Source organism: Amycolatopsis solani (assembly GCF_033441515.1).
In the GTDB taxonomy this organism is placed as follows: Bacteria; Actinomycetota; Actinomycetes; order Mycobacteriales; family Pseudonocardiaceae; genus Amycolatopsis; species Amycolatopsis solani.
The window spans coordinates 3574278-3631948 of the sequence record NZ_JAWQJT010000001.1 but is presented as its reverse complement, the minus strand read 5'-3'; the positions used below and the strand labels follow the sequence as shown (position 1 = coordinate 3631948).

At 72.4% G+C, this 57671-nt stretch carries 51 protein-coding genes and 1 riboswitch (2 of these 52 cut by a window edge); of the genes, 31 read left to right on the top strand and 20 right to left on the bottom strand.

All coding sequences use genetic code 11. The annotated features are described in order from the left end of the window. Positions 1-32, bottom strand: the 5' portion of a protein-coding gene (locus tag SD460_RS17315; RefSeq protein WP_290052643.1) for a GH92 family glycosyl hydrolase. Its footprint begins 2680 nt before the window's first position; only the first 32 of its 2712 coding nucleotides appear in the window; its start codon is at positions 30-32; its stop codon lies off the left edge, out of view. Between the two features lie 479 nt (positions 33-511). Further along, complete coding sequence (locus SD460_RS17310; protein ID WP_290052642.1) at positions 512-1144, bottom strand: YigZ family protein; 633 nt, start codon at positions 1142-1144, stop codon at positions 512-514. 531 nt (positions 1145-1675) lie between these two features. Here SD460_RS17310 and gltB point away from each other — a divergent pair. Then, positions 1676-6247, top strand: coding sequence for a glutamate synthase large subunit (gltB, locus tag SD460_RS17305; RefSeq protein WP_290052640.1), 4572 nt, complete (start codon positions 1676-1678; stop codon positions 6245-6247). Next, positions 6240-7688, top strand: a complete 1449-nt coding sequence (locus SD460_RS17300) for a glutamate synthase subunit beta (protein WP_290052638.1) — start codon at positions 6240-6242, stop codon at positions 7686-7688. Before gltB ends, SD460_RS17300 begins: the two co-directional genes overlap by 8 nt. A 56-nt stretch (positions 7689-7744) precedes the next feature. On the opposite strand, the gene SD460_RS17295 is transcribed toward SD460_RS17300, so the two are convergent. After that, the gene (locus tag SD460_RS17295; protein ID WP_318306374.1) at positions 7745-8620 is read right to left on the bottom strand and encodes an SDR family oxidoreductase; all 876 of its coding nucleotides are present in this window, start codon (positions 8618-8620) and stop codon (positions 7745-7747) included. An 84-nt stretch (positions 8621-8704) separates the two neighbouring features. Between SD460_RS17295 and SD460_RS17290 the strand changes: the two genes are divergently transcribed. Continuing rightward, positions 8705-9277: a TetR/AcrR family transcriptional regulator gene (locus SD460_RS17290; protein ID WP_290052634.1), complete on the top strand. Its 573-nt coding sequence runs from the start codon at positions 8705-8707 to the stop codon at positions 9275-9277. A 474-nt stretch (positions 9278-9751) separates the two neighbouring features. On the opposite strand, the gene SD460_RS17285 is transcribed toward SD460_RS17290, so the two are convergent. Continuing rightward, positions 9752-10735, bottom strand: a complete 984-nt coding sequence (locus SD460_RS17285; RefSeq protein WP_290052632.1) for an ArsR/SmtB family transcription factor — start codon at positions 10733-10735, stop codon at positions 9752-9754. A gap of 259 nt (positions 10736-10994) precedes the next feature. Between SD460_RS17285 and SD460_RS17280 the strand changes: the two genes are divergently transcribed. Then, positions 10995-11627, top strand: coding sequence for an RICIN domain-containing protein (locus SD460_RS17280; RefSeq protein ID WP_318306373.1), 633 nt, complete (start codon positions 10995-10997; stop codon positions 11625-11627). A 96-nt stretch (positions 11628-11723) separates the two neighbouring features. Further along, positions 11724-12509 carry a DeoR/GlpR family DNA-binding transcription regulator gene (locus SD460_RS17275; RefSeq protein ID WP_290052744.1) on the top strand — a complete coding sequence of 262 codons (786 nt, stop codon included), beginning with the start codon at positions 11724-11726 and terminating at the stop codon, positions 12507-12509. Here the strand turns inward: SD460_RS17275 and SD460_RS17270 are convergent. After that, positions 12506-13402, bottom strand: a complete 897-nt coding sequence (locus SD460_RS17270; RefSeq protein WP_318306571.1) for an ROK family protein — start codon at positions 13400-13402, stop codon at positions 12506-12508. The two genes, SD460_RS17275 and SD460_RS17270, sit on opposite strands and share 4 nt — an antisense overlap. Positions 13403-13597: 195 nt before the next feature. Between SD460_RS17270 and SD460_RS17265 the strand changes: the two genes are divergently transcribed. Both SD460_RS17265 and SD460_RS17260 read left to right on the top strand, forming a co-directional pair. Continuing rightward, positions 13598-13807 (top strand): CbtB domain-containing protein, encoded by a 210-nt coding sequence (locus tag SD460_RS17265; protein WP_290052629.1) that lies wholly within the window; start codon positions 13598-13600, stop codon positions 13805-13807. Between the two features lie 19 nt (positions 13808-13826). Further along, positions 13827-14585 carry a CbtA family protein gene (locus SD460_RS17260; RefSeq protein WP_290052627.1) on the top strand — a complete coding sequence of 253 codons (759 nt, stop codon included), beginning with the start codon at positions 13827-13829 and terminating at the stop codon, positions 14583-14585. Here the strand turns inward: SD460_RS17260 and SD460_RS17255 are convergent, their stop codons facing one another. Beyond that, complete coding sequence (locus tag SD460_RS17255) at positions 14586-16067, bottom strand: cobyric acid synthase (RefSeq protein WP_290052625.1); 1482 nt, start codon at positions 16065-16067, stop codon at positions 14586-14588. Continuing rightward, positions 16064-16987: a cobalamin biosynthesis protein gene (locus SD460_RS17250; RefSeq protein ID WP_290052623.1), complete on the bottom strand. Its 924-nt coding sequence runs from the start codon at positions 16985-16987 to the stop codon at positions 16064-16066. The genes SD460_RS17255 and SD460_RS17250 overlap by 4 nt, the downstream gene beginning before the upstream one ends. A 36-nt stretch (positions 16988-17023) precedes the next feature. On the opposite strand from SD460_RS17250, the gene SD460_RS17245 reads away from it, so the two are divergent. The 5 genes from SD460_RS17245 (at position 17024) to SD460_RS17225 (ending at position 20701) form a co-directional block, all read left to right on the top strand. Next, positions 17024-17626: a bifunctional adenosylcobinamide kinase/adenosylcobinamide-phosphate guanylyltransferase gene (locus tag SD460_RS17245; RefSeq protein ID WP_290052621.1), complete on the top strand. Its 603-nt coding sequence runs from the start codon at positions 17024-17026 to the stop codon at positions 17624-17626. 13 nt (positions 17627-17639) lie between these two features. Then, a complete protein-coding gene (gene cobT, locus SD460_RS17240; protein ID WP_290052619.1) occupies positions 17640-18653 on the top strand; it encodes a nicotinate-nucleotide--dimethylbenzimidazole phosphoribosyltransferase in 1014 nt (337 codons plus the stop codon). A gap of 220 nt (positions 18654-18873) precedes the next feature. Next, entirely contained in the window at positions 18874-19248 is a 375-nt protein-coding gene (locus SD460_RS17235; protein WP_318306372.1) for a hypothetical protein, read from the top strand. Further along, the gene (locus tag SD460_RS17230; RefSeq protein ID WP_318306371.1) at positions 19245-19979 is read left to right on the top strand and encodes an adenosylcobinamide-GDP ribazoletransferase; all 735 of its coding nucleotides are present in this window, start codon (positions 19245-19247) and stop codon (positions 19977-19979) included. Before SD460_RS17235 ends, SD460_RS17230 begins: the two co-directional genes overlap by 4 nt. A gap of 32 nt (positions 19980-20011) precedes the next feature. Beyond that, positions 20012-20701, top strand: coding sequence for a helix-turn-helix transcriptional regulator (locus tag SD460_RS17225; RefSeq protein WP_318306370.1), 690 nt, complete (start codon positions 20012-20014; stop codon positions 20699-20701). On the opposite strand, the gene SD460_RS17220 is transcribed toward SD460_RS17225, so the two are convergent. The 5 genes from SD460_RS17220 to SD460_RS17200 form a co-directional block, all read right to left on the bottom strand. Then, on the bottom strand, positions 20685-21041 hold the full coding sequence (locus SD460_RS17220; RefSeq protein ID WP_290058405.1) for a VOC family protein: 357 nt from the start codon (positions 21039-21041) through the stop codon (positions 20685-20687). The two genes, SD460_RS17225 and SD460_RS17220, sit on opposite strands and share 17 nt — an antisense overlap. Before the next feature lie 81 nt (positions 21042-21122). After that, positions 21123-22139, bottom strand: coding sequence for an Rv2231c family histidinol phosphate aminotransferase CobC (gene cobC / locus SD460_RS17215; protein WP_318306369.1), 1017 nt, complete (start codon positions 22137-22139; stop codon positions 21123-21125). Continuing rightward, complete coding sequence (locus tag SD460_RS17210) at positions 22132-23463, bottom strand: cobyrinic acid a,c-diamide synthase CobB (protein WP_438860829.1); 1332 nt, start codon at positions 23461-23463, stop codon at positions 22132-22134. The genes cobC and SD460_RS17210 overlap by 8 nt, the downstream gene beginning before the upstream one ends. Beyond that, positions 23457-24071, bottom strand: a complete 615-nt coding sequence (gene cobO, locus SD460_RS17205) for a cob(I)yrinic acid a,c-diamide adenosyltransferase (RefSeq protein WP_290058402.1) — start codon at positions 24069-24071, stop codon at positions 23457-23459. The genes SD460_RS17210 and cobO overlap by 7 nt, the downstream gene beginning before the upstream one ends. Continuing rightward, positions 24071-26029, bottom strand: coding sequence for a putative cobaltochelatase (locus SD460_RS17200; protein WP_318306367.1), 1959 nt, complete (start codon positions 26027-26029; stop codon positions 24071-24073). Before SD460_RS17200 ends, cobO begins: the two co-directional genes overlap by 1 nt. 65 nt (positions 26030-26094) lie before the next feature. Here SD460_RS17200 and cbiE point away from each other — a divergent pair, with 65 nt between their 5' ends. From cbiE to SD460_RS17170, 6 genes are read left to right on the top strand one after another with little or no spacing between them, the layout of a single operon-like run. Further along, a complete protein-coding gene (gene cbiE / locus SD460_RS17195) occupies positions 26095-27249 on the top strand; it encodes a precorrin-6y C5,15-methyltransferase (decarboxylating) subunit CbiE (protein WP_438860655.1) in 1155 nt (384 codons plus the stop codon). Further along, a complete protein-coding gene (gene cobM / locus SD460_RS17190; protein WP_290058399.1) occupies positions 27246-28007 on the top strand; it encodes a precorrin-4 C(11)-methyltransferase in 762 nt (253 codons plus the stop codon). Before cbiE ends, cobM begins: the two co-directional genes overlap by 4 nt. After that, positions 28004-29020 carry a Gfo/Idh/MocA family protein gene (locus SD460_RS17185; protein ID WP_290058398.1) on the top strand — a complete coding sequence of 339 codons (1017 nt, stop codon included), beginning with the start codon at positions 28004-28006 and terminating at the stop codon, positions 29018-29020. Before cobM ends, SD460_RS17185 begins: the two co-directional genes overlap by 4 nt. After that, complete coding sequence (locus SD460_RS17180; protein ID WP_290058397.1) at positions 29017-29736, top strand: cobalt-precorrin-6A reductase; 720 nt, start codon at positions 29017-29019, stop codon at positions 29734-29736. Before SD460_RS17185 ends, SD460_RS17180 begins: the two co-directional genes overlap by 4 nt. Continuing rightward, complete coding sequence (gene bluB, locus SD460_RS17175; protein ID WP_290058396.1) at positions 29733-30392, top strand: 5,6-dimethylbenzimidazole synthase; 660 nt, start codon at positions 29733-29735, stop codon at positions 30390-30392. The genes SD460_RS17180 and bluB overlap by 4 nt, the downstream gene beginning before the upstream one ends. A gap of 18 nt (positions 30393-30410) precedes the next feature. Next, positions 30411-33500 (top strand): arabinosyltransferase domain-containing protein, encoded by a 3090-nt coding sequence (locus SD460_RS17170; protein WP_290058395.1) that lies wholly within the window; start codon positions 30411-30413, stop codon positions 33498-33500. Between the two features lie 43 nt (positions 33501-33543). On the opposite strand, the gene SD460_RS17165 is transcribed toward SD460_RS17170, so the two are convergent. The 5 genes from SD460_RS17165 to SD460_RS17145 all read right to left on the bottom strand — a co-directional run bounded on the left by SD460_RS17165 (position 33544) and on the right by SD460_RS17145 (position 38637). Next, complete coding sequence (locus SD460_RS17165; protein WP_290058394.1) at positions 33544-34440, bottom strand: hypothetical protein; 897 nt, start codon at positions 34438-34440, stop codon at positions 33544-33546. A 656-nt stretch (positions 34441-35096) separates the two neighbouring features. After that, positions 35097-36587 (bottom strand): precorrin-2 C(20)-methyltransferase, encoded by a 1491-nt coding sequence (locus SD460_RS17160; protein ID WP_290058392.1) that lies wholly within the window; start codon positions 36585-36587, stop codon positions 35097-35099. A gap of 34 nt (positions 36588-36621) precedes the next feature. After that, entirely contained in the window at positions 36622-37245 is a 624-nt protein-coding gene (locus tag SD460_RS17155; protein ID WP_290058391.1) for a precorrin-8X methylmutase, read from the bottom strand. After that, positions 37242-38318 (bottom strand): ferredoxin-like domain-containing protein, encoded by a 1077-nt coding sequence (locus SD460_RS17150; RefSeq protein WP_318306366.1) that lies wholly within the window; start codon positions 38316-38318, stop codon positions 37242-37244. Before SD460_RS17150 ends, SD460_RS17155 begins: the two co-directional genes overlap by 4 nt. Positions 38319-38322: 4 nt before the next feature. Further along, positions 38323-38637, bottom strand: a complete 315-nt coding sequence (locus tag SD460_RS17145) for a DUF6191 domain-containing protein (protein ID WP_290058389.1) — start codon at positions 38635-38637, stop codon at positions 38323-38325. A gap of 110 nt (positions 38638-38747) precedes the next feature. On the opposite strand from SD460_RS17145, the gene SD460_RS17140 reads away from it, so the two are divergent. The 3 genes from SD460_RS17140 to SD460_RS17130 are packed head-to-tail and all read left to right on the top strand — an operon-like array spanning position 38748 to position 40758. Further along, complete coding sequence (locus SD460_RS17140) at positions 38748-39674, top strand: ABC transporter ATP-binding protein (RefSeq protein ID WP_290058387.1); 927 nt, start codon at positions 38748-38750, stop codon at positions 39672-39674. After that, on the top strand, positions 39671-40522 hold the full coding sequence (locus tag SD460_RS17135; protein ID WP_290058386.1) for an ABC transporter permease: 852 nt from the start codon (positions 39671-39673) through the stop codon (positions 40520-40522). The genes SD460_RS17140 and SD460_RS17135 overlap by 4 nt, the downstream gene beginning before the upstream one ends. 2 nt (positions 40523-40524) lie before the next feature. Then, positions 40525-40758 carry a helix-turn-helix transcriptional regulator gene (locus SD460_RS17130; protein ID WP_043784651.1) on the top strand — a complete coding sequence of 78 codons (234 nt, stop codon included), beginning with the start codon at positions 40525-40527 and terminating at the stop codon, positions 40756-40758. Positions 40759-40762: 4 nt separating this feature from the next. On the opposite strand, the gene SD460_RS17125 is transcribed toward SD460_RS17130, so the two are convergent. Continuing rightward, entirely contained in the window at positions 40763-41230 is a 468-nt protein-coding gene (locus SD460_RS17125; protein WP_290058385.1) for a MauE/DoxX family redox-associated membrane protein, read from the bottom strand. A gap of 138 nt (positions 41231-41368) precedes the next feature. Between SD460_RS17125 and SD460_RS17120 the strand changes: the two genes are divergently transcribed. The 4 genes from SD460_RS17120 (at position 41369) to SD460_RS17105 (ending at position 43818) form a co-directional block, all read left to right on the top strand. Next, the gene (locus SD460_RS17120; RefSeq protein WP_290058384.1) at positions 41369-42046 is read left to right on the top strand and encodes a hypothetical protein; all 678 of its coding nucleotides are present in this window, start codon (positions 41369-41371) and stop codon (positions 42044-42046) included. Beyond that, positions 42043-42558: a hypothetical protein gene (locus tag SD460_RS17115; protein WP_318306365.1), complete on the top strand. Its 516-nt coding sequence runs from the start codon at positions 42043-42045 to the stop codon at positions 42556-42558. The genes SD460_RS17120 and SD460_RS17115 overlap by 4 nt, the downstream gene beginning before the upstream one ends. Further along, positions 42524-43090 carry a hypothetical protein gene (locus SD460_RS17110; RefSeq protein WP_290062497.1) on the top strand — a complete coding sequence of 189 codons (567 nt, stop codon included), beginning with the start codon at positions 42524-42526 and terminating at the stop codon, positions 43088-43090. Before SD460_RS17115 ends, SD460_RS17110 begins: the two co-directional genes overlap by 35 nt. 170 nt (positions 43091-43260) lie before the next feature. Then, positions 43261-43818, top strand: coding sequence for a hypothetical protein (locus tag SD460_RS17105; protein WP_290062496.1), 558 nt, complete (start codon positions 43261-43263; stop codon positions 43816-43818). Between the two features lie 70 nt (positions 43819-43888). Here SD460_RS17105 and SD460_RS17100 read toward each other — a convergent pair whose 3' ends face one another. After that, positions 43889-47155 carry a S8 family peptidase gene (locus SD460_RS17100; RefSeq protein ID WP_318306364.1) on the bottom strand — a complete coding sequence of 1089 codons (3267 nt, stop codon included), beginning with the start codon at positions 47153-47155 and terminating at the stop codon, positions 43889-43891. Positions 47156-47311: 156 nt separating this feature from the next. Beyond that, a complete protein-coding gene (locus SD460_RS17095; RefSeq protein WP_290060708.1) occupies positions 47312-48217 on the bottom strand; it encodes a hypothetical protein in 906 nt (301 codons plus the stop codon). A gap of 194 nt (positions 48218-48411) precedes the next feature. Here SD460_RS17095 and SD460_RS17090 point away from each other — a divergent pair, with 194 nt between their 5' ends. The 6 genes from SD460_RS17090 to SD460_RS17065 form a co-directional block, all read left to right on the top strand. Next, on the top strand, positions 48412-50670 hold the full coding sequence (locus tag SD460_RS17090) for a HAMP domain-containing protein (RefSeq protein ID WP_318306363.1): 2259 nt from the start codon (positions 48412-48414) through the stop codon (positions 50668-50670). Position 50671: 1 nt separating this feature from the next. Then, positions 50672-51850 (top strand): poly-gamma-glutamate synthase PgsB, encoded by a 1179-nt coding sequence (gene pgsB / locus SD460_RS17085; RefSeq protein ID WP_290060703.1) that lies wholly within the window; start codon positions 50672-50674, stop codon positions 51848-51850. Continuing rightward, positions 51850-52332, top strand: a complete 483-nt coding sequence (locus SD460_RS17080) for a poly-gamma-glutamate biosynthesis protein PgsC/CapC (RefSeq protein ID WP_290060702.1) — start codon at positions 51850-51852, stop codon at positions 52330-52332. The genes pgsB and SD460_RS17080 overlap by 1 nt, the downstream gene beginning before the upstream one ends. 7 nt (positions 52333-52339) lie before the next feature. Then, positions 52340-53347, top strand: coding sequence for an NlpC/P60 family protein (locus SD460_RS17075; protein WP_290060710.1), 1008 nt, complete (start codon positions 52340-52342; stop codon positions 53345-53347). A 49-nt stretch (positions 53348-53396) separates the two neighbouring features. Continuing rightward, positions 53397-53508: riboswitch (cobalamin riboswitch) on the top strand. Positions 53509-53539: 31 nt separating this feature from the next. After that, on the top strand, positions 53540-57103 hold the full coding sequence (gene cobN, locus SD460_RS17070; RefSeq protein ID WP_290060701.1) for a cobaltochelatase subunit CobN: 3564 nt from the start codon (positions 53540-53542) through the stop codon (positions 57101-57103). 39 nt (positions 57104-57142) lie between these two features. Beyond that, positions 57143-57671: the beginning of an ArnT family glycosyltransferase gene (locus SD460_RS17065; RefSeq protein ID WP_290060700.1), read on the top strand. The gene runs 1286 nt beyond the window's last position; 529 of the gene's 1815 nt are visible here — the first part of the coding sequence; it begins with the start codon at positions 57143-57145; its stop codon lies off the right edge, out of view.

Here is a 57671-nt window from a genome sequence, read left to right as displayed (position 1 = left end):
CGTCTGCGCGTCTTCGAGAGTGGTCCGGACATGGAACCCTTCCTCTCCTTGTCGCACGCTTTCCGCCGGGCGACAACGTTGTCGGGCGTCGTGACAACGTTGTCAGATCGGCGGGTGCCGCGCTGACAACGTCGAGGGGATCGAAGTGGTACCGGAACTCGGTGGCAGGACATGGTGCCACGGGAAGGCGGCTTCGCGGAAGCACCGAAAGTTCGTTGCGCGGCAAGCGATCCGCGGACCGGACCAGTCAGGGGCGGTGGACCACCCGGTGCGGCCGGCCACAAACGTAGTGAATGACTCATTCCTGTCGCCGGATGACAGGAATGAGTCATTCACTACGTCCGGCCCGACTTCAGCGGCGCCCGGTCACCCAGTGGTCGCCGACCGCGAGGTCGCGAATGACTCATTCGGGACCACTGACGCCGCCAATGACTCATTCGCGACCCCGCCGGAGCCGGCGCCGACCCGCTGGAGCCGTCCGAGCCGGCGCCGAGCGCGCACCCGGCCGCGCTCACGAACCGTGGACCACCCAGTGGTCGCCGAGCGCGGTCGTCGTCGCCTCGCCGTTCGTCAGGTCCGCCAGCCTGCTCTCGAACGCGGGTGCCTGCCCCGGCGCCAGTCCGATCTCGAAGCGGGCCTTGTCGTCGAAGCGGGTGGCGTGGAGCAAGTACGGCGACGCGCGCAAGTCGCTCTCGAGCCGTCCCGCGCGGTCGTAGCTCACCGCGACTTCCACCAGCGTGAGACGCCGGTGTTCTAGTACACCAACAACTTCCAGAGCCTCCGAAACGGACTGTCCGTACGCGCGGATCAGTCCGCCCGCGCCCAGCAGCACGCCGCCGAAGTAGCGGGTCACCACCGCGACCGTGTCGGTGACCTCGCGGCGGCGCAGCACTTCCAGCATCGGCGTCCCCGCCGTGCCCGCCGGTTCGCCGTCGTCGCTCGAGCGCTGGGTGCGGCCGTCCGGGCCGAGAACGAAGGCGTGGCAGTGGTGTCGCGCCCCCGGTTCGGCGCGCCGGCGACCCGCGATGAACTCGCGCGCGGCCTCTTCCGACGTCACCGGGGCGAGCGCGCAGAGGAACCGGGAGCGCTTGATCTCGATCTCGTGCACCCCGGATCGAGCCACGGAGAGATAACGATCAGTCATCGGAGGCGTCCGCCATGCACCCAGCTTCCCACCCCGCCACGCCGTCCCGGCATGTGCCCCGGACCACTTGAGACGGACGTTTCCGCAGGTCACGGGCCATAGAGACCGTTCTTCGGGAGCAACAGCCCGACATATGGGACTACCCCCTGCCCCGTCAACGTAAGCGTGGCATTTCCCACCCGGGGGCAACGACGTATGTCGATAACAGCGAATTCACACTATCGTCATAAGACCCGGCGAACCCGGGAGTAACACCGCGCGCTCGGCTGACCCCCCACCACAGTGGTCCTTCGCGTGCGCACGCAGCACCCGACATGTTCGGCTGCCCAGTGTTGTGCGGCCTCCCAGATGACCGCGTCCGGTTTCCGAGCATCGTCGCTCGGCCGGTCCCACGCGGCATCTTGCACTTCGACAACAGCAACTGTTCTCGACTGACCATCGCGGTACCGGACCACTTCGTTAACCGGTTCAGCTCGAACCACACGATGGAGTGAGTACCGGTCGCGCCAACGCCTTGGGAGGCGGCCAGCCGTGACCCACCGTGCCAATTCCCTGCCCCCGTCCGGGGAGCAGTTCAGCAACGCCGAGGCCGAGGGCCTCTACCGGAGCGACTACGAACACGACGCCTGCGGTGTCGCCTTCGTCGCCGACCTGACCGGGCGGCGCGATCATGCGATCGTCGCCAAAGCCCTGGTCGCGTTGCGCAATCTCGAACACCGAGGGGCGCGGGGTGCCGAACCGGACACCGGGGACGGCGCGGGACTGCTCATCCAGGTCCCGGACGAGTTCTACCGCGAAGTCGTCGACTTCGAGCTGCCCGAGCCGGGCACCTACGCCGTCGGCACCGCTTTCCTGCCGCAGGACGAAAAACGCCGCGGCCGGGCCATGACGACCATCGAGCGCATCGCCGCCGAAGAGGACATGCGCGTCCTCGGCTGGCGCGAGCTGCCGGTGCACACCGAGCACTGCGGGCCGACCGCCGCCGAGACCATGCCGCACTTCACGCAGCTGTTCCTCGCCGCGCGCCGCCCGAAGCCGGAGCATTCGGACCCGCTGCACATCGAGCGCAGCGCCTTCTGCGTCCGCAAGCGCGCCGAGCACGAGCTCGTCGACGACGACGTGTACTTCCCGTCACTGTCGTCGCGCACGATCGTCTACAAAGGAATGCTCACCGAGCCGCAGGTCGAGCGCTTCTTCGCCGACCTCACCGACGAGCGCGTCACCAGCGCCATCGGCCTGGTGCACTCCCGCTTCTCCACCAACACCTTCCCATCGTGGCCGCTCGCGCACCCGTACCGGTACGTCGCGCACAACGGCGAGATCAACACCCTGCGCGGCAACCGCAACTGGATGGACGCCCGCGAGGCGCTGCTGGAGACCGACCTGGTCCCCGGCGACCTCAAGCGCATCTACCCGGTGATCACCCGCGGCGCCAGCGACTCGGCGTCGTTCGACGAGGTGCTCGAGCTGCTCCACCTCGGCGGCCGCTCGCTGCCGCACTCGGTCCTGATGATGATCCCGGAGGCCTGGGAGAACCACCAGGAGATGGACCCGGCCCGGCGCGCCTTCTACGAGTTCCACTCGACGCTGATGGAGCCGTGGGACGGCCCGGCGCTCGTCGCCTTCACCGACGGCTCCCAGATCGGCGCGGTGCTCGACCGCAACGGCCTGCGCCCCGGCCGGTACTGGGTGACCGACGACGGCCTCGTCGTGCTGGCCTCCGAGGTCGGCGTACTCGACATCGACCCGGCGACGATCGTCCGGAAGGGACGCCTCGAACCCGGCCGGATGTTCCTCGTGGACACCGCCGAGGGCCGGATCATCGAGGACGAAGAGATCAAGACCGAGCTGGCCACCGAGCACCCGTACGACGAGTGGGTCGAGGCCGGTCTCCTGCACCTGGAGGACCTGCCCGAGCGCGACCGCGAGGTCCCGCTGCACGCCGCGCTCGTGCGCCGCCAGCAGGCGTTCGGCTACACCGAGGAGGAGCTCGACTCGATCCTCGAGCCGATGGCCCGCACCGGCGCGGAGCCGATCGGCTCGATGGGCAACGACTCGCCGATCGCGACGCTGTCGAGCCGGCCGCGGCTGCTGTTCGACTACTTCATCCAGCTCTTCGCCCAGGTGACGAACCCGCCGCTGGACGCCATCCGCGAGGAGCTCGTCACCGCGCTCGGCACGCAGATCGGCGCCGAGCCGAACCTGCTCGTCGGCAACGCGGCGTCCTGCCGCCGGATCGCGCTGCCGTTCCCGGTGCTCGACAACGACCAGCTCGCCAAGCTGGTGCACGTCAACGACGACGGCGACCTGCCGGAGTTCCAGGCGGTCACCGTGCTCGGCCGCTACAACGTCCACGGCGGCGGCGAAGCGCTGATCCAGCGGCTCGACGAGATCCGCGCCGAGGTCTCCGAGGCGATCGAGGACGGCGCCCGGCTGATCGTGCTGTCCGACCGCGGCCTCGACGAGCACCACGCGCCGATCCCCTCGCTGCTGCTGACCGGCGCGGTGCACCACCACCTCGTCCGCGAGAAGACGCGTACGCAGGTCGGCCTCATCGTCGAGGCCGGCGACGCGCGCGAGGTGCACCACATCGCCCTGCTGGTCGGCTACGGCGTCGCCGCGGTGAACCCGTACCTCGCGATGGCGACCGTCGAGGAGCTGGCCCACCAGGGCAAGATCCCCGGTGTCACGCCGAAGGAAGCGACGTACAACCTGATCAAGGCGCTCGGCAAGGGCGTCCGCAAGACGATGTCCAAGATGGGCGTCTCGACCGTCGCGTCCTACACCGGCGCGCAGATCTTCGAGGCGATCGGGCTCGGCGAAGAAGTCATCGACGACTGCTTCACCGGCACGACGTCCCGCCTCGGCGGCGTCGGCTTCGAGACCCTCGCCGACGAGGTCGCGAAGCGGCACACCTATGCCTTCCCGGCCGACGGCGTCCGCGCGTCGCACCGCGAGCTCGAAACGGGCGCGGACTACCAGTGGCGCCGCGAGGGCGAGCCGCACCTGTTCAACCCGCAGACCGTCTTCAAGCTCCAGCACTCCACGCGGTCCGGGAAGTACGAGATCTTCAAGGAGTACACGAAGTCCGTCGACGACCAAGCCGAGAAGCTGCTGACGCTGCGCGGGCTGTTCGACTTCAAGTACGGCAAGCGCGCGCCGGTGCCGATCGACGAGGTCGAGCCGGTCTCGGAGATCGTCAAGCGGTTCGCCACCGGCGCCATCTCCTACGGCTCGATCTCGATGGAGATGCACCAGACCCTCGCCATCGCGATGAACCGCCTCGGTGGCAAGTCGAACACCGGTGAGGGCGGCGAAGACGCCGAGCGGCTGTACGACCCGGAGCGGCGCAGCGCCGTGAAGCAGGTCGCGTCCGGCCGGTTCGGCGTCACGAGCGAGTACCTCGTCAACGCCGACGACATCCAGATCAAGATGGCGCAGGGCGCGAAGCCCGGCGAGGGCGGGCAGCTGCCCGGCGCGAAGGTGTACCCGTGGATCGCGAAGACGCGGTTCTCGACGCCGGGCGTCGGGCTGATCTCACCGCCGCCGCACCACGACATCTACTCGATCGAGGACCTCGCCCAGCTGATCCACGACCTCAAGAACGCCAACCCGAACGCGCGCATCCACGTGAAGCTCGTGTCCGAGGTCGGCGTCGGCACGGTCGCGGCGGGCGTGTCCAAGGCGCACGCGGACGTCGTGCTCATCTCGGGCCACGACGGCGGGACGGGCGCGTCGCCGCTGTCGTCCATCAAGCACGCCGGTGGCCCGTGGGAGCTCGGCCTGGCCGAGACGCAGCAGACGCTGCTGGCCAACCGGCTGCGCGACCGGATCGTCGTGCAGACCGATGGCCAGCTCAAGACCGGCCGGGACGTCATCGTCGCGGCGCTGCTGGGCGCCGAGGAGTTCGGCTTCGCGACCGCGCCGCTGGTGGTGTCGGGCTGCATCATGATGCGCGTCTGCCACCTCGACACCTGCCCGGTGGGCGTCGCGACGCAGAACCCGAAGCTGCGCGAGAAGTTCAGCGGCAAGGCCGAATACGTCGTCAACTTCTTCGAGTTCATCGCCCAGGAAGTGCGCGAGTACCTGGCGGAGCTCGGTTTCCGGTCGATCGCCGAGGCGGTCGGGCACGCCGAGTTCCTCGACAAGCGCAAGGCCGTCGAGCACTGGAAGGCGGCCGGGCTGGACCTGTCGCCGATCTTCCACGTGCCCGACATGGCCCCGGCGGGCCTGCGGCTGCAGCAGACGCAGCAGGACCACGGGCTGGAGAAGGCGCTCGACAACACGCTGATCCAGCTGGCCGAAGGCGCGTTGAACTCCGGTGACAAGGTGCGGCTGGAACTGCCCGTCCGCAACGTGAACCGGACCGTCGGCACCATGCTCGGCTCGGAGCTGACCAAGCGGTGGGGCGGCGAAGGCCTGCCCGACGACACCATCGACGTCACCTTCACCGGGACCGCGGGCCAGTCGTTCGGCGCGTTCGTGCCGAAGGGCATCACGCTGCGGCTGATCGGCGACGGCAACGACTACGTCGGCAAGGGCCTCTCCGGCGGACGGCTGATCGTGCGGCCGTCGCCGGAGGCGAACTACGTCGCCGAAGAGCAGATCATCGCCGGCAACGTGATCGCCTACGGCGCCACCAGCGGCGAGATCTTCATCCGCGGCAAGGTCGGCGAGCGGTTCTGCGTGCGCAACTCGGGGGCGCTGGCCGTCGTCGAAGGCGTCGGCGACCACGGCGGCGAGTACATGACCGGCGGCCGGATGGTCGTGCTCGGCCCGATCGGGCGGAACTTCGCGGCCGGCATGTCCGGCGGCATCGCCTACGTGCTCGACCTGCCCGCGCACCGCGTCAACCCGGAGATGGTCGATCTCGACCCGCTCGACTCCGAGGACGCGGACTTCCTGCGCGAGACGCTGGAAAAGCACTACGACGAAACGGAATCCGCGGTCGCGCGGGAACTGCTGGCCGACTGGGACGCGGGTGTCGACCGCTTCGGGAAGGTCATGCCGAAGGACTACAAGCGCGTGCTCGCGGCGCAGGTGCAGGCCGAGCGGGACGGGCGCGACGTGAACGAGGCGATCATGGAGGCCGCACATGGCTGACCCCAAGGGCTTTCTGACCACCACGCGCGAAGAACCGAAGCGCCGTCCGGTCGACCTCCGGCTGATGGACTGGCGGGAGGTCTACGAGGACTTCGCGTCGACGAAGCTGGAGAAGCAGGCCGGCCGCTGCATGGACTGCGGCATCCCGTTCTGCCACCAGGGCTGCCCGCTCGGGAACCTCATCCCCGAGTGGAACACGCTGGTGTGGCGGGACGACTGGCGCCAGGCCATCGACCGGCTGCACGCGACGAACAACTTCCCGGAGTTCACCGGCACGCTGTGCCCGGCGCCCTGCGAAACCGCGTGCGTGCTCGGGATCAACGACGACCCGGTGACGATCAAGCGCGTCGAGATCTCCATCGTCGACCGCGCCTTCGAAGAGGGCTGGATCACGCCCGAGGTGCCCGCGGTGCGCACCGGCAAGAAGGTCGCGGTCGTGGGCTCCGGCCCGTCGGGACTCGCCGCGGCGCAGCAGCTCACGCGCGCGGGCCACAGCGTCGTGGTCTACGAGCGGGCCGACAAGATCGGCGGGCTGCTGCGCTACGGCATCCCCGAGTTCAAGATGGAGAAGTCCCGCCTCGACCGGCGGCTTGCGCAGATGGAAGCCGAGGGCACGGAGTTCCGGGCGTCGGTGAACGTCGGCGTCGACCTGCCGGTGGCCGACCTGCTGGCCCACGACGCCGTGGTGCTCGCCGGCGGGGCCACCGACTGGCGCGACCTCCCGATCCCGGGCCGCGAGCTCGACGGCATCCACCAGGCCATGGAGTTCCTGCCCCCGGCCAACCGGGTCGCTTCGGGCGAGCTGGAGAAGTCGCCGTTCGACGCGTCCGGCCTCGACGTCGTCGTGATCGGCGGCGGCGACACCGGCGCGGACTGCGTCGGGACGTCGCACCGCCAAGGCGCGCGGTCGGTGACGCAGCTGGAGATCATGCCGAAGCCGCCGGAGCTGCGGTCGGACGCCCACCCGTGGCCGACCTACCCGATGATCTACCGGGTGTCCTCGGCGCACGAAGAGGGCGGCGAGCGCCTGTACGCGGTGAACACGCAGGAGTTCCTGGGTGACGACACCGGCCGGGTCCGCGCTTTGAAGCTGGTCGAGGTGCGCAACGAGGGCGGCAAGTTCGTCCCCGTCGAGGGCTCCGAGCGTGAACTGCCCGCGCAGCTCGTCCTGCTGGCCATGGGCTTCCTCGGGCCGCAGAAGCAGGGCCTGCTCGAAGACCTCGGCGTCGAGCTCGACGGGCGCGGCAACGTGGTCCGCGACAAGGCGTTCAAGACGAGCCTCGACAACGTGTTCGTGGCCGGCGACATGGGCCGCGGCCAGTCCCTGATCGTGTGGGCGATCGCGGAGGGCCGCAGCGCCGCGGCCGGCGTCGACGCCCACCTGACCGGGCGGGACGTCCTGCCCGCCCCGATCGCGCCGACGGACCGGCCGATCGCGTAGAGCCCGGCGCCGGCGGAGGTGTCACTGTCGCCACCTCCGCCGGCGCTGTCCCACGCTCACCCGAAGTAGTGGCCCTCCTCGACGTCCTCGAGGAGGCCGGGCCGCGTCGGGCGCCAGCCGAGCTGCTCCTGCGTGCGCGCGCTGCTCGACGGCTGGTCGCCGGCCAGGATCAGGCCCAGGAAACCCATTTCCTCCGCCGTGACCGACGTCGGTGTCAGGTCGAGGCGGGCGCCGATCACCGCGGCGAGGTCGCGGATCGCCACGCCTTCGTCGCCGACCGCGTGCAGCACCGCGCCCGCCGGGGCCTGCTCCAGCGCCAGCCGGAACAGGTGCGCAGCGTCCACGACGTGCACCGCGGGCCAGCGCTGCGTCCCGTCGCCGACGTAGGCGGAGATTCCCTTTTCGCGGTCCTGGCCGATCAGCTGGGTGACGAAGCCGTGCCGGTCGCCCTCGCCGTGCACCGACCGCGGCAGCCGGACGACGGACGACCGCACCCCGCGCCCGGCCATGGCGACGACCGCACGGGCGATGTCGGTGCGGCCCGCGACCGGCCCCGTGCCGTCCGGGTCGTCGTCCTCCCGCGAAGGGCGCCCGGGCACGACGGGCGTCCCCGACGCGACCACGAAGGGCTTGCCGGCCAGCGCCGCGCCCATCGCTTCGACCGCGCGCCCGTCGGCCGCGATCGTTTCCTCGATCCGGCTGAAGTCGTGCCCGAAGGCGAGGTGGACGACGCCGTCGGCGTCCGCCGCGGCTTTCTCCAGGATTTCGAGGTCGGTCACGTCGCCGCGGAGCGCGTTCGCGCCCATGGCCTCGACCGCCGCCGCGGAGGCGTCCGACCTGGCCAGCCCGACGACCTCGTGACCCGCGCCGAGGAGCTCGGGGACGAGGGCCGAGCCGATCCAGCCCGACGCTCCGGTGACGAAAACACGCATGACGACCTCCGCGCAGTGATGACACTTGGTGCCATCAACCCTAGCACCGTGATGACACCGAGTGCCATCGCCTAAGCTGGGCCCATGAGCCGGTGGGAGCCCAACACGCGCGAGCGGCTGATGCGCGTGGCGGTGGAGGCGTTCCTCGAGCGGGGCTACGAGAGCGTCACCGTCGCCGAGATCACCGAGCGGGCCGGCCTGACCAAGCGCACGTTCTTCCGCCACTACGCCGACAAGCGCGAAGTGCTGTTCGCGGGTCAGGAGATCCTGAGCCGCCTCTTCTCCGACACGATCGCGGCCGCGCCCGCGGAAGCAACCCCGATCGAAGCGATCGCGGCGGCCCTGACGGCGACCGGCGAGGTGTTCGGACCGGAGCGACGCGAGTGGGCGCGAAAGGTCCGGGAAGTGGTGGCGGGACACCCCGATCTCCAGGAGCGGGAGCTGCTGAAGCGCGCGACGCTGACGGCCGCGATGGCCGGCGCGTTGCGCGACCGGGGCGTCCCGGACCCGGCAGCGAGCCTGGCGGCGGAGATCGGCGGCCTCGCGTTCACGACGGGCTTCACGCGGTGGGTCTCCCCGGACAACGAACGCGGCTTCGGCGAGCTTTCCCGCGAGGCGCTGGCGGAGCTGGTGTCGGCTACCGCTTCCCTCGCCTGAGTTCCCGGCTCGGCAAATGTCTTGAATGACTCATTCATGTCGTCTGACGACATGAATGAGTCATTCACGGCATCCGCCCCAGAGCTCCGGCAAAGTCGCCGGCCCCGGCTCGCTCACCGCTGGCAGGCAGGGTGGGCAGTCCGAGCGAGGTCGCGAATGAGTCATTGGCGGCTTCGGAGGTCCCGAATGAGTCATTCGCGACACCGCCTTCGGCAAGCCGCCGCTCGGTGCGCGGGAGGTGGCGGCCGGGGATCGGTGGCCCGAGCGTGGTGAACGGGTCGTTCATGACATCGCGGCGGATCCGGCCGATCGCGCACACGCGACTTTGCCAGGACCCTGGCATCCGCCCGGCACCCGTCGCCTCCAGTCCAGCGGGCGAGCCGGCGACCGCCGCAATGGTCGCGAATGAGTCATTCGCGACCTCCGTGGTCCCGAATGAGTCATTCGCGACCTTCACGCCCGCCGGTCGGCCGCTCAGCTGTCCAAGAGAGCACTTCCCAGCGGCGTCAGCGAATGCAGCACCGTGTTCCGCTCCCGGTGCGTGGTGATCAGCCCCGCGCGCCGCAGCACCGTCGTGTGCTTGCTGACCGCCGAAGGCGTGACCCCCAGCCGCGCCGCCAGTTCCGACGTCGAACAGCCGACCGCCAGGATCGTCAACGCCGCCGCGCGCGTCGGGCCCAGCAGGTCCGCCAGCGCGTTGCCCGGCGGCTTCCGGGTGGCGCCCACCCCCGCGGTGTGCGCCGCGTGGCGGACGCACGGGTAGTGCAGCCGGGGTACGCCGCCCGGTAGCGGCGGGACCAGGGCCGGTCCCACGGCAAAGTACGTCGGGACCAGCAGCAGGCCCGTGCCTTCCGAGGGGAGCGCGCCGGGGAGGCCGTCGTCGGTCTCCAGTACCGGTGCCGTCCAGCGGACCTTGGGGCGCAGGCCGGTCAGCAGCGCGTCGACGCCCCCGTGGAGCAGCACCTGCGTGCGCATGCCGAGGTCCGCGTCCACCTGCGCGCACACCAGGTCCCAGCCCGGGGCGAGCGCCAGGTCGTGGTAGTCCTGCATGGCCTGGACCAATCGGGGCAGGCCGGCGGTGTCGCCGTCGGCGAACGCGGCCGCCCACGACGGCAGGTCGCGGTCGGCCGGCGCGGTGCGCAGCGCGGCCTTGAGGCTCACCGGGTCCGCCTTCAGCACCGCCGCGAGCCCCGTTTCGAGGTCGTAGCGGCCCGCCGCGGGCACCAGGAACTCGGGAATCGGCGCGTCCGGGCGGCAGAGCCACATCAGCACCGCCGCGGAGTCCGGCAGGCCCTGCCAGACCCGGTAGCGCCAGCGGTTGAACGCCGCCGAAGCCGCGTTGCGTCCGCCGTCGCGCCGCTGCAGGACCTGCAGGCTGGCCGCCAGCTCGCCCATCGGGTCGGCCGCGGCGGCGAGCCCGACCCGGACGAGGTCCGGCAACGTCAGTTCGATGTGCACGATCCCCCCGGTCTCTGCCCCTCCATCGGGTGAAGATTCCGTTCCGTTACACATCTGACCTGCGTTTTTGCCCCTCCGGGAAATCTTCTCGACGGGGACGGACGGGCCCTGAATGATGGCTTCAGAGACCGCTTTCGGGGGTTCGCGGTCTCGGCGAGGGGGAATCGCCGGCACGTTTCCAGCGCCGGGCCGCGACGGCCTGGCGCCGGTTGCCGCGCGCCTTCGTCGTCAGCACACCGATGATCCGAAAAGGGGAACGATGACGAAGATGAAGCGCCTGATGGTGACGGTCGCCGCGACCGCGGGCCTGTTCGGCCTGGTCGCCGTGCCGCAGGCCGGCGCCGCGCCCGCCGACGGCAAGGGCACCGCGGTCACGTCGCTCGGCCAGCTCAAGCTGCGCCCGGCGAAGGTGGCCGGCGTCCAGCAGAAGAAGTCGACGAACACGATGGCCGCCGCGGCCGTCGACCCGGGCCCGTACATCATCGAGTCCGCGGCCTTCGGCCGTTGCTGGGACGCCGACCTGAACACCATCAACGCCAACGGCACGAAGGTCCAGCTGTGGGACTGCAACGACACCGCCGCCAACCAGGCGTGGTGGCTGACGCAGAACCCGGAGGGCTACTACCGGTTCCAGAACTACCAGAGCGGCCGCTACCTCGACGCCGACGCGAACTCGATCGGCAAGAACGGCACCAAGATCCAGCTCTGGGACTTCCAGGCCGGTGGCAAGAACCAGTGGTGGACCCTCGCCGAGATCCCCGAGGGCTACCTGCGCCAGCAGACCCCGGCCAGCCCGCGCTACCTGACCGCCGAGGGCACGGTGGGCGGCAACGGCACGAAGCTGCAGCTGTGGGACTTCATCGCGGGCGGCAAGTCCCAGTGGTGGTTCTGATCCGCTAGGCAGAGAACGCGGGCCCCGCTCGGGGCCCGCGTTTTCGCTTCCGCGTAGTACCTTTGCAGATCGGGAAGGTGCTGCGAAGGGATGGGCTTGGACCGGCACGAACGGCTCAGCGCACTGCTGGACATGGTGGGGCAGCGGGAAAAGATCGACGTCGAAGCCTCCGCGGAAGAGCTCGACGTCTCGCCCGCGACGATCCGGCGCGATCTGGACCACCTGGCCGGCCGCCAGCTGCTGACCCGCACCCGGGGCGGCGCGGTGGCCAGCAACGTGGCGTACGACTTGCCGCTGCGGCACAAGGCCGCGCGCAACGCCCCCGAAAAGCAGCGCATCAGCGCGGCCGCCGCGCGGATGGCCGAACGCGGCATGGTGATCGGCCTCAACGGCGGCACGACGAGCACCCAGGTCGCCCGCGCGCTCGCGCTGCGCCCGGAACCACCCGGGCGCGACGGCTCGCCCGCGCTGACGGTGGTGACCAACGCGCTCAACATCGCTCACGAGCTGGCCGTGCGCCCGCACATCAAGATCGTGGTGACCGGCGGCGTCGCCCGGCAGCACTCGTTCGAACTGACCGGGCCGCTGGCGAGCCTGTTCCTCGACCAGATCACGCTCGACCTGGTGTTCCTCGGCGTGGACGCGTTCGACGCCGAGCGCGGCGCGTACGCGCACCACGAAGGCGAGGCGAGCATCAACCGGCTGATGGCTTCGCGAGCGCGTCACGTGGTGGTGATCGCCGACAGCGGCAAGCTGGGCGGCCACGCCTTCGCCCGCATCTGCGACACGGCGATGGTCGACCGGCTCATCACGGACTCGGGCGCGGACCCCGCCCACATCGCGGCGTTCGAAGCGGCCGGGGTCGACGTCGTCCTGGCTTAGGAGTCGAGCAGGTCGAAGGCCAGCAATCCCGCACCGAGACGGCCGGCTTCGTCGCCCAGCTTCGCGATCCGCAACTCCGGCATCTTCTGGAACGTCAGGTGCGACGACAGCCATTCGCGCACCGGCTCCAGCACGTAGTCGGCCGCCGTGAACAGGCCGCCGCCCAGGACGATCACCTCCGGGCCGAGCAGCGTCAGCAGCGTCCGGATGCCGTGGCCGAGTCCGTCGAGGGCGTCCTGGACCACCGCCACCGCGACCTCGTCGCCGCCGCGGGCCAGCTCCACCACTTCGCGGGCGCCGTCGGCCGGGCGGCCGGTGCGGTCGGTGTAGCGGCGGGCGATCGCGGCCGCCGACGAGATCGCCTCCAGGCAGCCGGTCGCGCCGCAGCCGCACTTGCCGGGGTGGCCGACGTCGATGTGCCCGACCTCGCCCGCCTGCCCGTGCGCGCGGTGGATCCGGCCGTCGAGCAGCAGCGCGGCCGCGATCCCGGTGCCGACCGGGATGAACGCCGCGTTCGTCGCGCCCTGCCCGGCCCCGACCCGGAACTCCGCGATGCCGCCCGCGGTGACGTCGTGCCCGAACGCCACCGGCAGCCCGAGCCGCCCTTCCAGGAGCTCGCCGAAGTGCACTTCGCGCCAGTCGAGGTTGGCCGAGAAGTGGCAGATCCGGGTCTCCTCGTCGACGATCCCGGGCACCACGACACCGATGGCGTCAGGCTGCCCGGTGCCCGCCTGCTCCGCCAGCGCGGCCACGATGTCCACGACCTGCGCCGCCAGCGCCGTCCCGTCCGCGCTGCGCGCCGTCTCCGCCCGCAAGGCCGCTTGAGGCCGCAGCTGCTCGTCGAGCAACGCCGCCTTGATCGTCGTCCCGCCCACATCGAGGGCCGCCACCATTCGAGTCACCGCGGCATTGTCACATTGACGGGGCCCGAACGGCGGACCTACGCTCAACCGGCCAGACGAGGAGATTCCGGAACGCGGTGCAAGTCCGCGCGGTCGCGCCACTGTGACCCCCGCCCGGGGGAAGCCAGACCCGGATCCCTTCGTGCAGTCCCCGATGAGGCCGCGAAAGCCCGAGGAGGCCACTTCATGTCCCACACGGCAGCTCCCGCCGTACCGCTCCCGATCCGCATCCCGATCCGTGAGATCGTGCCCTGGGCGGTGTTCGTGGTGCTCCTCGCCTTGATCGCGCTCTACTTCGTCAGCGCCGAGCAGGGCGCGACCGCGGTCTTCGCGAACTCCTACGTCCACGAGTTCGTGCACGACGGCCGGCACCTGCTGGCCTTCCCCTGCCACTGATCGGCGGGCACGTACTCCCATGATGAAGACCCTGCTGGTCCGCGGCATGCTCGCGGGCCTGATCGCCGGCGTGCTCGCGTTCGGGTTCGCCTACGCCTTCGGTGAGCCGTCGGTGAACACCGCCATCGGCCTCGAAGAGTCCGGCGGTCACTCCCATTCCCACGACGCCGGCGCCTCGGCGCCCGCCGAAGAGCACGAACACGAAGAAGAGCTCGTCCCGCGGGACATCCAGAGCACCCTCGGGCTGCTCACCGGCGTCCTCGTCTACGGCGTCGCGATCGGCGGCCTGCTCTCGCTGGCTTTCGCGTTCGCCCAAGGACGGCTCGGCACCCTGCGCCCCCGCGTGACGGCGTTGCTGCTCACCACGGGCGCGTTCGCCGTGGTGTTCCTGGTGCCGTTCCTGAAGTACCCGGCCAACCCGCCCGCGGTGGGCCAGCCGGGCACGATCGGCTCGCGCACCGAGCTGTACTTCGGCTTCGTCGCGGTGTCCCTGCTCGTGGGCATCCTCGCCACGGTGTTCGGCCGCAAGCTGGCCGACCGCTTCGGCGCCTGGAACGGCTTCCTCCTCGCGGCGGCGGGCTACCTCGTCGTGATCGGCGTGGTGGCCTGGCTGATGCCGGCGGTCGACGAGGTGCCGGAGGGGTTCCCCGGCTCGACGTTGTGGAGCTTCCGCACGGCGTCGATCGGCACCCAGGTGACGCTGTGGCTGGCGCTGGGGCTCACGTTCGGCGCCTTCGCGGAGAAGGCGCTGAAGCGGCGGGTCGCGGTCGACGCCTGACTAGGGAGCGCCCGGCGGGACGAACGGAAGCCCGCCGGGGGCGCCCTGCTCCAGCAGCGTCCGCAGCACCCCGGTGTCCAGGTGCTCGTCGACGGCGTCGGCGAGCTTCTCGAGCATTTCCTCGCGCAGGGCACCGAATCCGGGCGCGTCCGGCGCCGCGGTCCACGTCACGCCGGCCTGGGCCGCCGCTTCGGTGAGCCACACGCGGCGGAAGGCGTCGTTCTCGAAGGCGCCGTGCCACATCGTGCCCCAGACGGCTCCGGCGCGCACACCGTCCAGAAAGGACTCCAGGTCCGGCGGCGCGGTCACCGAACCGTGGTGGATTTCGTAGGCGTGCACGGAGTTTCCCCGCCACTCACCGGCCGGCCGGGCGAGGACCTTCTCCGCGGCGAACGTCACCCGCGTCGGCAGCAGCCCGAGCCCGGGCACCGGTCCGGCGCCCGACTCGACGTCGTCCACAATGGACTCGGCGAGCATCTGGTACCCACCGCAGATGCCGAGCACCGGCCGTCCGGCCGCGGTGCGCGCCGCGACCGCCGTGTCCAGACCACGCTCGCGGAGCCAGGCGAGGTCGGCGACGGTGGCCCGCGAACCGGGCAGCACGACGACGTCCGCGGCCACGACCACGTCCGGGTCGGCGGTCAGCGTGACGGTGACGCCGGGTTCCGCGGCGAGCGCGTCGACGTCGGTGGCGTTGGACGCGCGCGGGAACCGGACGACGGCCACGCGCAGGCCACCGCCGTGGGCCTCCCGGCGCCAGCCCGCGGCCGCCAGCGCGTCCTCGGAGTCGATCCACACGCGGTCGAGCCAGGGCAGCACGCCCAGCACGGGCCGCCCGGTGACCTTCTCCAGGCTGTCCAGGCCCGGGCGCAGCAGGCCGACGTCGCCGCGGAACTTGTTGACCACCCAGCCCGCGACGAGCGCCTGGTCCTCGCCCGAGAGCAGCGCGAGGGTGCCGAACATCGCGGCCAGCACGCCACCGCGGTCGATGTCGCCGACGACCAGGACCGGCAGGCCGAACCGCCGCGCGAGCCCCATGTTGACGTAGTCGCCGCCGCGGAGGTTGATCTCCGCCGGGCTGCCGGCGCCCTCGCAGACGACGACGTCGTAGCGGGCGCTGAGGTCCTCGTACGCCCCGAAGGCGATCTCCGCGAGCCCGGCGCGTCCGGTGGCGTACTCGCCCGCTTCGAGCGTGCCGAACGGCTTCCCGAGCGCGACGACATGACTGCGCCGGTCGCTGCCGGGCTTGAGCAGCACGGGGTTCATCGCGGCCTCGGGCTCGGCCCCGGCGGCGCGGGCCTGCACCCACTGGGCCCGGCCGATCTCGGCACCGTCGCCGCAGACCATGGAGTTGTTGGACATGTTCTGGGCCTTGAACGGCGCCACGCGGACGCCGTGGCGCGCGAGCCACCGGCAGATCCCGGCCGTGACCAGGCTCTTGCCGGCGTCCGACGTCGTTCCGGCGACGAGGAGCCCGCTCATCGCGCCACCACCGCCGCGACCACCACGGCGGCCGCCCCGACCCGCCGGGACAGACGCACCGCGCGCCGCAGGTCGACCGGCTCCGGGTCGCGGCCCTCCCCCAGCCGGGCGCGGCTCTCGACCTCGCCGCCGTAGCTGTTCGTCCCGCCGAAGCGGATGTCCAGTGCGCCCGCGAAAGCCGCCTCGACCTGGCCCGCGTTCGGGCTGGGGTGCCGCGAACCGTCGCGGCGCCACACCCGCCACGACTCCCGCGCCCGGCCGCCCGCGCACACCGCCGTGAGCACCGCGCCGAGCCGCGACGGGACCAGGTTGACCACGTCGTCGGCCTTCGCCGCGGCCCAGCCGAAGTTCCGGTACCGCGCGGAGCGGTAGCCGACCATCGCGTCGAGCGTGTTGAGCGCCCGGTACCCGAGCAGGCCCGGCAGCCCGGCGACCGCGCCCCAGAACAGCGGCGCGACCACGGCATCCGACGTGTTCTCGGCGATCGACTCGGTGGCCGCGCGGGTAAGTTCGGCGGAGTCGAGCGTCGTCGCGTCGCGCGCGCAGAGGTGCGAGAGCCGCTGACGCGCTTCGGGCACTTCGCCCGCTTCGAGGAGTCTGGCCATCTCGGTGCCTTCGGCGGCGAGACCGCGTCCGCCGAGCACCACCCAGGTGGCCGCGGCGGTCAGTGCGAAGCGCGCGAAGGGGCGTCGCCGCGAAGCCGTCTGAAGCGCGACGCCCAGGCCTACCGCGGCGAAGGTGCACAACCCCGCGTACACGGCTCCGCGCGGCTTCGAGTCCGCCCACAGCCGGTGGTCCAGCCGGGCCGCGGCACTCCCGAACAGGGCGACCGGATGCCCCCGTCGGGGGTCACCGAACAGGGCGTCGGTTACATATCCGGTAACGAGTCCGGCCGCGGTTGTCCCTAGACGGAGTGGCACGTGGCGCACGGTAGCGCGTGCACCACAATGCCGGGTATGACCAAGCTGACCCACCGGCTCGCCGGGTACCTCGAGACCCTGGCGCGCGCACTACGCCGGTACGGCCGCGACGAAGGCAAGGTGCTGGTCCTCGGTGGCGTCCGCTCGGGGAAGTCACGGCACGCCGAGCGGCTCGTCGCCCGCCACCCGCACCTCGTCTACGTCGCGCCCGGCCTGCCCGCGGGCGACGACGACCCCGAATGGGCCGCGCGGGTGGCCGCGCACCAGGCGCGACGGCCGGCGCACTGGAAGACCGTCGAGACGACCGACCTCGCCGGCACCCTGCGCACGGCCACCGAGCCGCTGCTCATCGACTGCCTCGGCACCTGGCTGTCGCGCGTGCTCGACGAGATCGGCGCCTGGGACGGCAAGCGCGGCTGGGAGCACCGGCTGGACGACCGGCTCGAAGACTTCCTCGCCGCGTGGGCCGCGGCGCGGGTCCCGGTGGTCGCGGTCAGCAACGAGGTCGGCAGTGGTGTGGTGCCCGCAACGTCGTCCGGACGGCTGTTCCGTGATGTGCTGGGCGCACTCAACAACCGGGTGTCCGCCGACGCCGACCGGGTCGTGCTGGTCGTCGCGGGCCGGGCGCTCGACCTGTAACCGGAGGCCGCCCGTGTTCGACGTACCCGTGCCCGACCCCGCCGCCCGCGCCGCCGCGCTCGAGCGGCTCGACGGCCTGGTCAAACCGCTCGGCGCGCTCGGCAAGCTGGAGGAGCTCGCGGCCTGGCTGGCCGCGGCCCACGGCAGCGTCCCGCCGCGCCCGCTCGACGACGTCCGGGTGGTGGTCTTCGCGGGCGACCACGGCGTCTCGGCGCTCTCGGCGTACCCGCGCGAGGTCACCGCGGCGATGGTCCGGGTGTTCCTGGCCGGCAAGAGCGGCGTGAACGTGCTGGCCGCACAGGTCGGCGCGAAGGTCCGGGTGGCCGACCTCGGCGTCGACTGGGACGGGTCGGACGTACCGCCCGCGGTCACGGCCCACAAGATCCGCCGCGGCTCGGGCTCGATCGACGTCGAGGACGCCCTGGCCCCGGGCGAAGCGCGGGCGGCGTTCGAGGCGGGCCGCGCGATCGCCGTCGAAGAGGCCGACGCGGACCTGCTGATCCCGGGCGACATGGGCATCGGCAACACAGCGGTGTGCGCGGCGATCGTCGCGGCGTCCCTCGGCATGCCGGCGGCCGAGGTGGTCGGCACGGGGACGGGCGTGGACGCGGCGGGCCTGTCCCGGAAGACGGCGGCGGTGGAAGCGGCGTTGTCCCGGGCTTCCGGGCGCGCCGAGGACCCGTTCGACCGCCTGACAGCGCTGGGCAGCGCCTGCCTGGCGGCCACAGCGGGCTTCCTGGTCGAGGCGGCACTCCGGCGCATCCCGGTGGTCCTGGACGGCGTGTTCTCGGGCGCGGCGGCGCTGGTCGCCCGCGACATCGCCCCGGGCGCGGAGCGGTGGTGGCTGGCCGGGCACCGCTCGACCGAGCCGTCGCAGGCGTTCGCGCTGAAGGCGCTGGGCCTGGACCCGATCCTGGACTTCGGCTTGCGACTCGGCGAGGGCAGCGGCGCGGTGCAGGCGGTCCCTGCCCTGCGCGCGGCCCGCGCGATCGTGGCGGACATGGGCCTGCTGGCGGACCTGGCGTGAGCCCGGCCCACCCGACGCTCGCCCTGGGTTCGGCCCGGGTTCCGCACCCAGGTCCGATGCCCGGTCGGCGAGGTCGCGAATGACTCATTCGGGACCGAGGAGGTCGCGAATGACTCATTCGCGACCTCCGCGCGGCCGCCGGCCCCAACCGCACGGCGAGCTCCGCCCTGGCGAGACGGCGACGGCCCCGACGACCCGGCCCAAGCGCCCCAATGTGGCATTGGGTGCGTCCGACGCACCCAATGCGGCGTTCGGTGCATCCAACGCACCCAATGTGGCCTTCGGTGCATCCAACGCACCCAATGTGGCCTTCGGTGCATCCAACGCACCCAATGTGGCCTTCGGTGCATCCAACGCACCCAATGTGGCCTTCGCTGCATCCAACGCACCCAATGTGGCCTTCGCTGCATCCAACGCACCCAATGTGGCCTTCGCTGCATCCAACGCACCCAATGTGGCCTTCGCTGCATCCAACGCACCCAATGTGGCCTTCGGTGCGTCCAACGCACCCAATGTGGCCTTCGGTGCGTCTTGCGCACCCAAGGCGGCCTTCGCTGCGTCAGACGCACCGAAGGCCACATTGGGGCGCCCGTGAGCCGCTGGGGAGACTCCGTGCGGCTGGCCGTCGGGACCCTGACCACCGTGCCGGTCCTGGCGCCGCGCGTCATCGACCGCCGCACGGCCGGTGGCGCCATGCTCCTCGCGCCCCTCGCCGCGGTCCCCCTCGCGCTCGCCGCCGGGCTGGTCGTCGCCGGCGGGCAGGCGCTCCACCTCCCCTCGCTCGCCACCGCCGCGCTCGCCGTCGGTGCCGTCGCGCTGGGGAGCCGCGGCCTGCACCTCGACGGGCTCGCCGACACCGCCGACGGGCTCGGTGCCTCCTACGACCGCGCCAAGGCCCTCGACGTCATGCGCCGCGGCGACTCCGGCCCGACCGGCGTCGCGACCCTCGTCCTCACCCTGCTGGTCCAGGTCGGCGCGCTGCACGACGCCTACCAAGCGTTCGCGGCCGTCCTGATCGGCCGGTGCACGCTCTCGATGGCCTGCGCGCGCGGCGTCCCGTCCGCCCGGCCGGAAGGGCTCGGCGCCACCGTCGCGGGCTCGGTCCCCCGCACCGCCGCGCTCGCCGTCGGCCTGGCCGCGGCCGGACTTTCCGTGCTGCTGCCCGGATTGCCGTGGTGGCGCGGGCCGCTCGCGGTCGTCGTCGCCTACGCCGTCGCCGCGCTTCTCCTCACCCGCTGCACGAAACGGCTCGGCGGCATCACCGGGGACGTCCTCGGCGCCGGCGTCGAAGCCGCCGTCGCGGCCGCGCTCCTCGCGCTCGCCTGAAACTGTCGTACCCCCCGCCTACAGTCGGCCGCGTGAACCGCACCGATCGTTTGTACGCGCTCGTCGAAGAGCTCCGCGCCGTCTCACCACGGCCTCGGAGCGCGCGCTGGCTCGCGGGCAAGTTCGAGGTCAGCGCGCGCACCGTGGAGCGGGACATCGGCGCGCTGCAACAGTCCGGCGTGCCGATCTACGCCGAGCCCGGGCGCACCGGCGGGTACTGCCTGGACCGGGCGCACACGCTGCCACCGGTCAACCTGACGCCGGGCGAAGCCGTCGCGATGGCGCTCGCGCTGCGCCGGCTGGACGGCACGCCCTTCCGCGCCGAAGCCGGCTCGGCGCTGCGCAAGCTCGTCGCGGCGATGCGGCAGGACGACGCCGCCGCGGCGCAGGACCTCGCGGCCCGCGTCCACCTCTTGGGGGACGAGGGTGCCCCGCCGCCGATGCCGCCCGCGCTCGACACCGGCCGCGTCCTGCGCATCGGCTACGCCGACAAGGAAGGAGCCGTGACACGGCGGGACGTCGAGCCGCTCGGCTACGTCGGCAAGCCCGACCACTGGTACCTGGTGGCCTGGTGCCGGCTGCGCGAAGAGGTCCGGGCCTTCCGCACCGACCGCATCACCTCGATCGCCGTGACCGCCGAGGTGCCCCCGCCCCGCCCGCTGCGGCGCGAGGACCTCGACATCCCCTACGGCGTCGTCGAACAGCTCACTTTGGCGGGGTGAACACGGAAAAATGGTTGCCCGCAGGATCCAGCAGGTGCGCGAAGGTGACACCGACGGGGTTGACGACGGGTGCGCGCTGCACCTTGCCCCCGGCGGCTTCGACGCGCTCGCACGCGGCCGCGACGTCCTCGACGAGCACGGTGAAGATCGCGTAGTCCTCGGTGCCCGTGGCGAGCCCGCCGCGCGAGCCGCCGGTGTCGATGACCCGGTAGGCCGGGTCGGGGCTCGCCGACTCGTCCTGGACGGCCTTCCAGCCGAAGACCTCGCCGTAGAACTGTTCGGCGGCCGCCGGGTCGGTGGCGCCGATCTCGAACCAGGCGACGTCGTTGAATCGGGGCATGCTGTTCCTTTCGCTGCCACGCCGGGTGTTTCCCGGCTCCGCCCACTGTGGGCGGTGGCGGCGACAGCCCCCTGTCGGTGTTTAGCGAACTTTTCGCAGCGCCTTCACGAACGCGTCCGTCGTCGCGCGATCGCGGACGGCCAGCCGCAAGTGGTCCGGGCCGAGGCCGGGGAACGTGTCCCCGCGCCGGACCGCGTAGCCGGCGGCCCGCAGCCGCTCGCGCAGCGCCGTCCCGCCGGGCACCCGCACCAGCACGAACGGCCCGCGCGGGTCGCCCAGCACCTCGATCCCCGCCTCGGCCAGCCGCGAAACGAGGTATTCGCGGTCCTCCTCCGCGGCTACCGCCAGCTTCTCGGCTTCCTCCAGCGAGGATGGGCGGCAGCACGCCACCGTCGCGACCGCGGCCAGGGTCGACACCGACCACGGCACCTGGACCGCCCGCAGCCGCTCGACGACGCCGGGTTCGGCGAGCACGTACCCCGCCCGCAGCCCGGCCAGGCCCCACGTCTTCGTCAGGCTGCGCAGCACGGCGACGCCCGGGTGCCCGGCGGCCAGGCTTTCCCCTTCGCCGGGCACCGCGTCGAGGAAGGCCTCGTCCACCACGAGCAGCCGGCCGGGCCGGGCCAGGGCCAGCAACGCGGAAGCGGGGTGCAGCACCGACGTGGGGTTGGTGGGGTTGCCCACGAACACCAGGTCGGCGTCGGCCGGCACCAGGGCCGGGTCGAGCACGAACCCGTCCGCCTCGGACAGGACGACCCGCTCGACCGAGTGCCCGGCGGTTCGCAGCGCGGCCTCGGGCTCGGTGAACTGCGGGTGCACGACGACCGCCCGGCGCGGCTTCAGCGCCGACGCCAGCAGCGTGAACGCCTCCGCGGCACCGGCGGTGACCAGGACTTCTTCCCCCGCACGCCCGTGCCGCGCGGCCACCGCCGCGGTGGCTTCAGCAGACGAGGGATAAGCGGCGAGGGTGTCCAAAGCGGACACCAGCTCGTCGCGCAACCAGGCCGGAGGCCGCGGCAGGCGGACGTTCACCGCGAGGTCCACCAGCCCCGGCCCGACCTCGCGGTCGCCGTGGTGGTGGAGGTCGTAGTCAGGCATGGGCCCGGACCCGCGCGGCGAAGCGGTGGGCCAGCTCCGGGTAGCCGGCCCAGTGGACGTGCAGGTAGGAAGCGTGCAGCGTCGGCGAGGCGAACCCGTCCAGCTGCCGGTCCCAGCCCCAGGCCGCCTTAGCGCCGTGCGACGGCGTCACCTCGGTGCGGTGGAACTCGTGCCCGGTGACGCGCTGCCCGGCCGCGGCCAGGAGGTTGTCTTCGACGGCCACCGCGCGCCGGTAGCCGAGCTTGCCGCGGGCGGTCATCTTCGCGTCCGCGGGCACCGCACCGACCATCGGGAGGCCATCCAGGGACTGACACAGGTAAAGGAGCCCGGCGCATTCGGCGCTGACCGGCATCCCGCGCTCGATCGCCGAAGCGACCTGCGCGCGCAACGCCGTGTTCGCCGACAGCTCGGTCGCGTGCACCTCCGGGAAGCCACCGCCGAAGTACAGCCCGGCGCACCGCTCGGGCAGGGCTTCGTCGCGCAGCGGGTCGACGTCGACGACGTCGACCCCGCACGCGGCGAGCAGCTCGGCGTTCTCGGTGTAGCGGAAGGTGAACGCGGGGCCGCCGGCGGCGGCGACCGTCACGCGCGGACCGTCCACACCGGACGGTTCCCACGGCGGCGCCGAAAGCCGCGGCGCCGCGGAGGCGATCCGGACGATCGCTTCCAGGTCGACGCCTTCGGTGACCCACGCGGCCAGCGCGGGCAGCACGTGCTGCGCTTCCGCGGCCCGTTCCGCCGCCGGCACGAGCCCGAGGTGCCGGCTCGGCGCGTGGATCTCCTCGTTGCGGTACAACGCGCCCAGCAGCGGGACACCGGTTGCTTCCAAAGCTGAAGCGATCTCGTCGAGGTGCCGCTGGGAGCCGAGCTTGTTGAGGATGACGCCGGCGAGCCGGACGCGGTTGTCGTAGTGGGCGAAGCCGAGCACGGTCGCGGCGACACTGCGCGAAGCGGCCGAAGCGTCGACGACGAGCACGACCGGCGCGTCGAGCAGCCGGGCGACGTGCGCGGTCGAGGCGTAGCCCTCGGTGCCGAGCGCGCCGTCGAACAGGCCCATCACGCCTTCGATCACGGCGAGGTCGGCACCGGCGGAACCGTGGCGCAGCAACGGGATCAGCCGGTCCTCGCCCTGCAGGAAGGGGTCGAGGTTGCGGGCGGGCCGTCCGGTGGCGAGCGCGTGGTAGCTCGGGTCGATGAAGTCCGGCCCGACCTTGTGCCCGGACACGCGGTGCCCGGCCGCGCGCAGCGCCGCCATCAGCCCGGCGGCGATGGTGGTCTTGCCGTGCCCGGAACCGGGCGCGGCGATCACCACGCGCGCTACCACTCGATCCCCCGCTGGCCCTTCTGGCCGGCGTCCATCGGGTGCTTGACCTTCGTCATCTCGGTGACGAGGTCGGCGGCTTCGACGAGTTCCGGCGGCGCGTACCGGCCGGTGATGACGACGTGCTGGTGCCCGGGCCGCGAGACCAAGGTGGACACGACGTCGTCGACCTCGAGCCAGCCCCACTTGAGGAGGTAGGAGAACTCGTCGAGGACGTAGAAGTCGTGCGTCTCGGCGGCGAGGCGGCGCTTGATCTCCGCCCAGCCCTCGCGTGCGTTCGTCGCGTGGTCCTCGTCGGTGCCGGACTTGCGCGCCCAGCTCCAGCCCTCGCCCATCTTGTGCCACTCGACCGGCCCGCCTTCGCCGGTGTCGTCGTGCAGCTTGCCCAGCGCGCGGAACGCGGCTTCCTCGCCCACGCGCCACTTCGCCGACTTGACGAACTGGAACACGCCGATCGACCAGCCCTGGTTCCAGGCGCGCAGGGCCATGCCGAACGCGGCCGTCGACTTGCCCTTCATCTCGCCGGTGTGCACCGCGAGCAGCGGCCGGTTGCGGCGCTGGCGGGTGGTCAGGCCGTCGTTCGGGACGGTTTCCGGTTTGCCCTGCGGCATCAGGCGGCCCTTCCGGTCCGGGCGCGGACGGCGCTCGCCAGCGATTCGGCGGCGACGTCGGCCAGCGGTACGTGCTCGGCGCCGAGGTGGACGGCGAGGTCGGCGGCCAGGCCGAGCCGCATCTTGCCGCTCTCGCAGTCCATCACCACGGTCGTCACGCCGGCGAGGAGCCCGGCCGCGGCCTGGGCGCGCGCGACGGCGTCCGGGCCGCTGGTGGCGCGGCCGTCGGTGACGACGACGAGCAGCGGACGGCGGCGCGGGTCGCGGATCTCCTCGACGCGCAGCACCCGCGCGGCTTCCAGGAGCCCTTCCGCCAGCGGGGTCCGGCCGCCGGTGGGCAGGCCTTCGAGGCGGGACGCGGCGGCGTCGACGCTGATCGTCGGCGGCAGCGCGAGTTCGGCTTCGCTGCCACGGAAGGTGACCAGCCCGACCTTGTCGCGGCGCTGGTAGGCGTCGAGCAGCAGCGACAGCACCGCCGTCTTGACCTCGCGCATGCGGGTCTTGGCGCCCATCGAGCCGGACGCGTCGACGCAGAACAGCACGAGATTGCCTTCGCGGCCTTCCCGCAGCGCGTACCGCAGGTCTTCGGGGCGCAGCTTCAGCGCGGCGCCGTCGCGGCCGCGGGCTTTCTGGTGCGGTGCCGCCGCTTTGACGGTCGCGACCAGGTGGGGCCGTCCGTCGCGGACGCTCGGGGGCTGGACGCCGATGGTGCGGCCGCTGTCGGTGAGCGCGCGCGACCGGCGGCCGCGTTCGCCCTCGCCCGTGCCCTTGACGCGGAAGACCTTGGCCTTGAACGTTTCCCCGGCGCCGACCGTCTTCTGCTGACCGCCGTTCTGCTGCTGTTGCTGTTGTGGCTGACCTTGCGGCGCGTCGCCCGGCGGAACTTCCTGCGGGGCCTCCTCCGGCGTCGAACCCGAGCCCGGGCCGTCGTCCTCGGGACCCGGCTCGGGCGGCTGCGCGTCCTGAAGCGCCTGCTCCAGCTGCTCTTCCGAGATGCCGGGCGCGTCGAACGGGTTGCGCCGGCGCCGGTGCGGCAGCGCGAGCCGCGCGGCGACGCGGACGTCTTCGGTGGTGACCTCGTCGCAGCCGGCCCAGGCCGCGTGCGCGACCGCGGTGCGGGCGGTGACGATGTCCGCGCGCATGCCGTCGACCTCGAAGGACGCGCAGATCTCGGCGATCTGGCGGAGGGCGTCGTCGGGCAGTTTCACCGACGGCAGAAGCTTTTGCGCCGACTCGATCTCTTCGGCGAGCCGGGCGTCTTCCTCGGCGTACCGCGCGGCGAAACCGTCGGGATCGGCTTCGTAGGCGAGGCGGCGCCGGACGACTTCCACGCGCTGCTCGGGATCGCGGCTGGAGGCGACCTCGACGGTCAGCCCGAACCGGTCCAGCAGCTGCGGGCGCAGCTCGCCCTCCTCCGGGTTCATGGTGCCGATCAGCACGAACCGCGCCGCGTGCGAGACGGAGACGCCCTCGCGTTCGACGGTCGCGCGGCCCATCGCGGCGGCGTCGAGCAGGGTGTCGACGAGGTGGTCGTGCAGCAGGTTGACCTCGTCGACGTAAAGCAGCCCGCGGTGCGCGGCGGCCAGCAGGCCCGGCTGGAAGTCCGTGACGCCCTCGGCGAGCGCGCGTTCGAGGTGCAGCGACCCGATCACGCGGTCTTCGGCCGCGCCGACCGGCAGTTCGACCAGCTTGGCGGGCCGCCGGTGGCCGCTCGCGCCGTCGTGCGGGCCGTCCGGGCAGAGCGGGTCGGGCGCGGCGGGATCGCAGGAGAACCGGCAGCCGTCGACGACGTCGACCCCGGGCAGCAGCCCCGCGAGCGCGCGGACCATGGTCGACTTCGCCGTGCCCTTTTCACCGCGCACCAGCACCCCGCCGACGGCGGGCGAAATCGAGGACAGGACCAGGGCGAGACGCAGGTCCGGCAACCCGACGACGGCGGTGAACGGGTAGGGCTTCAACAGCACTCCTCCAGGTCGGCGACCGGCCGATCATCGCACAGCGGCCGCCTCGCTTAGGGTGGGAAATCGTGCGCGAAAAATCACGCCTCACGGTGGTGGGGATCGGGGCTGACGGGTGGTCCGGCTTGTCCGAGGCCGCCCGAGCCGTCGTCCTCGGCGCCGATGTCGTGCTGGGCGCGCCGCGGCAGCTCGCGTACCTACCACCGGAGGTCGAAGGCGAGCCGTGGCCGTCGCCGCTGCTGCCCGCGCTCGATGCCTTCATCGCCGAGCACGAAGGGCAGCGGATTTGCGTCCTGGCCAGCGGCGATCCGTTTTTGTCGGGGGTCGGCACTACGCTCGTGGCACATGGATACGAGGTAGACGCGTTCCCCGCGCTCTCGTCGGTGACACTGGCCCGGGCCCGGCTGGGCTGGTCCGCCGAGGAGACCGAGGTGGTGACGATCGTCGGCCGCTCGTCGGCGCGCGTCGCCCGGGTGCTGGCCCCGCGGCGGCGGGTGCTCGTGCTGGGTGCCGACGCGCCGGCTCTGCGCTCCCTGCTCACCGTGCGGGGGTACGCCGAGAGCGAGCTGTTCGCGCTGGAGAACCTGGGCGGCCCGGAGGAGCGCATCTCCGACGGCTGGTCCGGCGACCCCGGTCCGCTGACGGTGTTCGCGCTCGAGTGCGCGGGTCCGGCGCTGCCGTTGATCGGCATCCCGGACGACGTGTACGCCCACGACGGCCAGCTGACGAAGCGCGACCTGCGGGTTTCGGCCCTGTCGAGGCTCGCGCCGAGCCCCGGCGAGCTGCTGTGGGACGTCGGCGCGGGCGCGGGCAGCGTCGGCATCGAGTGGTCGCGGCTGCACGGGCTGAACCGGGCGGTCGCGATCGAGCGGGACGCGGAACGAGCGGAGCGGATCGGCCGCAACGCGGTCGACCTGGGTGTACCGGAGCTGGAGGTGGTGACGGGAGAAGCACCGGCGGTGCTGGGCACGCTGCCCGCACCGGACGCGGTGTTCATCGGCGGCGGCGTGACCGTGGCCGGGGTGCTGGAGGCGTGCGTGGCCACGGGAGCACGGGTGGTGGCGCACGGGGTGACGGTGGAGGCGGAACAGGTGTTGGCTCGGGCCTACGCGGAACACGGAGGTGAGCTGGTGCGGATCGGAGTCGAGCGCGCCGCGCCCCTGGGCGGCTTCACGGGGTGGACGCCGTCCCGGGTCGTCACGCAGTGGAGCAGCCGATGACCGTGCACTTCGTCGGAGCCGGGCCGGGGGCCGCCGACCTCATCACCGTGCGGGGGCGGGACCTGCTCGCCCGCTGCACCGTCTGCCTCTACCCCGGCAGCATGACCCCGCCCGACCTCCTGCGGTATTGCCCGCCGCACGCCGAGCTCGTCGACACCGCGAACCTGAGCCTCGAACAGATCGTCGCGAAGCTCGTCGAAGCCCACCGAGACGGCCACGAGGTCGCGCGGCTGACGTCCGGGGATCCGTCGCTCTACAGCGCCGTCGCCGAGCAGATGCGCCGGCTCGACGCCGCCGGTGTCCCGTACGAGGTCGTGCCCGGTGTGCCTGCCTTCGCCGCGTCGGCCGCCGCGCTCAAGCGCGAGCTGACCGTGCCCGAAATCGGGCAGAGCCTGGTCATCACGCGTGTCCAGGCGCGCTCCACGAAGATGCCGCCGGGCGAGAACCTCGCCGCGTTCGCCGCCACCGGGGCGACGCTCGCGCTGCACCTCGCGATCAACCACGTCGAGCGGGTGACCGGCGAATTGACGCCACACTACGGCGCCGACTGTCCCGTCGCCGTCGTCGCGCTCGCGAGCCAGCCCGGGGAAACCGTCGTGCGCGGGGTGCTCGGCGAGCTCCCGGCCCTCGTCCGCGAAGCCGGGATGACCCGCGCGGCCACCATCTTCGTCGGGCGGGTGCTCGCCGCCACGAACTTCCCCGACAGCTTCCTCTACTCGAGTGCCCGTGACCGGGCGGACCAACCGGAGTCGTTGTGACGGAACTGCGCTGGGGCCTGCTGGCCGCCGGGACGATCGCCGGCCACTTCGCCGCGGGTGTCGAAGAAAGCCGGCACGGCACGCTGACCGCCGTCGGCACGCGCGAGGCCTCCCGGGCGCGGGAGTTCGCCGCGCGGTTCGACATCCCGAAGGCCTACGGCAGCTACGAAGACCTCCTCGCCGACCCGGAGGTCGACGCCGTCTACGTCTCGACCCCGCACGCCCTGCACAAACAGTGGGCGATCGCCGCCGCCGAAGCGGGCAAGCACGTGCTGTGCGAGAAGCCGCTGACGCTCACCGCCGCCGACGCCGAGGCGGTCATCGCCGCCGCGCGGAAGCACGACGTCTTCCTGATGGAAGGGTTCATGTACCGGCTGCACCCGCAGACGCGGCGGCTGGCCGAGCTGATCGCGAGCGGCGCGATCGGCGAAGTCCGCGCGGTCGACACCTCCTTCTCCTTCGACAGCAACCCCGAGGAGACGGCCCGTCTCAGCGATCCCGCGCTCGGCGGGGGCGGGATCCTCGACGTCGGCTGCTACTGCACGTCGCTGGCCCGGCTGGTCGCCCAGGCCGCGACCGGCGAAGCCGTCGTGGAGCCGACCGAAGTCAGCGGGATGGCCCGGCTGAGCGCGGACGGCGTCGACGAGTACGCGACCGGCCTGCTCCGGCTGCCCGGCGACATCCTCGCGACGATCTCGTGCGGCATCCGGCTGACCCGCGAAGACGGCATCCGCGTGTACGGCTCGCGCGGGCACATCCACGTCCCGCGGCCCGCGTGGATCCACCCGCTGCGGACGCCGGGCACGTCGGAGATCATCCTGACCCCGGCCGGCGGCGAACCCGAGGTCATCGAGGTCGAGGCGACCCAAGGCATCTTCGCGCGCGAAGCGGACCACGTCGCCGCGCACGTCGGCGACCGGCAGGCACCCGAGCTGACCTGGGCGGAGACCATCGCCAACCTGCGGACGCTCGACCGGTGGCGCGAGGCCGTCGGGTACGGACGGCCCCGGTGATCCTCATCCTCGGCGGCACCGGCGAAGCCCGGCAACTCGCCGAAGCCCTGACAGCGCGCGAAGTCCGCGTTGTCTCTTCGCTCGCCGGACGCGTCGCACGGCCACGGCTGCCTGCCGGCGAAGTGCGCGTCGGCGGCTTCGGCGGCCCTGAAGGACTCGCGACCTGGCTGCGCGAGCACGACGTGGCCGCCGTCGTCGACGCCACCCATCCCTTCGCCGAGCGCATCGGCGCCAACGCGGCGAAGGCGGCGGAACTGACCGGCACTCCCCTCCTGCGACTCGCCCGCCCGGGACGGCAGCCGTCGCCGCAGGACGTCTGGCACTGGGCGGACGACCTCGCCGACGCCGCGCGGCAGCTCCCCGGCCTGGGGAAACGCGTGTTCCTCACCAGCGGCCGCCAGGGGCTGCCCGCGTTCGCGCACCTCGACGACCTGTGGTTCCTGATCCGCTGCGTCGATCCGCCCGCACCCCCGCTGCCACGCCACCACGAGCTGATCCTCGCCCGCGGGCCGTACGAAGTCGACGCCGAACGCGCCCTGCTCGAGCGCGTCGACGTCCTGGTCACCAAGGACTCCGGCGGCGGGCAGACCAGCGCGAAGCTGACCGCGGCCCGGGAGCTGCGCAAGCCCGTCCTGATCGTCCGGCGCCCGCCGCGGCCGGCGGCCGAGACCGCCACGACCGTCCCCGAAGCCGTCGAATGGGTGCTGCGCCGATGATCGAAGAGTTCTACGAAGTCCTGCGCAAGCGGCGGGACGTCCGCGGCGAGTTCACCGGCGCGCCCATCCCCGAAGCGACGTTGACGAGAGTGCTCGAAGCCGCGCACGCCGCGCCCAGCGTCGGGCTCACCCAGCCCTGGGACTTCGTGCTGGTCGAGGACCACCCGACGCGGGAGAAGTTCGCGAAGCACGTCCACGAGGAGCGCGAAGTCTTCGCCGCGCAGCTCGCCGAAGACCGCGCGAGCACCTTCGCGAACATCAAGATCGAAGGCATCCTCGAAGCGAGTCTCGGCATCGTCGTCACCTACGACCCGGCCCGCGGCGCGCCCGACGTGCTCGGCAGGCACGCGATCGCCGACGCCGGCCTGTACTCGGTGTGCCTGGCGATCCAGAACCTCTGGCTCGCCGCCACCGCGGAAGGCCTCGGCGTCGGCTGGGTGAGCTTCTACCGGGAGCCGTTCCTGAGCGAGCTGCTCGGCATCCCCGACGGCGTCCGGCCGGTCGCGTGGCTCTGCGTGGGCCCGGTGAGCCGGCTCGAGACAGTGCCGGACCTGGAGCGCCACGGCTGGCGCAACCGCCGTCCCCTGACCGAGGCGGTCCACCACGGGCGGTTCACCCCGCGTGATCCGGGGGCTGCGTCAGCCGCCGGTCGCTGACCCGTTAGCGTTGCGCCGATGCGTCTGATTGCCGTAGCGCTGGGGTTGCTCTCGGCCTTGTGCGCGCTGGCTTTCCCCTTCCTGCCGGTGGTGCAGGACACGGCGGAGGTCGTCTGGCCGACCGGCAGCGACACCCGCTCCGTCAACGCGCCCTTGACCGGGTACTGGGCCCAGGACCTGCGGGCCGAGCTGCCGTGCGCGGCGATCCGCTCGGTCGACGCCCGCACGAACGGCCCGGGCCTGCTGTTCGCCACCGTGCCGGACGGGCGCACCGACCCGAACTCCGGCAAGGGCGTCGGCCTCCAGCTGCGCGTCGACAACGGCGTGCTGTTCGCCTCCAGCCAGGGCCAGCAGATCGCCCAGCAGCCGCTGCCCGCCGAGAAGTGCGACGTCGAGCTGGACGTCGACGCGACGCAGATGACCCTCGCCGTGGCGGGGACGCCGATCTTCCACGCCGAAGGGGACGTCCGGCCGCGGCTCGTCGGCATCTACTCCTCGATCAACTCGAGCAAGGATCCCATCGCCGGCCTGCACGTCTCGGTCGTGCCGGACACGCGCTACCAGACGTCGCCGACCGCGCTGAAGATCGTCGTCGGCGTGGTCGCCATTCTGTCGCTGATCGGCTGCATGATCGCCGTCTGGCGGCGCGACTCCGGCTTCGCGCGCCGCGCCCCGCGCTGGGCGCCGGTCGGCTGGTGGCGGCTGACGCTGCGGGACGCCACGGTGATCGCCGCGCTCGGCGCGTGGGTCTTCATCGGGCCGGTGACCTCGGACGACGGCTACATCCTCACGATGGCCCGGGTCACCGAGTCGACCGGTTACCTGACGAACTACCACCGCTGGTTCGGCGTCGCCGAGGCGCCGTTCGGCTGGTTCTACCATGTGTTCGAGCTGATGACGCACGTCAGCACGGTGCCGCCGTGGATCCGGCTCCCGTCGTTCCTGCTCGGCGTGCTCAGCTGGCTGCTGATCAGCCGCGAGGTGATGCCGCGCCTCGGCACCCAGATCCGCACCAGCCGCCCGGCCAGCTGGGCCGCGGCGACGGTGTTCCTGATCTGGTGGATGCCCTACAACAACGGCGTCCGACCGGAACCGGTGGCCGCGCTCGGCTCGCTGCTGGCGATCTGCGCGGTCGAGCGCACGCTGGTGACGCGGCGGCTGCTGCCGCTGTGCCTCGGCCTGACCGCGGCCGGGTTCACGCTGGCCGCGACGCCGACCGGGCTGATCGCGGTGGCGCCGTTCCTGGTCGCCGCGCGGCCGCTGTTCAAGCTGGTGCGCCAGCGCGCGAACGAAAGCGGCTGGCTCCCGGTGCTGGCGCCGCTCGCCGCGGCCGGGCTGCTCGTGCTGGTCGTGGTGTTCGCCGACCAGACGTTCGCGACCGTGCAGGAAGCCACCCGGATCCGCACGCAGGTCGGCCCGAACCTGTCGTGGTTCCAGGAGCTCGCGCGCTACCAGCTGTTGTTCGAGAGCCTGCCGGACGGCTCGGCGCCACGCCGGTTCCCGGTGCTGCTGGTCGGCCTCTGCACGGCCACCTGCCTGGTGATGCTGCTGCGCCGCGGCCGCATCCAGGGCGCGGCGCTCGGCCCCGCGCGCCGCCTGATCGGCACGACGGCGTTGTTCTTCCTGCTGCTGGCCCTGACCCCGACGAAGTGGACGCACCACTTCGGCGCGTTCGCCGCGGTCGGCGCGTCGATGGCGGCGCTGACCGCGCTCGCGACCAGCTCGACGGTGCTGCGGTCCAAACGCAACCGCGCGGCCTTCCTGGCCGGGCTGCTGGTCGTCGCCGCGCTGGCCGCGACCGGGCCGAACACCTACTGGTTCGTCTCACGCCTCGGCGTCCAGTGGACGAACGTGGCGCCGTCCATCGGCGGCATCGGCCTGTCCACGATCCTGCTGGTGGCGGCCGCGATCGCCGGGATATACGCGTTCGTCGAGAACGTCCGCGCGCACCGCCCGGGCGCGCCCGCCCAGGTCCAGGAGGGCCGGCTGCGCGCGCTGCGGCTCGGGTCGCTTTCGCTGGTGGTGGTCTGCGGCCTGGTGGCGGCGGGAGAGTTCGTCACGATGGCGTGGGCGATCCACAACCAGGCCGGCAGCTACAGCCTCGGCGCGGCGAACGTCGGGCACCTGTTCGGCAAGAGCTGCAACCTGTCCGACCACGTGATGGTCGAGCGCGACGCGGCGACGAGCATCCTGCACACGCAGTCCGAGCAGCGGACCGTCGCGGAGAAGCCGCAGGAGAACTCGCCCCTGCCGAACCCGGACCAGGACAACGGCCGCGTCCAGACCGGCTTCCACACCCGCCCGGTCGACGACAAGGACCCGCTGGCCGAGCCGCCGCACGGGTTCACGCCGGACAAGGTGCCGATGTGGTCGAGCTTCCTCGACCCGGAAACCCGCGCCGGGCGGCTGCGCAGCGACTGGTACGCGCTGACGGAGAAGCCGGCGGACGGCCAGATCGTGGTGGCGACCGCGGGCGCGGCCCGCCGCCCGACGTCGGTCAGCCTCGACTACGGCCACAACACCCCGGACGGCGTGAAGATCGTCCGCAGCCAGTTCGTGCTCCCGCCGGGCTCGGGCACCAACGGCTGGAACGACACCCGCATCAACCTGCGCGACCTCCCCCCGGAGACGGACGCGGTCCGCATCAACATCGTCGACAACGACCTCACGGAGGACGGCTGGATCGCGGCGTCCGCCCCCCGCGTCCCGACGTTCACGACGCTGACGGACCGCATCGGCGCGAAGCCGGTGTACGTCGACTGGCCGGCGTCGTTCGTGTACCCGTGCGTCCAGCCGGTGACGTCCCACGACGGCATTTCCCAGGTCCCGGCCTACCGCATCACCGCGGGCGGCCTGGCGGACGAGGCGAACTGGGCGTCATCGACGAACGGCGGTCCGATCGGGTGGCTGGAGGAGCTGGCCGAGGAGCCGGAGGTCCCGAGTTACCTGATCGGGCAGCCGAGCCAGTCGTGGGGCCAGCTGCTGCAGATCGAGCCGTTCACGGAAGGCATCGCACCGACGGTGGTGCACGGGGAGAAGACGGTGCCGGGTTGGTGGTCGCCTGGACCGGGACCCCGCCAGCCGAACGGCAAGGACCCGACGCGCTGACCCGGTCGTGAGTGGTAAGTCGGGTTCTAACCCGACTTACCACTCACGACGTCGATCGCGTGCTCATGAAATCGGTCAAGAACGCGGGCATGGCCACCGGATGGGCCAGTAGGTCGAAATGGCCGTCCGGTACGCGCTCCCGGAGCGCGTCGAGCATGAGTCGCATGGAGATCAGCAACATCGCCGTCATGGCGGTGTCCGCTGGTCGCCTCTTCCTGTCGCGCAAGGCGATCATGAGAAAAGACCGGGACGGCCCGAGCGCGGCGAAGAACCACTCCTGACTCCTCTGCCCGGGTGTTCCTGCTGCGATCTCCCGCTCGACGACTTCGCAGAGATCGTCAGCCCAAGCCGGCAGCAACTCCGCCGCGTGCCACGCTGCCAGCAGTTCTGCCGGGGAGACCGCATGAACCACCTCGCGGAGGTGGTCGCGGAAGTCCCCTTTCGGAAGCAAGGAAAAGTTGCCCTCTTCGTCGACGAGGTTGTCAACGCCATCGCTCCCTTGGTCTGGCCACTGGTATTCCAGCCGACCGGCGAAAGGAGCAGCCGCACCGTCGGGGGCCATTGCGCGGGCCAGCTTGCCCAAGGTCGCGACATCGGCGGCATCCCCACCTGTCAGAGCCATTTGCGCGGCGGCCAGGGCAGCATCGGCGTTCTCGACGAGCCCATCACCCGACTCGAAACCCGGATCGAGCGACGCCAACTCCGGGTTCGCCCAATCGATTCCCATTCTCGCGAGCCCTCGGTCGATGCGTCGGACCCGGGCCGGGACCAGCGACCCGCCGCCCAGGCCGGAGGCGATCAGATCACTGACGGCCGCGTTCGGCGCGACGGCTGAACCGCCGGACAGCTCGCCCGGCACGACAACGCGACCGATCGCCGCGATGAAGGCCGCGCGCACGGTCTGTTCGGGAACGGCGAAGCCCTCACCGAACGCACGCAACGCGAGATCGTGCGGACGATGGCCCGGCCGTGCGTGCCGAGCCAGCCACCCCACCAGTTCGGCCGCCCCCGGAGCGGGTGCGGACTCGCTGCCTCGCCCCCGGCCGAGCGCACGGGTGAGATTCCGGGGGAGCAAACCCTGATGACGCCATCGTTCCACTTGCCTGGCGGTGACATCGAGTCCCTGGTGGGCAGCATGACTGACCAGCTGCAGGTCAGCCGCACCAGGTAATGAACGTGGCATGGCACCAGACTACTTTAGAACCCCCCGACCTTCGCCAGGTACCATGACGTCCTCGATGTTCCACTGGTGCCGGAAGCCGGCAGTCAGCTGGTGAGACGCAGCGGAGGAGAACGTCGTGTCGGTGATTCCTTGGATGGCCCTGCTGAGCTCCCGGACCGGCACCGGGCCCCAGAGCTCAGCACTGGCCACGGTCGTTCGGACCATCCCCTTGGTCATGGCGGTCGCCGGGTTACTGCCCGCACTGATCATCTGCCCGTTCCTCACCGCACACCACCGCGGTTTCGTGCTCAAGGTCCTAGCCGGCCTGAGTTCCTGGGCCGGGAACCCGCCAGCCGAACGGCAAGGACCCGACCCGCTGACCCGGTCGTGAGTGGTAAGTCGGGTTCTAACCCGACTTACCACTCACGACGGTCCTAGTAACTCCGGGGCGTCCAGACGATGCCGTTCTCCACGAGGGTGCGGGAAGAGCCCACGATCAGCAGGCAGCGCATGTCCACAGTGGACGGATCGAGGTCCCCGAGGGTCGTGACGCGGATGTCCTCCTCCGGGCCGCCCACATCCCGCGCCACGACGACGGGGGTCGACGCGGAACGGTGGCGGAGCAACACCGAGCGAGCATCAGCCAGCTGAGTCGTCCGAGTACGCGAAGCCGGGTTGTACAGCGCCAGCACCAGGTCCGCCGCGCCCGCTGCGTCCAGGCGCTTCTCGATGATCTCCCACGGCTTCAACCGATCCGACAGCGAAAGCACGCAATAGTCGTGTCCCAGTGGCGCACCAACACGCGAAGCCGCTGCCTGGGCTGCCGTCACGCCCGGGACGACACGGACCCGCACACCGCCGCCATGGCCTTCGGCCGCCTGCTCCAGGACAGCCGACGCCATCGCGAACACGCCCGGGTCACCCGAAGACACCACCGCCACCCGGGCGCCGGCCGCGGCAAGGGCAAGGGCTTCCCGAGCCCGGTCCGCCTCGACCCGGTTGCCCGACGCGTGCCGCTGCTGGCCCGCCTTCTGCGGCACCCGGGCGACATACGGGCCGTACCCCACGATGTGCTCGGCTTCGGCCAGCTCGGCAGCCGCTTCCGGCGTCAGCCACGAAGGACCCGCCGGGCCTAGGCCGACCACCACGACTTCGCCGCCGGACGAAGTCGAAGGGGAAGAAGAAGCAGGCGACTGGCGCGAAGCGTAAGCCGGCGAAGGCAGCAGAGCCAGCGAAAAGTACGGCACCGACGACGGGTCCACCGAAGCCAGCGGCTCGATCCGCTGCTGCCCCCACGTCGCCCGCTCGACGAAGACGGCGTCGTCGAGCTTCCCCGCCTCCTCGAACGCCTCGCGCACCGACGAAAACGTGCGGCCCAGCTTCAGGACGGCCGCCGCGTCGGTGTCGGCCAAGCGGCGGGCCAGTTCCGGGGCCGGGAGGGTGCCCGGGAGGACCGTCAGGACCTCGTCGCGCTGGACCAGGGGGCGGCCCAGCACCGAGGACGCCGCGCTCACCGACGTCACGCCCGGGACGACGATCGCTTCGAACCGGCCGGAAAGCCGTTCGTGCATGTACATGTACGAGCCGTAGAAGAACGGGTCGCCTTCGCAGAGCAGGACGACGTCGCGCCCCGCGTCGAGGTGCTCGGCGAGCCGCTTCGCGCTCAGCTCGTAGAAGTCCGCGATCGCGCCCTCGTAGCCGCCGGGGTGGTCGGTCGTCTCGGTGGTGACCGGGTAGACGAGCTTCTCCTCGATCTGCCCCTCGCGCAGGTACGGCTCGGCGACCGAACGCGCGATGCTGCGGCCGTGGCGCGCGCTGTGGTACGCGATCACCGAGGCTTCCGAAATGAGCCGGGCCGCCTTGACCGTCATCAGTTCCGGGTCGCCGGGGCCGAGGCCGACGCCGTACAGCTTGCCGGTGTTCATGCCGCCTCCGCGGGAAAAAGTACGTCGGCGGTGCTCATTCTTCGGCGCTCGCGAGTGCGTTGATCGCCGCCACGGCCATCGCGCTGCCACCGCGTCGCCCGTGCACCACCAGGTAGGGCGCCGGGGCGCGCTTCGCGAGTTCCACTTTGGACTCGACGGCGCCGACGAAGCCCACCGGCACGCCGATGATCGCCGCCGGGGCGCCCACGCCTTCGTCGAGGATCTCCAGCAGGCGGAACAACGCGGTCGGCGCGTTGCCGATCGCGACGACCGAGCCGGGCAGCTTGTCGCGCCACAGTTCCAGCGCCGCCGCCGATCGCGTGGTGCCCATCCGCTCCGCGAGCCCGGGCACCGACGGGTCCGACAGCGTGCAGAGCACTTCGTTGGCCGCGGGCAGGCGGCGGCGGGTGACGCCGCTGGCGATCATCTGCGCGTCGCACAGGATCGGCGCGCCCGCTTCCAGCGCGGCCCGGCCCGACTCGACGACGTCGAGGGTGTAGCGCAGGTCGTCGACCAGATCGACCATGCCGCAGGCGTGGATCATCCGGACCGCCAGCCCGGCCACGTCGTCGGGCAGGATCGCCAGGTCCGCCTCCTCGCGGATCGTGGCGAACGAGTGCCGGTAGATCTCGGCACCGTCCCGCAGGTAGTCGATCACAGGGTTCCCTTCACCTCGTCGAGCGGCACCCACCGGCCGTCGACCCGATATCCGTCCGCTTCCGCGACCACGTCCACATGGGACTGCGACGGCTTGCCGCACCGCCGTTCGCAGCCCGAAAAGTGCGCGCGCAGCCCGGGCCGGAACACCGCGTCGGCGCGCACGTCGGCGCGCGACTTCGCGCAGCCGGGCCGGCCGATGCAGGCGGTGGTGCCCAGGGCGGTCGCCCCGAAACCCAGCCGCGCGAAGACATCCGCGGGAACGTCCGGCAGCACCACGGACTTCCACGGCGTGACCACCGCCGTCCCGAACTCCGCCAAGGCCCGCGCCTGCGCGGCGGAAAGCTGCCCGAAGCGCGGCACGACCCCGGCCGCGAGGCCGCCGTCGTCGCGCGAGAACACCCCGGCCACGACTTCGGCTTCCGCGAAGGAAACCGGCGTTCCGCGCCAGGCCGAGTCGTCGAGTTCGGCGACGCGCCAGGCGGCTCCGCGCACGCGGCAGAACTCCCGCGCGACCTCGATCGCCGTGGCGACGGCGTCGGCGCGGGCCACCCGGCGTCCGGTGTCGCCACCCGCGAGCAGCAGCGTGCCTTCGGACGGCCCGGTCGCGCGCCAGCAGACATCGGCGCCTTCCCCGGCGACGTCGCCGCGGCCGTCGTCGAAGGCGAAGAGGAACCGGCCGGGCAGCGCGGCCAGCTCGGGTACGGCACACAGCGCGCGGTCGAGCGAAGCGGCCAGGCCCCGGACGTCGGCGAGCCCGCCGCGCAGCCCGCTCGACGGCGAGGCCAGCACGTTCCGGACCCGCTCGTGCGACGGCGAAGGCAGCAGGCCGGCGTCGGTCAGCCGCTCGGCGAGGCCGGGGCGGGTGACGCCGCGCAGCTGGACGTTGCCGCGCGAGGTGAGGTGGAGGTCGCCGTCACCGCACGCCTCGGCGGCGTCGGCCAGCGCGCGCAGCCCGGCCGCGGAAATCGCACCGCCGGGCAGCCGCACCCGCGCGAGTGGCCCGTCGGCGGCGTCGTGGGGTGCGAAAACACCAGGGCACGCGTCGGCTCGCACGCGTGCTGGGGTCGGCATGGGGTCACTGTAGCTGGCCGTTTTCCGGCCCCGGCGGGCCCGAACGCGGCCGGATCCTGGCGATTCCGGCGTCCAAGTCCACGTCACGCCACGGAGGCGCCCCTTCGGCGTCCTGCTCGACGAGCATCGACGTGGTTTCCCGGTGTTCCAGCTCACGCCGCTTGGTGCCGTAGAGGAACGCGGTCGTCTCCTCGACGTACGTCGCGGACAGCCGCGCCTTGAACCGCGAGCCGTCCTTGCGCGGCCGCAGTTCGATCGCGGCCATGACCAGCAGGATCACGACGCCACCCGGGAGCGCGAGGCCCAGCCAAGTACCCATGCCCGGCGAACCGGATGACCGCCGGTCAAGTTCCCGGCGAAGCAGAAGTCTGATCAAATGTAGTAGGTGTGCTACATTCGATCGCATCAGTCAGATGGGGGTGACGCGCGATGAGAGATCCAGCCGAGCCGGTGGTCCGCGTGCGCGGGCTGCGCATGCGCTACGGCACGAACGACGTGCTCCACGGCGTCGAGTTCGAGGCGCACCGGGGCGAAGTCGTCTGCCTGCTCGGGCCCAACGGCGCGGGCAAGACGACCACGATCGAGATCCTCGAGGGCTTCCGGATGCGGTCGGCCGGCGAGGTGAGCGTGCTGGGTGCCGACCCGGCGCACGGGGGTGAGGACTGGCGGGCGCGGCTGGGGGTCGTCCTGCAGTCCTGGCGCGACCACGGTAAGTGGCGCGTCCGCGAGCTGCTCGCGCACCTCGGCCGGTACTACGCGCCGTACTCGACGCCCGCCATGCCGCGGCCGTGGGACGTCGACGAGCTGATCGGGGCGGTCGGGCTCACCGAGCACGCGCACAAGAAGCTCAAACAGCTCTCCGGCGGCCAGCGGCGGCGGCTCGACGTCGCGATCGGCATCGTCGGGCGGCCCGAGCTGCTGTTCCTCGACGAGCCGACCGCCGGTTTCGACCCCGAAGCGCGCCGCGAGTTCCACGACCTCGTGCACCGGCTGTCCGACGAGCTCGACACCACGATCCTGCTCACCACGCACGACCTCGACGAGGCCGAGAAGCTGGCCGACCGGATCCTCATCCTCAACGGCGGCCGGATCATCGCCGACGGCTCGGCCGACGCGCTGAGCCGGCAGATCTCCGGGGAGGCCGAGGTCCGCTGGAGCGTCGGCGGCCAGCGCTTCGTGCACTCGACGACCGAAGCGACGAAGTACGTGTACGACCTGTTCAGGCAGCACGGCGAAGCGGTCGCGGACCTCGAGGTCCGGCGGGCGTCGCTCGAAGACACCTACATGACGCTGGTCCACCGCGCCGAGACCGGCGGCGAAACGGAGCTCGGCCTCCAGGAAGCGAGTGCGCGATGAACCCCAAGACCGCGGCGCTGCGCACCGGCCTGGCGCGCGGCTGGATCGAGTTCAAGCAGACCTGGACCAACCGGGACGACGTCGTCGGCCAAGTGGTCTTCGTCGCGCTCTTCCTCGGTGCGCTGTTCTTCATGCGCAACGCGACCCTGCCCGGCACCGGGTTCTCGCTCGGCGCGGCCACCGTGCCCGGCGTGCTCGGCGCCGGCATCGTGTTCAACGGCTTGAACAGCACGGCGGGCTACCTCGCCATCGACCGCGAGGACGGCACGCTGCTGCGCGCGAAGGCGACGCCGAACGGCATGCTCGGCTACCTGGTCGGGAAGACGACGGCGGTGGCGATGGCGCAGGTCGCCGGGATCCTGCTGGTGCTGGTCCCGTGCCTGTTCCTGTTCGACTCGCTGGCCCCGGACGGCGTGTTCTCGTACCTGCACCTGGTGTGGGTGCTGGCGCTCGGGCTGGTCGCGACCCTGCCGCTCGGGGCCGCGCTGGGGTCGCTCACCAACAGCCCGCGCTCGATCGCGCTGATCACGCTGCCGATCATGGGCCTGGGCGCGATCTCCGGGATCTTCTACCCGATCACCGCCCTGCCGAGCTGGGTGCAGGGCATCGCGCAGGTGTTCCCGATGTACTGGCTGGGCCTCGGCATGCGCTCGGCGCTGCTGCCGGACGCCGCGGTCGTCGTCGAGATCGGGCAGTCGTGGCGGCCCTTGCCGACCCTCGCCGTGCTCGTCGCGTGGTCCGTGATCGGATTGGCACTGGCCCCGGCCCTGCTCCGCCGCATGGCGCGGCGCGAAGCGGGTTCCTCGGTGGCCGAACGGCGGGAAAAGGCCATGCAGCGTGTGGGGTAGCCATGAGTGAGGTCGTCTACAACCGGATCGCGATGCTGCGCGCCGAGCGGTCGATCTCGCGGCGCCAGCTCGCGGAGGCCCTCGGCGTGCACTACCAGACGATCGGCTACCTGGAACGCGGCGAGTACAGCCCGAGCCTCTACCTGGCGCTGCGGATCGCGGAGTTCTTCGAGGTCTCGGTGGAGGTCCTGTTCTCCACGAAACCGTTCCCCCGCCTGGGAGAACGCTCCGCGTGAGGCGTCAGGCGAGCAAGTAAACCGCCATCGCGACGACGGCACCCGCCGCCACGCACAGCGGGCCCGCCGCGCCGAGGGCCGCGCAGGCGGCGCTGCCCGCGGCGAGCACGGCCGCTCGCGCCACCACGGCCCACGACACCACCTCGGTGCCGAAGCAACCGCACGGCACGCCCGGCCGTCGCACGCGCAGCACACCCGCGTACCCGGCGAAGACGCCGTAGAGCACGGCCTGCGCGACCACGGCCGGTGCGGCGTTCGCCGGGGCCGCGAGCAGCACCGCCAGCGTGCCCGCCCCGATCAGCAGCTCCGCGCCCGTCGCCGGCCGGGCGAACGCCGGGGGCAGCAGGCCGTGCGCCCGCAGCACCGCCCGGTGCTCGCGGTGGCGCACCGCGTGCCCGACGCCGGCGGCGACCAGAAGAATCGCGCCCGCCGCGGACAAAACGGTCATCGCCGCCGCCCAGAAAATGTTCACGAAGCCCACCGTATTCACCGATAGAATTGCCGTCCCCGTTCGGCGGCAGGCGCACCTCCCGTTGGCCGAACAATCGTGACCGCGGCCGAATTCGTCGGTTAGTCTCCCGAGACGGAATACCGCCGAAGCGGAGGTCCGATGGGGAACCAGACACTGCGGTTGACGGCGCCGAGCGGCGGCCGGGTGACCGTCGGGCTTTCCACGCGGGCCCCCGTTTCCCACGTGGTCGCCGGCATCCGGTTCGTCGGCGGCTCCTACGGCACCGGGTTCCAGATCGGGTCGCGCGGCTACCACGACTTCGCCTGCACCCGCGTCGCGCCGGCCCGCACCCGCGACCGCCTGCTCGTGCACGGCCGCGAGGTCGTCGTGGCCGAGGCGCTCGACGGCCAGTCGTCCGTGGCCACCCTGCTCGGCGACTACCACGAGCTGATGACCGTGTACGCCGGCCCGGCGCCGCACCGCGACCGCGTGCTCGGCCTGTTCGGCTCGCTGCGCATCGAGGACCGCGTCGACGGCATGGCCGTCACGCCCCGGCCGGCGACCCTGCTCGACCCGGCCGGCGAGCACCTCGTGGTCGTGGTCCGCGACCACGGCTCGCTGTCCATCCCGGCGCCGCGCGAGGCCGCCGCGCTGCTCCCGGCGCACGCGGGCGCGCGCACGAAGCACGGCGAGGTGTGGAAGACGAACACCCGATCGTTCGTGCTCGGCTGCCCGGCCGGGGTGGCCGAGGTGCACCTCGCGGACACGGCGGCGACGACCGACCGGCAGCGGCTCGACTGGCTGGACGAGCTCGACGTCGGCTGGCAGCGCCGATGACGACGTCGACCGCGGTCCTGCTGATCACCTGGGCGGCGATCGCCGTGCTCTTCTTCGGCCTCGCCGCGGTCCTGCGCGAGGTGCGGCTGCTGCGCGGGATCGTCACCCGGACGTCCGACGGCTTCGTGGCCGCGCCGCCGGACGTCGATCTCGGGCCGCGGTTCGCCGGCCGGGTCGTGGCGGCCGTCGACTCCGGCTGCCCGCTCTGCCTGACCGTGGTCGACCGGCTCGCCGAGCTCGGCGCCGGGACGACGTTGCTGACCCACGAGCCGCCGTCGGCCTGGCAGGACCTGGCCCGCGGCCTGGCGGTGGTCTCGGACGCCGAGGCGTGGCGCTCGGTCTCGCACCTCTCGCCGCCGGTGCTGATGCTGGCCGACGGCACCGGCCGCGTCCGGCGGCTGCGGCTCCCGGTCCGCGCCGCCGACGTGGACACCACCCTGGCCGAATGGGCCGGTCCGACGGCAGAAGGGGATGTCGATGGCACTCGAGCCGGCGCTGATTCCGGAGCTTGACCGGGCGGAACCGGACGCGGTGCGCACGCTTGCGGGCACGAAGCTGCCCGGCGCCGGGACCCGCCGGACGTTCCTGCGGGCGGTGGCGCTCGGCGTGCTGACGATCGGCGCGACCGCGCTCGACTGGTCCGGTCTGTCCCGCCTGCGGAAGGCGAACGCGGAGTCCGGCCCGAACGGCATGCAGGGCTGGGACCGCACCGACTGCCGGGACGCCTACGCCACCGGCTACCCCGAACTGCCCGACACCAGCGGTGCCTACGTCAACACCTACGCCGCCTGCTTCGGCGGCTACTGGCGCGGCAGCACCTACTGCGAAGCGGGCTGGCACAAGTACGGCACGTGGAACGAGAACGGCGTGCAGGTCGACCACCAGCCGCTGTCCAACACCTGCGGGCAGACGATCGCCAAGAACGCGTGGCGGTGGACGACCCCGGACAAGAAGGTCTACCGCTGCTCGGACGGGTTCTCGACGTTCTGGGGTGACGGCGGCACCGGGCAGACGTACCTGACCATCTGCCGGGCCGAGCTCTGACCCGGCGCCGCTGGCACCCGCTGACCCTCGCCGCCGGGCTCGTCGCCGCGGCGCTGGGCGTGGCCGTGCTCGCACCGCCGGGCTGGCTGCTGCCGAGCGCGTGGCTCGTCCTGTGCGCGGCCGCGGGCTTCGCCACCAGCGGCTCCAGTTGAAGCCGCAACTCGGCCTCCGTGCTGAGCTCGCCGGTCTGGCGGGGCACACCGACACTGGCGTTCTGCGCGGGACTCGTCTGCGGGGGCGCCCTCACCGCCCTGGTGCTCGTGGTCGCGGGCTCGCTGCTGCGCGCGCCCCTGCCGGACGCGGTCCGCTGGGGCGTGGTCGCCGCGACGCTGGTGGCGGTGCTGCTGCGCGAGACCGGCGTGTGGTCGTTCCGGCTGCCGGAAAACCGGCGGCTGGTGCCCGACACCGTGTTCCGGCTGGGACGGCACCTCGGCCCGCTGCAGTTCGGCTTCGAGATGGGCACCGGCGTCCGCACCTACCTGCCCAGCGGGCTGCCGTACGTCGCCGCCGTAGCCGTGGCGCTCACCGCGCCGCTGCCCGCCGCCCTGGCCGCGGGCGCCGGGTTCGGGCTCGGCCGGGCTCTGATGACGACGGCAAACGTCCGCTACGACCCCGACGGTGGCTGGGACGGCGAATGGCTGGCCCACCACCGGCTCCTCCGGTGGCTGACCTTCGCCGCCTTCGCCGTCCCGCTCGGCGCCGTCAGCCTGCTGTCCGCTACGCCCTGAGCCCACGCCGCCCGCCCGATGTGCCGCGGTGGTCGTGAGTGTTTAGGAGGGTTCTAACCCTCCTAAACACTCACGACCCTGCTGGCGACGTCCGGTACGCCCTGAGCACGGTCTGGGTGACGCTGTTCCCCTCGGTGTCGCGGGCCGTGATCCGCAGCGAGACGAAGCCGGCCGCCGGGTTGCGCACCACCGCCAAGCCGCCGTCGCCGATCCGGACGGCGTGCGCGTCGGCCCACGTCGTGCCGTCGTCCGCGGAGGTCTCGACCCGCAGGTCCGCGAGGCGGAACGCACCCGCGCCCGGCTGCCGCTGCGCCGTCAGGGACAGCGGGAACGGCCGGCCGGCGGGGGCCCGGCTGTCGTCGTCGAGTGCGCCCGCCGCCCGGACCACCATGAGCGGCGGCGGGACGGCCTCGCCGGTGTCGCGGAACGTCCAGGCCACGTCGACGCGGGTGCCGAGCACCGACCACGGCACGCTGCGCGTCGCGACCGACCGCAGGGTGAGCGGGCCGGTGCCCGGCGGCACGGTGAACGCGCCGAAGGCCGGATCGGCCGTGCTGCCCAGTTCCACGCCGTTGCGCGACAGGGTCGCCGTGCCGGTCAGGCCCACCGGGGGCGCGCTGTACTGCTCCGGGTCGCTGCCCGAGACCACCGGGATCGCGTACGTGAGCTGGTCACCGGCGCGCAGCACGCCCCACCCGTCGCGCGGCGCGCCGAACGCGGGCCCCACCGGGCCGCTGTTCCAGTCGGCGCGCTGGGCGCCGGGCCGGTAGGTCCGGTAGGAGAACTGGTTCTCCGAGTCGGTCAGGTCCGGCGGGTACACCGCGAGGATGTGCTGCCAGCTCACCGACGGCCCCGGCGTGTAGTACTCGGTCCGCCGGCTCGGCAGCGTGTGCGGCAGGATCTGGTAGGCGCCGCTGTCGGCGCCGGGGAAGCCGAACGACGCGTAGTCGACGCGCAGGCCGTCCGTGGTCCCGCCTTGGGTGCGGTAGCGGGCGTCGACGACGGCGAGGTCGCGGTCGCGCACCCGGAACACCGGGTCGGCGGGCACGCGGCCGCGTTCGAGCAGCGCCAGCTGGTAGACGTACGCGCCCGGATCGGCCCCCGGTTCGCGGGCGGCCAGCGTGGCCCGGAAGTACAGCGCGTAGGTGTGGTCGGTGACCGGGCGGCCGGAGCCGGCGGCGAACAGCTCGTTGCCCGGCTGGACGAGCCAGGCGAGGGTGCTGGTGCGGTCGCCCGCCGGGTTCCCCGAGACCAGGCCCAGCTCGCCGGACTGCAGGTGCGCGTCCGCGTGGTCGACGACCGCGCGCACCGGCTTGCCCGTGCGGGCGTCCAGCGTGAACGAAGTCCCGCCGGTGATCGCGACACCCGGCTTCGACAGCAGGGTCACCGCCTGGCCCTCGACGTCGAACGCGTTGAGGTCGTAGCTGCCCTTGGGCACCCGGACCACGGCGACGCCGTCGGCCCCGATCGGCCGGACACCGAACGCTTCCCCGGTGGTGGTGCTGACGAGCTTGGCGATGCCGGCGCCCGGCCCGCCGTTCCGGCCGGTCAACCGGACCGTGACGTCGTAGCTCTCCCGCTCGAGAGAGGCGCCGAACGCGGTCTGCACGGCGATCCCGGGCGCCGTCGCGCTCAGCCGGCCGAAGTGCGCGCTGGTCGCCGCCGCGGTGGGCCGGAGGGTGACGCCGACGTCGGCGGTGCCGTGCGCGGGGACCACCACGGTGGCCGCGGACGGCGTGAAAAGCCCGTCGGAGGTGGTCAGTGCGAGGGTGACCGCCGCGTCGCCGTCGTTGCGGTAGGTCACGGTCTTCGTCACCGGCGTGGTGTGCGGCCACGCGAAGAAGCCGTAGCTCAGGCTCCCGGTGGTGGCGGTGACCCGCTGGGTGACCGCGCGGGCCGCGTCCACCCGGCCCGCGCCCTGCCCCGGCACGTCACCGGTGGGCTGCGCGGTGCTGGTCAGCGCGGGCTTGAGCCGGCCCGCGGTCCAGTCCGGGTGTTCCTGCCGCAGCAGAGCGGCCACGCCGGCGACGTGCGGCGCCGCCATCGACGTTCCGGACAGCCGGGCGTAGTCGGCGTCGACCGGCGCCGCGTCGCCGTCGCGGGTGCCCGCGGCCCGCGCCGAGACGATGCCTTCGCCGGGTGCGGACACGTCGGGCTTGACCGCGTAGTCGCCGGCCCGCGGCCCGCGGTTGGAAAACGCGCTGGTGACGTCGGTCGCCGAGACGCTGCCGACCGCGAGCGCCGCGTCCGCCGCCGCGGGCGCGACGACCGGCAGCGGTTCGGGCAGGTCGAGCGTCCGGTCGTTGCCCGCCGGGGCGACGAAGAGGGTGCCGTACCGCGCGCTGAGCGCGTTCACCGCCTGGGACAGCGGATCCGTGCCGTCGGTCGCGTCGCCGCCGAGGCTGAGGTTGACCACGGGCACCTGCGGCGCGAGCCACTCCATCCCGGCGATCACCGCCGACTCCGGGCAGCCGTAGGACACGCAGACCTTGCCGCTGATCAGCCGCGCGTCCGGCGCGACACCCCGGTAGCGGCCCCCGGAGGCGGCACCGGTGCCGGCGATGATGCCCGCGACGTGCGTGCCGTGCCCGAGGTCGTCGCTCGCGTCCGGCCGCGTTCCGGTGAAGTCCCGGGCGGCCACGACCTTGCCCGCCAGGTCCGGGTGGTCGGCCTTCACGCCGGTGTCGAGCAGCCCGACGGTGACCCCGCTGCCGGTGTAGCCGGCCTGCCACGCGGCCGGGGCGCCGATCTGCGGCACGCTGACGTCGAGGGCCGGGGTGGCCAGGCCGTCCAGCCACACCTTGCCGAGGCCAGGCGGCAGCGTGCCCGGCGAAGCGGTGAGCCACGTCCAGAAGTCCGTGCCGCGCCGCCGGTCCTGGCGCACGGCCGCGCCCCGCACGCTGGGCAGGTCCCGGACGGTCGTGGCCGCCGCCGCGGCGGCTGGCCGGGCCCCGTCGGCGTAGGTCACGATCAGCGGCAGGCCGGGCTCGGGGTCGGCGAGGTGCTGCCGCAGCAGTTCGGAGACGTCGAACAGGCGCGGGTCGAGCCGCCCGGCGGCCAGCAGCGGCAGCGCGTCCGCGGGCACCACGGTGACGTCGCCCGGGCGGGCGCCGGTGCTCGTCTCGCGCAGGAAGCCGATCCCGGTGCGCCCCGGCCCGGGTTCGACCACGACCGCGGCCGGCCCGCGGGCGCCGGGCAGCACCCGCACCCGGTCGCCGGTGATGAGCGTGACCGACGGGCCGTCCGCCGCCGCGGGAGCCGAGCTCGCCACCGCCGGGACGGGGAACGCCATTCCGGCCGCCAGCGCGATCGCCACCGCCCGTTGTTTCCGACGCACGAGGAGCCTCCCCGAATAGAGATCGGAATTGCCACCGGTCGCGCTGCGAGCCCCCAAGACCCCATTCCGGCGATACCGTGAATGCGAGAGCGACCGGCTTCCGCACTTTACGACACAGGGGTGTGATGTCAATCACCCGCGGCGGTCGAAAAAGCGTCAGGGTTTGGTGAGTTCGGCTTCCGTCAGCGCGCGAACGACGTCGGCGCGCCGCTCGGGCGATTCGCGGACCGTCCGGCTCATCTCCACGTGCAGGAACACCGTGTCGTCCGAGGCGGCCATCTTGCCCTGGACGTTCGTCGTGCCTTCCAGGCCCTTGCACCGCTCTTCCCAGGCCCGGCACACGGCGAACCCGTCCGCGGTCAGCCGGTCGGCCGCGCGCCGGGCCGCGTCGCCCGCCACCGTGGCGCCCGACGAGAGCACGACGTCCGTCGATGGCAGGTTCTGGTCGTGGAAGCCGTGCAGCTGGACCTGCGCCAGCCCGCGCCCCGCGAGCGCGGTGGCGACGACGTGGAAGATCGAGTCCGTTTCGTGGGCGACGTCGGCCTTGCTGTCGTCCGCTTTGCGGTGCGCGCCCGCCACCAGCAGCACCGCGCCCGGCACGCGCCGGAACAGGTCGACGCCGAACAACTCGGTGCGCAGGTCGAACGCCGGGTGCGGCACCTCCACCACGAGCGACGGTGGGGCCGACCGGTCGATGACGTACATCCCCCACGCCCGGTCGGTGCCGGCTTCGTTCACCGCGATCGTGTACGGCCGCCCGGTCGCCGGGTCGACGCCGTCGTGCACCGAGAAGCCGAGCTTCTCGAAGTCCGCGGTGCCGCGGCGGTCCAGCACGGCGGCGAACCCGGCGGCCGCCGTACGACGTTCGTCGGATTTCGGTGAGCGGTACTCCTGGTCCGAGGACAGCCCGGATGTGAACTTCGTTACGAGGGAATCCAAACCGGCCTCCGGCACGGGCGGTGGTGGCTTTTCGTCACCGAGGACCAGCACCAACGTCAGGGCCAAACCCAGCGCGACGACCACGCCGGCCACGCTGAGCAACGTCCGAGGGCGGCTGATCACCACTCGGAGTGTACTGACTCCATCCGGTCGTCACCCCCAGCCGCCGTTTGTCCCACGATAGGGGGAGTTGTACCGTCACCGCTGACAACTTCGAGACCTTCACGTGACCCGAAAGAGTGGACCTTCCGCTACCCGCCCCTGGTGGCCGGTGACTTTCCGGGATCACATCGACCGAAAGGCCCTGGGGAGCCCCGGTGAACCGGCCACAACCGCACGACGATCGAGCCGCCCGGTTGCGCGCGCAGATCCCGGAAGCGGGCTTCCCGCGCGGCGTGGGGGTCGCCTCCGCGACGACGTTCGCGCTGCTGCTGCTCATCGCCGCCTTCACCGCGCTCTACCTGTCCACCGCGGGCCCGCTGTCCCTGATCCGCGCCGACGACCAGGCCGGCCGGGTCTCCGACGAGGTCACCGCGAGCCAGCAGCGCACCACCGCCGGGCTCGCGCAGAGCGTCGCGACGTCGGCGACGGCCGCCGCCGGTGACCTGCAGGTCGCGGCCGGCTCCGGGGTGTTCGACACCGCCGACGACGACGCGCTCCTCTCCCGCCTCGGCGAGACCTACGACGACTGGCGCGGCATCGCGGTCTACGACCTGGCCTCCCAGAAGGTGCTGGCCACGCGCGGCGAGCCGGTGCCGGTGGAAACGCTGCGCGGGGTCGCCATCGCGAACCTCACCGTCCGCCCGGTCGCCCGCCCCGGCGACACCCCGCTGGTGCTCACCGCGCTCCCGCTCACCGGCACCCGCGCCGGCAAGCTCCTCGTCGTCTCGACGGCGTTGCGCGGCACCGGCGGCGAGCTGGCCAAGGACACCCAGCAGCAGGTCCGGCTGGTCACCTCGGACGGCGCGGTGCTGCACACGCACGGCACCGACGTCGCCGCGACCGACCGGCCCGCCCAGGAGCTGCTCGCCCGCGCGTCCACCGCGGCCGCCGCGGGGCAGACCGGCGTCCTCACCGGCGAACCGGCGGGCAAGCGCGCCGCCGTCGTGTCCTACGCCCCGGTCTCGCCGTCCGGCACCGGCGGCAGCCTCGGCCTGGCCGTCGTCTCGTTCAGCCGCTTCCCGGTCGACACGGTGCCGGCCCGCTGGCCCGGCCTGATCCCCGCCGCCGCGCTGCTCGCGATCGCCGTCGCCGGGTTCGTCCTGCTGCGGCGCACGGTCGTCGCGCCGATCCGCCGCCTGCGCACCGACGCGCTCGCCGTGGCGGCCGGCGCGCTCGGCAAGCCGGTCCGGCAGTCGCGGATCCGCGAAGTCAACGGGTTGACCACCGCGGTGGAGCGCTACCGCTGCCGGTTGCGCCGTCGCAAGCCCGCCAAGCCGGTCCGCCCGTTCCTGTCCGCCCAGCTCGTCATCGTCCTCGTCGCGCTCGCGCTGCTCGGCTGGTCGGGCGCGGTCGCCGCGACGCTCGGGCGGCAGCACGCCGAAGTCTCGGCGACGACCCTGTCCGAGCACGGCGTCCGCGTCACGCGCTCGGCCGACACGCTGCGGCGCAGCCTCGCCGAGGGCCTGACCGACCTGCAGTCCGTCGCACGGCTCGGCCAGGGGAAGGAGCCGGACCGGTTGCGCGGCATGCTCGACCAGCTGGCCGGCAGCGAAAGCCGGTTCCGCAGCGTCTACGTCGCCGACGCGGACGGCTCGGTGGTGCTGCAGGCCGGGCGCGAGGCCCTGCGCGACCCCGGCAAGCTGCCCGGCGGTGAGGGGCTGCGCCAGCACAACACCAGCGGCCGCGTCCCGGTCGTCTACGCCTTCACGCCGCTGCCGGACTCGAAGAACGTCCTGGTCGGCGAGTACGACGTGCCGCGGATGGCCGCGCTGCTCGCGCCCGCGGGCGGGCGCGTCCGCGTCGTCGACGAGGGCAAGCGCACCATCGCCGACACCGAGGGCTACCTCGCCTTCGACGCGCTTTCGGACCCGGCGCTGATCAAGAGCGTCGACGCGGCGCAGTCCGGCAAGGACGCCCGCGAGACGACGCCGTCCGCGCTGGTCGCGGCGCAGCGCCTGGCCGACAAGGGCAACGCGGCTTCGCTGAAGTGGGTCGTCGTCGCCGAGCAGCCGATCGGCTCGCTCGGGCTCGCGGACAACACCGTGCGCTCGGGGGCGCGGGTGGCCGCCCTGCTCACCGGCGTTGTCGCGCTGATGCTGTTCGCCTGGCACTTCCTGGTGGTCGTGCGGCCGCTGCGGCGGGTCGGCGCGGAAGCCCGGCGGATCGCGGGCGGCGACACCGGCGCCGTCGTCTACCCGCAGCGGCAGGACGAGATCGGCACCATCGCCTCCTGCGTCGAGATCTGCCGCCAGGCGCTGACCGAAGGCCGGGTCCGGCTCGGCGAGGTCCGGCGCCCCACGGGCGCGGCGACCGACGAAACCGAGCTGATCCAGCGCATCGAGGTCGACGTCGAGCCCCGCCGGCAACCGGCCAAGAGCGACTACCTCAGCTGGCTGGACGGGGCCGGGGTCTGACGTGACGTTCCTCTACGTCGTGCTGGTACTGGCATCGGCGGCGATGCTGCTGGCCGGGATCGCCGAACAGCGCCAGCACTACAAGCACCTGCACAGCATCCCGACGCGGGTGCTGGTCAACGGCATCCGCGGCAAGTCGTCCATCACCCGGCTGTGCGCGGGCGCCCTGAGGGGCGGCGGGCTCGTGACCACGGCGAAGACCACCGGCACGGCGGCCCGGTTCATCCACCCGGACGGCAGCGAGGAGCCGGTCTACCGCAAGTTCGGCATCGCCAACGTCGTCGAGCAGATCGGCATCGTCCGCCGCGCCGCCGCGTACCGGCCGGACGCGCTGGTCATCGAATGCATGGCCGTGATGCCGGACCTGCAGGAGATCAACCAGAGCAAGCTGATCCGCTCGACCATCGGCGTGCTGTGCAACGTCCGCGAGGACCACCTCGCCGAGATGGGGCCGACCCTCGACGACGTCGCGCGGTCGCTGTCCCGGTCCATGCCGGTCGGCGGGATCTGCCTCACCGCCGAGCAGGACCGGCTGCACATCCTCCAGGACGAGGCCGCCAAGCGGGACTGCGAGCTCATCGCGGTCGACCCCGAATCGGTCACCGACGCCGAGATGCGCGGCTTCGGCTGGATCACCTTCAAGGAGAACGTCGCGATCGCGCTGGCCGTCGCGGACCTGCTCGGCGTCAACCGGCAGCTGGCGCTCGACGGCATGTGGGCCGCGCCGCCGGACCCGGGCGTGCTGCAGGTCCACCAGTACCGCGCCGGGCGCCGCCACCTCCGCTTCGCCAACGTCTTCGCGGCGAACGACCCCGAATCGACGTTGATGAACATCGACCAGCTCCGCGCGCAAGGTGCGATCGCCGACCCGCTGCACGTGATCATCAACTGCCGTCCCGACCGCGTCGAGCGCAACGGCCAGATGGGCGCGCTGATCCCCCGCATCGCGCCGGAACGCGTCGTGCTGATCGGCGAGCCGACGCGCAGCGCCCGCGCCGCGATCCCGAGCGAGTGGCACGACCGGGTCGTCGACCTCGGTGGCTCGCGCTCGCCGCGGGAGCTGCTGCGCGGGATCGTCGGCGGCATCGAGCGGCAGGCGTCGCTCGTCGCCATCGGCAACATCCACGGCCAGGGTGAACTGCTCATCGAGGAACTCGCGAAACTGGAACCGGTCGCCTGATGCTCACCACGTCCCTCGCCCCCGAGGTCGCCACCGTCGGGCTCGCCATCGGCCTGCTGCTGTCGCTGGTCTGCTACCTGACGACGAACCTGTCCCCCGGCGGCATGATCACGCCCGGCTGGATCGCGCTGACCATGGTCGAGGACTACCGGCGCGCGGCGATCATCGTGCTGATGACGGCGCTGACCTTCGGCGGCACGAAGGCGTTGCAGCGCATGGTGATCCTCTACGGCAAGCGGCTCTTCGCCGCGGTCGTGCTGCTCGGCGTCGTGCTGCAGACGACGTTGCTGATTTTCCTCCAGGCCGACTTCCCGCTGCTGTTCGTGCACCAGACGCTCGGGTTCGTGGTGCCCGGCCTGGTCGCCTACCAGCTGGTCCGGCAGAAGCCCGTGGCGACGATGCTCGCGACCGGCGGGGTCAGCCTGGCCAGCTACGCGGTGCTGATCAGCGGCGTGCTGGTCGGCCTGGTCCCGACGGTGTGAGGTGACGATGCGCAAGGCGGTCCGGATCAGCGTCCTCGCCGCGGTCATCGGCGTGTCCGGCACGGCGGCGGGGTACGTCGCCACGCAGGACCGGCCGGACATCACGGCCATCTCGGCGTCACCCGCGCCCTCGGGAGCGGCGGTCACCGGCAGCTACACCTACGACCGGCTCGACCACCCGGCCCGGACGATCGTGCGCGACGGCGCGGGTGCCCAGCTCGCGTCCTTCACCGACGGCTCCCGCACGGTCATGCTCACCGGCCGGTCGCGGACCTTCACCGAGCCGAAGTTCACCACCGCCGGCGTCACGACGACGGCGTGGATCCGGCTCGCGCCGCAGGCCTGGCAGGCGGGCGCGGAGAAGGAGCCGTGGTTCACCGACTGGCTCCCCAAGGCGGCCGCCGACACCGGCCCGGACGTCCTGGCGACGGCGCTGCAGTACACCGACGGCGCGGCCGACCAGGTCGTGAAGAAGCTGCGCGTGGCCGGGGACGCGAGCTTCGGCCCGGACAGCGCCGAAGGCCGGCTCGAGAAGTCGGATTTCTACGACTACCTGGGCATCGGCTGGGACTTCCCGGACGGCGTCCACGAGGCCGCGGAACCGCGGCGCGCCCGGTCCCTCGACTGCTCCGGGTTCGTGCGGATGGTCTACGGATACCGGGCGGGCTACCCGCTGCTCGGGACCAACACGAAGGGCCCCGGCCTGCCTCGTCGCGCCTGGGCACTGGCCGAGCTGGGGCCGGGCACCTCGCTGATCCCCGACCAGAAGCGGCAGGCGACGGACTTCAGCCCGCTCCAGCCGGGTGACCTGCTGTTCTTCAACCTGGAGCCGCAGCTCGGGCCGCAGGTCTCGCACACCGGCATCTACCTGGGCATCGACGGCGACGGCCACCACCGCGTGCTCTCCAGCCGCAAGGTGGCCAACGGCCCGACCTTCGGGGACGCGGGCGGGGTGTCGCTGATCGACGGGTCCGGGACCTACGCGAAGGCGTTCCGCACGGCCAAGCGGCTCTGAGCCACGCACGTCACCTTGACGCCGGGTCGGCCGCACCGGAGAGTGAGGCGGAACCCACGCGTCGGCAGGTGGAGGAACCCGGTGAGAGTCCGGGGCGGTCCCGCCACTGTCATCGGAGAGCGATCTCCGAGAGCCAGGAACTCCGGCCGGCGCGCCCGTCTACCCGGGGCGCGGACCCCGAGGAGGAACCTCGTGATCCTGCTTCTGTCCACTTCGGACACCGACCTGCTCAGCGCCCGTTCGGCCGAGGGCGACTACCGCCTGGCGAACCCCTCGCGGCTCGACGTCGCCGAGCTGGCGGGCCTGCTCGACGGCGTGCGCATCGTGGTCGTCCGCATCCTCGGCACCCCGCGGACCTGGCAGGAAGGCCTGGACAAGCTGCGGGCGTCGGGCGCGCACGTCGTCGTGCTGGGCGGGGAGCAGACGCCGGACGCCGAGCTGATGAAGCTCTCGACCGTCCCGATCGGCATCGCGGCCGAGGCCCACGCGTACCTCGCGCAGGGCGGCCCGGCGAACCTCACGCAGCTGGGCCGGTTCCTCTCCGACACCCTCCTGCTCACCGGCGACGGCTTCGAGCCGCCCGCCGAGCAGCCCGGCTGGGGCGTGCTCGAGCGGCCTTCGCGCGGCGAGGGCCCGGTGATCGGGGTCCTCTACTACCGGGCGCACCACCTGTCCGGGAACACGCAGTTCGTGCACACGCTCGCCGACGAGATCGAAGCCGCCGGCGGGCGCGCGCTGCCGATCTACACCGCGTCGCTGCGTACGCGCGAGCCCGAGATGATGGCCGAGCTGGCCACCGTCGACGCCCTGCTGGTCACGGTGCTGGCGGCGGGCGGCACGCGGCCGTCCGAGGTGGGCGCGGGCGGGGACGACGAGGCCTGGGACGTCGCCGAGATGGCCGCGCTCGACGTCCCGATCCTGCAGGCGCTGTGCCTGACCAGCGACCGCGAAACGTGGGCGGCGAACGACGACGGGCTGTCCCCGCTCGACGCCGGCAACCAGATGGCCGTCCCGGAGTTCGACGGGCGGCTGATCACCGTGCCGTTCTCGTTCAAGGAGCTCGACGAGGACGGCCTCCCCCGGTACGTCCCGGACGCCGAACGCGCGTCCCGCGTCGCCCGCATCGCGCTGGCGCACGCCCGGCTGCGGCACACGCCCCCGTCGGATCGCCGGATCGCGCTGATGCTGTCCGCGTACCCGACCAAGCACTCCCGCGTCGGCAACGCGGTCGGGCTGGACACGCCGGCGTCGGCGATCGAGCTGCTGCGGCGGATGCGCGAGCAGGGCTACGACCTGGGGCCGGACGCGTTCCCGGGGGTCGACCCGACCGGGACCGACCAGCCCGACGGCGACGCCCTCATCCACGCGCTGATCGCCGCCGGCGGCCAGGACCCGGAGTGGCTGACCGAGGAGCAGCTGTCCGGCAACCCGATCCGCGTCCCGGCCGCGCGCTACCAGGAGTGGTTCGAGGCGCTCCCGGCCGAGCTGCGGGAAGGCGTCGAGGAACACTGGGGGCCGGCGCCGGGCGAGCTGTACGTCGACCACGGGGACATCGTGCTGGCGTCGCTGCAGAGCGGCAACGTCATCATCATGATCCAGCCGCCGCGCGGGTTCGGCGAGAACCCCGTCGCGATCTACCACAACCCGGACCTCCCGCCGAGCCACCACTACCTGGCCGCGTACCGCTGGCTGGAAGAGGAGTTCGGCGCGCACGCCGTCGTCCACCTCGGCAAGCACGGGTCACTGGAGTGGCTGCCGGGCAAGACGGCCGGGCTGTCGGCGTCGTGCGCGCCGGACGCGGTGCTCGGCAACCTGCCGCTGGTGTACCCGTTCCTGATCAACGACCCCGGCGAGGGCGCGCAGGCGAAGCGGCGGGCGCACGCGACGATCGTCGACCACCTGATCCCGCCGATGGCGCGCGCGGAGTCCTACGGCGACCTGGCGCGGCTGGAGCAGCTGCTTGACGAGCACGCGAACATCGCGGCGATGGACCCGGCGAAGCTGCCCGCGATCCGCGCCCAGATCTGGACGCTCATCCAGGCCGCGAAGCTGGACCACGACCTCGGCATCGACGAACGGCCGCACGACGCGGAGTTCGACAACTTCCTGCTGCACATCGACGGCTGGCTCTGCGAGGTCAAGGACGCGCAGATCCGCGACGGGCTGCACGTCCTGGGCGCGGCGCCGGTCGGGGAAGCGCGCGTCAACCTGGTCCTGTCGATGCTGCGCGCGTCCCAGATGTGGGGCGGCAAGCAAGGTGCGGTGCCCGGCCTGCGGTCCGCGCTGGGCCTGAAGGAAGACGCGCCGATGTCCGAAGTGGACGCGGTGGAGAAGACAGCGCGGGAACTCGTGCAGACGATGGAAATGCGCGGCTGGGACGCCACCGCCGTCGCCTCGGTGGCGCCGGACGCCCAGGTCGCGAAGGTGCTTTCCTTCGCGGCGGAAGAGATCGTCCCGCGGCTGGCGGGCACCACCGCGGAGCTCGACTCGGTGCTGCACGCGCTGGACGGCGGCTACATCCCGGCCGGGCCCAGCGGGTCCCCGTTGCGCGGCCTGGTCAACGTGCTGCCGACCGGGCGCAACTTCTACACCGTCGACCCGAAGGCGATCCCGAGCCGGCTGGCCTGGGAAACCGGGCAGGCGCTGGCGGATTCGCTGCTTCGCCGGTACCGCGAGGACACCGGCGACTGGCCGCGTTCGGTCGGGCTTTCGGTGTGGGGCACGTCGGCCATGCGGACGTCCGGCGACGACGCCGCGGAAGTTCTTGCGCTGCTGGGTGTCCAGCCGGTGTGGGACGAGGCTTCGCGGCGGGTGACCGGCATCGAAGCCATTCCCCTCGCCGAACTGGGCCGGCCCCGGATCGACGTCACCATCCGGATCAGCGGCTTCTTCCGCGACGCGTTCCCGCACGTGATCACGATGCTGGACGACGCGGTGCGGCTGGTGGCCGGTCTGGACGAGCCCGCGGACCAGAACTTCGTCCGTGACCACGTTTCCGCGGACCTGGCCGCGCACGGCGACTCCCGGCGGGCGACCACCCGCATCTTCGGGTCCAAGCCGGGCGCGTACGGCGCGGGCCTGCTGCCGCTGATGGACTCCGGCAACTGGCGCGACGACAAGGATCTGGCGGAGGTGTACGCGGTGTGGGGCGGCTTCGCCTACGGCCGCGACCTCGACGGCCGCCCGGCGCGCGAGGACATGGAGAGCTCGTACAAGCGGATCGTCGTGGCGGCCAAGAACACCGACACGCGCGAGCACGACATCGCGGACTCGGACGACTACTTCCAGTACCACGGCGGGATGATCGCCACGGTCCGCGCGCTGACGGGCACGGCACCGGCGTCCTACGTGGGCGACAGCACGTCCCCGGACGCGGTCCGCACGCGGACGCTCGGCGAGGAGACGGCCCGGGTGTTCCGGGCACGCGTGGTGAACCCGCGCTGGCTGGCGGCGATGCGGCGGCACGGCTACAAGGGCGCGTTCGAGCTGGCGGCCACGGTGGACTACCTGTTCGGCTTCGACGCGACGGCGGGTGTCGTCGGCGACTGGATGTACGAAAAGCTGACCGAGTCCTACGTGCTGGACGAGGTGAACCAGGAGTTCCTGCGCCAGGCGAACCCGTGGGCGTTGCGGGGAATCGTGGAGCGGCTGAACGAAGCCGCCGACCGCGGGCTGTGGGAGGAGCCGGACCCCGCGCTCCTGGAGCAGATGCGCGAGGTCTACCTCTCGCTGGAAGGCGATCTCGAAGCGGAGTAGAAACGCCCGGGAAACGCGGGCCCGGGTTGGGTGAGCGGCATGATCACCGCCGCTCACCCGAAGACCCGCTCCTGGGCGCTTCCGCTCGTCTGCCTCGGCGCCGCCGTCCTCTACGCCTGGAAGATCGGCGACGGCCAGTTCGGCAACACCTACTATTCGGCCGCCGCGAAGTCGATGACGAGCGGCTTCACGAACTTCCTCTTCGGGTCCTTCGACCCGTACGGCGTCGTGACGGTGGACAAACCGCCGCTCGCGTTGTGGCCGCAAGCGCTTTCCGTGCTCGTCTTCGGCCACCACGGCTGGGCGCTGCTGCTGCCGCAGGTGCTCGAAGGCGTCGCGGCGGTGTTCCTGCTGCACCGGACGGTCCGGCGGTGGGCCGGGGAGAACGTCGCCCTGCTGGCGGCCGCGATCCTCGCGCTCACGCCGGTGACCGTGATCATCAACCGGGACAACAACCCCGACACCCTGCTCGTCCTCTTCCTCGTCGCGGCGGCGTACGCGCTCACGCGGGCGCTCGAGGACGGGCGCAAGTGGCTGTTCTGGTGCGCGTTCTTCGTCGGCTGCGGCT

Coding starts and splice junctions, on each gene's coding strand:
- SD460_RS17260 (WP_290052627.1), top strand. CDS start 13,827: ATGATGAAGACCCTGCTGGTCCGCGGCATGCTCGCGGGCCTGATCGCC.
- cobM (WP_290058399.1), top strand. CDS start 27,246: ATGACCGTGCACTTCGTCGGAGCCGGGCCGGGGGCCGCCGACCTCATC.
- SD460_RS17245 (WP_290052621.1), top strand. CDS start 17,024: ATGACCAAGCTGACCCACCGGCTCGCCGGGTACCTCGAGACCCTGGCG.
- SD460_RS17300 (WP_290052638.1), top strand. CDS start 6,240: ATGGCTGACCCCAAGGGCTTTCTGACCACCACGCGCGAAGAACCGAAG.
- SD460_RS17280 (WP_318306373.1), top strand. CDS start 10,995: ATGACGAAGATGAAGCGCCTGATGGTGACGGTCGCCGCGACCGCGGGC.
- SD460_RS17120 (WP_290058384.1), top strand. CDS start 41,369: ATGGGGAACCAGACACTGCGGTTGACGGCGCCGAGCGGCGGCCGGGTG.
- SD460_RS17310 (WP_290052642.1), bottom strand. CDS start 1,144: ATGACTGATCGTTATCTCTCCGTGGCTCGATCCGGGGTGCACGAGATC.
- SD460_RS17295 (WP_318306374.1), bottom strand. CDS start 8,620: ATGCGTGTTTTCGTCACCGGAGCGTCGGGCTGGATCGGCTCGGCCCTC.
- SD460_RS17130 (WP_043784651.1), top strand. CDS start 40,525: ATGAGTGAGGTCGTCTACAACCGGATCGCGATGCTGCGCGCCGAGCGG.
- SD460_RS17145 (WP_290058389.1), bottom strand. CDS start 38,637: ATGGGTACTTGGCTGGGCCTCGCGCTCCCGGGTGGCGTCGTGATCCTG.
- SD460_RS17075 (WP_290060710.1), top strand. CDS start 52,340: ATGCGCAAGGCGGTCCGGATCAGCGTCCTCGCCGCGGTCATCGGCGTG.
- SD460_RS17110 (WP_290062497.1), top strand. CDS start 42,524: ATGGCACTCGAGCCGGCGCTGATTCCGGAGCTTGACCGGGCGGAACCG.
- bluB (WP_290058396.1), top strand. CDS start 29,733: ATGATCGAAGAGTTCTACGAAGTCCTGCGCAAGCGGCGGGACGTCCGC.
- cobO (WP_290058402.1), bottom strand. CDS start 24,071: ATGCCGCAGGGCAAACCGGAAACCGTCCCGAACGACGGCCTGACCACC.
- cobC (WP_318306369.1), bottom strand. CDS start 22,139: ATGCCTGACTACGACCTCCACCACCACGGCGACCGCGAGGTCGGGCCG.
- SD460_RS17115 (WP_318306365.1), top strand. CDS start 42,043: ATGACGACGTCGACCGCGGTCCTGCTGATCACCTGGGCGGCGATCGCC.
- SD460_RS17135 (WP_290058386.1), top strand. CDS start 39,671: ATGAACCCCAAGACCGCGGCGCTGCGCACCGGCCTGGCGCGCGGCTGG.
- SD460_RS17150 (WP_318306366.1), bottom strand. CDS start 38,318: ATGCCGACCCCAGCACGCGTGCGAGCCGACGCGTGCCCTGGTGTTTTC.
- SD460_RS17290 (WP_290052634.1), top strand. CDS start 8,705: ATGAGCCGGTGGGAGCCCAACACGCGCGAGCGGCTGATGCGCGTGGCG.
- SD460_RS17255 (WP_290052625.1), bottom strand. CDS start 16,067: ATGAGCGGGCTCCTCGTCGCCGGAACGACGTCGGACGCCGGCAAGAGC.
- SD460_RS17220 (WP_290058405.1), bottom strand. CDS start 21,041: ATGCCCCGATTCAACGACGTCGCCTGGTTCGAGATCGGCGCCACCGAC.
- SD460_RS17265 (WP_290052629.1), top strand. CDS start 13,598: ATGTCCCACACGGCAGCTCCCGCCGTACCGCTCCCGATCCGCATCCCG.
- SD460_RS17170 (WP_290058395.1), top strand. CDS start 30,411: ATGCGTCTGATTGCCGTAGCGCTGGGGTTGCTCTCGGCCTTGTGCGCG.
- SD460_RS17140 (WP_290058387.1), top strand. CDS start 38,748: ATGAGAGATCCAGCCGAGCCGGTGGTCCGCGTGCGCGGGCTGCGCATG.
- SD460_RS17080 (WP_290060702.1), top strand. CDS start 51,850: ATGCTCACCACGTCCCTCGCCCCCGAGGTCGCCACCGTCGGGCTCGCC.
- SD460_RS17160 (WP_290058392.1), bottom strand. CDS start 36,587: ATGAACACCGGCAAGCTGTACGGCGTCGGCCTCGGCCCCGGCGACCCG.
- SD460_RS17270 (WP_318306571.1), bottom strand. CDS start 13,402: ATGGTGGCGGCCCTCGATGTGGGCGGGACGACGATCAAGGCGGCGTTG.